52 protein-coding genes, 3 pseudogenes and 1 riboswitch (1 of these 56 running past the window's edge) are annotated in these 56,360 nt (G+C 59.3%); of the genes and pseudogenes, 28 read left to right on the forward strand and 27 right to left on the reverse strand.

All coding sequences use genetic code 11. The features are described 5' to 3' along the window. Positions 1-963: 963 nt before the first annotated feature. Both BLJAPNOD_RS27020 and BLJAPNOD_RS27025 read left to right on the forward strand, forming a co-directional pair. Positions 964-1,881, forward strand: coding sequence for a recombinase family protein (locus BLJAPNOD_RS27020; protein WP_115422142.1), 918 nt, complete (start codon positions 964-966; stop codon positions 1,879-1,881). A gap of 185 nt (positions 1,882-2,066) precedes the next feature. After that, positions 2,067-2,492 (forward strand): annotated as a pseudogene (locus BLJAPNOD_RS27025) (tyrosine-type recombinase/integrase); the annotation flags it as partial. Between the two features lie 62 nt (positions 2,493-2,554). Here the strand turns inward: BLJAPNOD_RS27025 and BLJAPNOD_RS27030 are convergent. The 5 genes from BLJAPNOD_RS27030 to repA form a co-directional block, all read right to left on the reverse strand. Beyond that, entirely contained in the window at positions 2,555-3,457 is a 903-nt protein-coding gene (locus BLJAPNOD_RS27030) for a hypothetical protein (RefSeq protein WP_147294594.1), read from the reverse strand. Next, the gene (locus tag BLJAPNOD_RS27035) at positions 3,423-5,270 is read right to left on the reverse strand and encodes a hypothetical protein (RefSeq protein WP_147294595.1); all 1,848 of its coding nucleotides are present in this window, start codon (positions 5,268-5,270) and stop codon (positions 3,423-3,425) included. The genes BLJAPNOD_RS27030 and BLJAPNOD_RS27035 overlap by 35 nt, the downstream gene beginning before the upstream one ends. A gap of 569 nt (positions 5,271-5,839) precedes the next feature. Further along, positions 5,840-7,054, reverse strand: a complete 1,215-nt coding sequence (repC, locus tag BLJAPNOD_RS27040; protein WP_115422146.1) for a plasmid replication protein RepC — start codon at positions 7,052-7,054, stop codon at positions 5,840-5,842. Between the two features lie 156 nt (positions 7,055-7,210). Further along, a complete protein-coding gene (gene repB / locus BLJAPNOD_RS27045) occupies positions 7,211-8,191 on the reverse strand; it encodes a plasmid partitioning protein RepB (protein WP_115422147.1) in 981 nt (326 codons plus the stop codon). Between the two features lie 52 nt (positions 8,192-8,243). Continuing rightward, positions 8,244-9,467 (reverse strand): plasmid partitioning protein RepA, encoded by a 1,224-nt coding sequence (gene repA / locus BLJAPNOD_RS27050; protein ID WP_115422148.1) that lies wholly within the window; start codon positions 9,465-9,467, stop codon positions 8,244-8,246. Between the two features lie 377 nt (positions 9,468-9,844). Here repA and traI point away from each other — a divergent pair, with 377 nt between their 5' ends. The 13 genes from traI (at position 9,845) to BLJAPNOD_RS27115 (ending at position 20,951) form a co-directional block, all read left to right on the forward strand. After that, positions 9,845-10,471: an acyl-homoserine-lactone synthase TraI gene (gene traI, locus BLJAPNOD_RS27055; protein WP_115422149.1), complete on the forward strand. Its 627-nt coding sequence runs from the start codon at positions 9,845-9,847 to the stop codon at positions 10,469-10,471. Between the two features lie 10 nt (positions 10,472-10,481). Beyond that, positions 10,482-11,459 (forward strand): P-type conjugative transfer ATPase TrbB, encoded by a 978-nt coding sequence (gene trbB, locus BLJAPNOD_RS27060; protein WP_115422150.1) that lies wholly within the window; start codon positions 10,482-10,484, stop codon positions 11,457-11,459. Continuing rightward, positions 11,449-11,832, forward strand: coding sequence for a TrbC/VirB2 family protein (locus BLJAPNOD_RS27065; protein WP_115422151.1), 384 nt, complete (start codon positions 11,449-11,451; stop codon positions 11,830-11,832). Before trbB ends, BLJAPNOD_RS27065 begins: the two co-directional genes overlap by 11 nt. Beyond that, on the forward strand, positions 11,825-12,124 hold the full coding sequence (locus BLJAPNOD_RS27070) for a conjugal transfer protein TrbD (RefSeq protein WP_057207444.1): 300 nt from the start codon (positions 11,825-11,827) through the stop codon (positions 12,122-12,124). Before BLJAPNOD_RS27065 ends, BLJAPNOD_RS27070 begins: the two co-directional genes overlap by 8 nt. Positions 12,125-12,132: 8 nt before the next feature. Continuing rightward, positions 12,133-14,589 carry a conjugal transfer protein TrbE gene (locus BLJAPNOD_RS27075; RefSeq protein ID WP_115422152.1) on the forward strand — a complete coding sequence of 819 codons (2,457 nt, stop codon included), beginning with the start codon at positions 12,133-12,135 and terminating at the stop codon, positions 14,587-14,589. Continuing rightward, positions 14,561-15,364 (forward strand): P-type conjugative transfer protein TrbJ, encoded by an 804-nt coding sequence (gene trbJ, locus BLJAPNOD_RS27080; protein WP_115422153.1) that lies wholly within the window; start codon positions 14,561-14,563, stop codon positions 15,362-15,364. The genes BLJAPNOD_RS27075 and trbJ overlap by 29 nt, the downstream gene beginning before the upstream one ends. Continuing rightward, complete coding sequence (trbK, locus tag BLJAPNOD_RS27085) at positions 15,358-15,534, forward strand: entry exclusion protein TrbK (RefSeq protein WP_115422154.1); 177 nt, start codon at positions 15,358-15,360, stop codon at positions 15,532-15,534. The genes trbJ and trbK overlap by 7 nt, the downstream gene beginning before the upstream one ends. A 4-nt stretch (positions 15,535-15,538) precedes the next feature. Further along, a complete protein-coding gene (trbL, locus tag BLJAPNOD_RS27090; protein WP_115422155.1) occupies positions 15,539-16,723 on the forward strand; it encodes a P-type conjugative transfer protein TrbL in 1,185 nt (394 codons plus the stop codon). 16 nt (positions 16,724-16,739) lie between these two features. Next, a complete protein-coding gene (locus tag BLJAPNOD_RS27095) occupies positions 16,740-17,402 on the forward strand; it encodes a conjugal transfer protein TrbF (RefSeq protein WP_115422156.1) in 663 nt (220 codons plus the stop codon). Positions 17,403-17,419: 17 nt separating this feature from the next. Continuing rightward, positions 17,420-18,232 (forward strand): P-type conjugative transfer protein TrbG, encoded by an 813-nt coding sequence (gene trbG, locus BLJAPNOD_RS27100; RefSeq protein ID WP_115422157.1) that lies wholly within the window; start codon positions 17,420-17,422, stop codon positions 18,230-18,232. A 2-nt stretch (positions 18,233-18,234) separates the two neighbouring features. After that, on the forward strand, positions 18,235-18,672 hold the full coding sequence (gene trbH, locus BLJAPNOD_RS27105) for a conjugal transfer protein TrbH (RefSeq protein WP_115422158.1): 438 nt from the start codon (positions 18,235-18,237) through the stop codon (positions 18,670-18,672). A gap of 10 nt (positions 18,673-18,682) precedes the next feature. Beyond that, a complete protein-coding gene (gene trbI, locus BLJAPNOD_RS27110) occupies positions 18,683-19,966 on the forward strand; it encodes an IncP-type conjugal transfer protein TrbI (RefSeq protein ID WP_115422159.1) in 1,284 nt (427 codons plus the stop codon). Between the two features lie 280 nt (positions 19,967-20,246). Then, positions 20,247-20,951, forward strand: a complete 705-nt coding sequence (locus BLJAPNOD_RS27115; protein WP_244611116.1) for an autoinducer binding domain-containing protein — start codon at positions 20,247-20,249, stop codon at positions 20,949-20,951. On the opposite strand, the gene BLJAPNOD_RS27120 is transcribed toward BLJAPNOD_RS27115, so the two are convergent. Next, complete coding sequence (locus tag BLJAPNOD_RS27120) at positions 20,904-21,272, reverse strand: transcriptional repressor TraM (RefSeq protein WP_115422160.1); 369 nt, start codon at positions 21,270-21,272, stop codon at positions 20,904-20,906. The genes BLJAPNOD_RS27115 and BLJAPNOD_RS27120 overlap by 48 nt on opposite strands. A 186-nt stretch (positions 21,273-21,458) precedes the next feature. Between BLJAPNOD_RS27120 and BLJAPNOD_RS27125 the strand changes: the two genes are divergently transcribed. The 3 genes from BLJAPNOD_RS27125 (at position 21,459) to BLJAPNOD_RS27135 (ending at position 23,097) form a co-directional block, all read left to right on the forward strand. Further along, complete coding sequence (locus tag BLJAPNOD_RS27125; protein WP_115422161.1) at positions 21,459-21,668, forward strand: helix-turn-helix transcriptional regulator; 210 nt, start codon at positions 21,459-21,461, stop codon at positions 21,666-21,668. Between the two features lie 428 nt (positions 21,669-22,096). After that, the gene (locus tag BLJAPNOD_RS27130) at positions 22,097-22,726 is read left to right on the forward strand and encodes a DUF433 domain-containing protein (RefSeq protein ID WP_115422162.1); all 630 of its coding nucleotides are present in this window, start codon (positions 22,097-22,099) and stop codon (positions 22,724-22,726) included. Further along, entirely contained in the window at positions 22,723-23,097 is a 375-nt protein-coding gene (locus tag BLJAPNOD_RS27135) for a DUF5615 family PIN-like protein (protein WP_115422163.1), read from the forward strand. Before BLJAPNOD_RS27130 ends, BLJAPNOD_RS27135 begins: the two co-directional genes overlap by 4 nt. A gap of 3 nt (positions 23,098-23,100) precedes the next feature. On the opposite strand, the gene BLJAPNOD_RS27140 is transcribed toward BLJAPNOD_RS27135, so the two are convergent. From BLJAPNOD_RS27140 to traA, 4 genes are all read right to left on the reverse strand, one after another. Further along, positions 23,101-23,709: a TraH family protein gene (locus tag BLJAPNOD_RS27140; RefSeq protein ID WP_115422164.1), complete on the reverse strand. Its 609-nt coding sequence runs from the start codon at positions 23,707-23,709 to the stop codon at positions 23,101-23,103. 16 nt (positions 23,710-23,725) lie between these two features. Beyond that, a complete protein-coding gene (locus BLJAPNOD_RS27145; RefSeq protein ID WP_115422165.1) occupies positions 23,726-24,886 on the reverse strand; it encodes a conjugal transfer protein TraB in 1,161 nt (386 codons plus the stop codon). Further along, positions 24,876-25,373, reverse strand: coding sequence for a conjugative transfer signal peptidase TraF (gene traF / locus BLJAPNOD_RS27150; RefSeq protein WP_244611117.1), 498 nt, complete (start codon positions 25,371-25,373; stop codon positions 24,876-24,878). Before traF ends, BLJAPNOD_RS27145 begins: the two co-directional genes overlap by 11 nt. 65 nt (positions 25,374-25,438) lie before the next feature. Further along, the gene (gene traA / locus BLJAPNOD_RS27155) at positions 25,439-28,747 is read right to left on the reverse strand and encodes a Ti-type conjugative transfer relaxase TraA (RefSeq protein WP_115422167.1); all 3,309 of its coding nucleotides are present in this window, start codon (positions 28,745-28,747) and stop codon (positions 25,439-25,441) included. A gap of 255 nt (positions 28,748-29,002) precedes the next feature. Here traA and traC point away from each other — a divergent pair, with 255 nt between their 5' ends. From traC to BLJAPNOD_RS27175, 4 genes are all read left to right on the forward strand, one after another. After that, the gene (traC, locus tag BLJAPNOD_RS27160; protein WP_115422168.1) at positions 29,003-29,305 is read left to right on the forward strand and encodes a conjugal transfer protein TraC; all 303 of its coding nucleotides are present in this window, start codon (positions 29,003-29,005) and stop codon (positions 29,303-29,305) included. 4 nt (positions 29,306-29,309) lie between these two features. Beyond that, positions 29,310-29,525: a type IV conjugative transfer system coupling protein TraD gene (locus tag BLJAPNOD_RS27165; RefSeq protein ID WP_057207460.1), complete on the forward strand. Its 216-nt coding sequence runs from the start codon at positions 29,310-29,312 to the stop codon at positions 29,523-29,525. Next, positions 29,512-31,437, forward strand: a complete 1,926-nt coding sequence (traG, locus tag BLJAPNOD_RS27170) for a Ti-type conjugative transfer system protein TraG (protein ID WP_115422169.1) — start codon at positions 29,512-29,514, stop codon at positions 31,435-31,437. The genes BLJAPNOD_RS27165 and traG overlap by 14 nt, the downstream gene beginning before the upstream one ends. Positions 31,438-31,855: 418 nt before the next feature. Further along, positions 31,856-32,113, forward strand: a complete 258-nt coding sequence (locus tag BLJAPNOD_RS27175) for a WGR domain-containing protein (protein WP_115422191.1) — start codon at positions 31,856-31,858, stop codon at positions 32,111-32,113. Positions 32,114-32,206: 93 nt separating this feature from the next. Here BLJAPNOD_RS27175 and BLJAPNOD_RS35705 read toward each other — a convergent pair whose 3' ends face one another. The 5 genes from BLJAPNOD_RS35705 to BLJAPNOD_RS27195 all read right to left on the reverse strand — a co-directional run bounded on the left by BLJAPNOD_RS35705 (position 32,207) and on the right by BLJAPNOD_RS27195 (position 34,525). After that, the gene (locus BLJAPNOD_RS35705; RefSeq protein ID WP_173238119.1) at positions 32,207-32,371 is read right to left on the reverse strand and encodes a hypothetical protein; all 165 of its coding nucleotides are present in this window, start codon (positions 32,369-32,371) and stop codon (positions 32,207-32,209) included. A gap of 291 nt (positions 32,372-32,662) precedes the next feature. Further along, entirely contained in the window at positions 32,663-32,962 is a 300-nt protein-coding gene (locus BLJAPNOD_RS27180; RefSeq protein ID WP_115422192.1) for a DUF736 domain-containing protein, read from the reverse strand. Positions 32,963-33,446: 484 nt separating this feature from the next. After that, the gene (locus BLJAPNOD_RS27185) at positions 33,447-33,863 is read right to left on the reverse strand and encodes a hypothetical protein (RefSeq protein WP_115422170.1); all 417 of its coding nucleotides are present in this window, start codon (positions 33,861-33,863) and stop codon (positions 33,447-33,449) included. Continuing rightward, positions 33,860-34,126 carry a type II toxin-antitoxin system prevent-host-death family antitoxin gene (locus BLJAPNOD_RS27190; RefSeq protein ID WP_115422171.1) on the reverse strand — a complete coding sequence of 89 codons (267 nt, stop codon included), beginning with the start codon at positions 34,124-34,126 and terminating at the stop codon, positions 33,860-33,862. Before BLJAPNOD_RS27190 ends, BLJAPNOD_RS27185 begins: the two co-directional genes overlap by 4 nt. A gap of 126 nt (positions 34,127-34,252) precedes the next feature. After that, entirely contained in the window at positions 34,253-34,525 is a 273-nt protein-coding gene (locus BLJAPNOD_RS27195) for a DUF736 family protein (protein WP_237244032.1), read from the reverse strand. 165 nt (positions 34,526-34,690) lie between these two features. On the opposite strand from BLJAPNOD_RS27195, the gene BLJAPNOD_RS27200 reads away from it, so the two are divergent. After that, a complete protein-coding gene (locus tag BLJAPNOD_RS27200; protein ID WP_199566044.1) occupies positions 34,691-37,054 on the forward strand; it encodes a DEAD/DEAH box helicase in 2,364 nt (787 codons plus the stop codon). Positions 37,055-37,181: 127 nt separating this feature from the next. Here the strand turns inward: BLJAPNOD_RS27200 and BLJAPNOD_RS27205 are convergent. The 4 genes and pseudogenes from BLJAPNOD_RS27205 to BLJAPNOD_RS35480 form a co-directional block, all read right to left on the reverse strand. Continuing rightward, a pseudogene (locus BLJAPNOD_RS27205) lies at positions 37,182-37,332 on the reverse strand (DUF736 family protein); the annotation flags it as partial. A 442-nt stretch (positions 37,333-37,774) separates the two neighbouring features. Beyond that, a complete protein-coding gene (locus tag BLJAPNOD_RS27210; RefSeq protein ID WP_199566045.1) occupies positions 37,775-37,933 on the reverse strand; it encodes a hypothetical protein in 159 nt (52 codons plus the stop codon). A gap of 108 nt (positions 37,934-38,041) precedes the next feature. Next, complete coding sequence (locus BLJAPNOD_RS27215) at positions 38,042-38,350, reverse strand: DUF736 domain-containing protein (RefSeq protein ID WP_115422174.1); 309 nt, start codon at positions 38,348-38,350, stop codon at positions 38,042-38,044. Positions 38,351-38,477: 127 nt separating this feature from the next. Beyond that, a complete protein-coding gene (locus tag BLJAPNOD_RS35480) occupies positions 38,478-38,684 on the reverse strand; it encodes a hypothetical protein (protein ID WP_158556185.1) in 207 nt (68 codons plus the stop codon). Positions 38,685-38,836: 152 nt separating this feature from the next. Here BLJAPNOD_RS35480 and BLJAPNOD_RS35710 point away from each other — a divergent pair, with 152 nt between their 5' ends. Continuing rightward, positions 38,837-39,013, forward strand: a complete 177-nt coding sequence (locus tag BLJAPNOD_RS35710) for a hypothetical protein (RefSeq protein WP_173238117.1) — start codon at positions 38,837-38,839, stop codon at positions 39,011-39,013. Positions 39,014-39,033: 20 nt separating this feature from the next. Here the strand turns inward: BLJAPNOD_RS35710 and BLJAPNOD_RS27225 are convergent, their stop codons facing one another. The 7 genes from BLJAPNOD_RS27225 to BLJAPNOD_RS36215 all read right to left on the reverse strand — a co-directional run bounded on the left by BLJAPNOD_RS27225 (position 39,034) and on the right by BLJAPNOD_RS36215 (position 51,402). Next, a complete protein-coding gene (locus BLJAPNOD_RS27225) occupies positions 39,034-39,960 on the reverse strand; it encodes a zincin-like metallopeptidase domain-containing protein (protein WP_115422175.1) in 927 nt (308 codons plus the stop codon). Between the two features lie 299 nt (positions 39,961-40,259). Beyond that, on the reverse strand, positions 40,260-40,847 hold the full coding sequence (locus BLJAPNOD_RS27230) for a hypothetical protein (RefSeq protein ID WP_115422193.1): 588 nt from the start codon (positions 40,845-40,847) through the stop codon (positions 40,260-40,262). Positions 40,848-41,557: 710 nt separating this feature from the next. After that, positions 41,558-43,297 (reverse strand): ParB/RepB/Spo0J family partition protein, encoded by a 1,740-nt coding sequence (locus BLJAPNOD_RS27240; protein WP_115422176.1) that lies wholly within the window; start codon positions 43,295-43,297, stop codon positions 41,558-41,560. Between the two features lie 733 nt (positions 43,298-44,030). After that, complete coding sequence (locus BLJAPNOD_RS27245; protein WP_115422177.1) at positions 44,031-49,136, reverse strand: lactate dehydrogenase; 5,106 nt, start codon at positions 49,134-49,136, stop codon at positions 44,031-44,033. An 87-nt stretch (positions 49,137-49,223) separates the two neighbouring features. Continuing rightward, positions 49,224-49,829: a DUF1419 domain-containing protein gene (locus BLJAPNOD_RS27250; protein WP_115422178.1), complete on the reverse strand. Its 606-nt coding sequence runs from the start codon at positions 49,827-49,829 to the stop codon at positions 49,224-49,226. A 53-nt stretch (positions 49,830-49,882) separates the two neighbouring features. Next, positions 49,883-50,926, reverse strand: a complete 1,044-nt coding sequence (locus BLJAPNOD_RS27255) for a DUF3991 and toprim domain-containing protein (RefSeq protein WP_115422194.1) — start codon at positions 50,924-50,926, stop codon at positions 49,883-49,885. A gap of 335 nt (positions 50,927-51,261) precedes the next feature. Beyond that, entirely contained in the window at positions 51,262-51,402 is a 141-nt protein-coding gene (locus BLJAPNOD_RS36215; RefSeq protein WP_244611119.1) for a hypothetical protein, read from the reverse strand. Positions 51,403-51,889: 487 nt separating this feature from the next. Here BLJAPNOD_RS36215 and nhaA point away from each other — a divergent pair, with 487 nt between their 5' ends. Further along, on the forward strand, positions 51,890-53,098 hold the full coding sequence (nhaA, locus tag BLJAPNOD_RS27270; protein ID WP_015647724.1) for a Na+/H+ antiporter NhaA: 1,209 nt from the start codon (positions 51,890-51,892) through the stop codon (positions 53,096-53,098). A gap of 158 nt (positions 53,099-53,256) precedes the next feature. Continuing rightward, the gene (locus BLJAPNOD_RS27275) at positions 53,257-54,045 is read left to right on the forward strand and encodes a sulfite exporter TauE/SafE family protein (RefSeq protein WP_015647723.1); all 789 of its coding nucleotides are present in this window, start codon (positions 53,257-53,259) and stop codon (positions 54,043-54,045) included. Positions 54,046-54,101: 56 nt separating this feature from the next. On the opposite strand, the pseudogene BLJAPNOD_RS27280 reads toward BLJAPNOD_RS27275, so the two are convergent. After that, positions 54,102-54,569: pseudogene (locus tag BLJAPNOD_RS27280) on the reverse strand (cation transporter); the annotation flags it as partial. A gap of 85 nt (positions 54,570-54,654) precedes the next feature. On the opposite strand from BLJAPNOD_RS27280, the gene BLJAPNOD_RS27285 reads away from it, so the two are divergent. Both BLJAPNOD_RS27285 and BLJAPNOD_RS27290 read left to right on the forward strand, forming a co-directional pair. After that, the gene (locus BLJAPNOD_RS27285; RefSeq protein WP_015647721.1) at positions 54,655-55,047 is read left to right on the forward strand and encodes a hypothetical protein; all 393 of its coding nucleotides are present in this window, start codon (positions 54,655-54,657) and stop codon (positions 55,045-55,047) included. 25 nt (positions 55,048-55,072) lie between these two features. Beyond that, positions 55,073-55,149, forward strand: a riboswitch (Fluoride riboswitch). A gap of 89 nt (positions 55,150-55,238) precedes the next feature. Then, a protein-coding gene (locus tag BLJAPNOD_RS27290; protein WP_015647720.1) for a voltage-gated chloride channel family protein crosses the window boundary here: on the forward strand, positions 55,239-56,360 show its 5' portion. 696 nt of this gene lie beyond the right edge of the window; the window shows 1,122 of its 1,818 coding nt (coding positions 1-1,122); the start codon lies at positions 55,239-55,241; the stop codon falls past the right edge of the window.

Here is a 56,360-nt window from a genome sequence, read left to right on the forward strand (position 1 = left end):
GCAACGAAATCGCCGAACCCATCGCAAACCTCCTGTTTGCGCCATCGATTCAGATTCGTCGGCTTTTGGGAATCATGAGAGTCAGACTCAGTGACGATTGGTATAACTCACAAGTTGTATTTTTCGGATGGCTTCGTCAATCGACGCGGTGTCTTGCTAAGCTAGCAATACAACATTTCCCCAGACTGGGTGATTGGTGCGAAAACGTTCCGCCGGCACGGTCTTGAGGCTCGGCCTCCAAACATTTTCCCAAGGCACCCGGGTTTTAAAGGGCTCCTCCCCTGCCCCGCGCTGAAACAGCAAGGTAAAAGTCGAGGGGCGATATCTCAGCTTCGCTTCCATTGAATTGCAAATCAAAAGCCTCACAATATGCCCCTGCTACCCCCGGCTACCGAGCCGCTTCTCGTGTTTATGTGTATTTTAACCATATGAATTAACGTCTCAAATTTCACAAACGGAAGCCAATTGGCCTCATATTTCCGTCATTCGTACGATACTTTTCGCCCATCATCGCTATCGATAGGGACTCCGTATCGATAATGCTGGCTTTGGAGACCCGATCCAGCTATTTCGGCCGCCCTGGATCGGCGGATTTGCCCGGAAATCCGGGCTTTCCAGCGGGTTTTCAAACTTGTTCGGTGGCCTCACCTGCCGGATCGAATGGACTGACCCGGTCCGAGCGCCCGGCGCAAACCGGGCAGCCAGTCGATTCCTCCATCTCCTGTTCCGCGTGAAACGACAGGGCGCGACCCAATCCCTTTCAAACCAGCCGATTTCCGGCCATTTCCGCCACAGGAGCCCGCTGACGCGGTTTCGTCACCGCTTGCGGCCGTCGGTCATCCGCACTGCCGTTTCGAGTCTGGCGGGCTTCCATTCGCGCAATAAAACACGCTTGCAAAGGTTCCATTTCTCACGCATTCCTTATCTGTACAAAGCAGTCGAAACGAGGCCGTTAAAAGCGCGATGGCGAAGCGACAATCCGTTAACGCCCAACAGCCCCTCAAGCGGCAGATCGGCTACGCCCGCGTCTCGACGGACGACCAGGTTCACGATGCCCAAATCGATGAGCTACGGGCCGCCGGCTGCGATCGGATCTATCAGGAGCACGGTTCCGGGGCGTCGCGGGCTCGACCCGTGTTGACGCGATTGCTCGGGGAGCTCAGCGCCGGCGACGTCCTCGTTGTCGTCCGCCTCGATCGACTGGCCCGGTCGGTCAGTCATCTCTTGTCGGTGATCGAAGACCTCGAGGAGCGTGGCGTGCATTTCCGCTCGATCCGCGATCCGATCGACACCTCGACCCCGCAGGGCATGTTTTCGCTTCAGGTTCTTGGTGCCGTCGCGCAGCTTGAGCGGGCGCTGATTGCCGAACGCACGAAGGCCGGCATCAAGGCGGCGAGGGCGCGCGGCAAGCTTCCTGGAAACCCCGGCCTACGAGAGCGGCGACCGGAAGCGATCAAGGCAGTCTCCAAAGCACGCGAGAAACTCTATCTCGATGAGCTCATTGCATCCGCGCAGACGTGGTTGCCGATGGTGCGACAACTCCGGCCGCAACACAGTTGGGATAATGTCGTGCGGGTGCTCAATCGCCGCGGTCACGACTGGACCGTCGAGCGCCTGCGTCGGGCCGTTCATCGCCTGGTCCACGAAAAGCTCGCGGAAAAAGACCTCCTGGCTCGGTCCCCTCGCCGCGCCCCCGAGGACCATCTGATGAAGCTGGTGGCGGCGATCGCCATTGCCGATCCCGGTCTGTCGTTACGCGACATTGCCGCGCAACTGGATCAGATGGGAGAACGGCCGGTGCGCGGCGGCAAGAAATGGCAGCCCTCCTCCGTCCGGGTCCTGCTGGACGAAGCCCACCGATTTGGTCTCATCCGCCGCTGAGGGCACGGTTCATCAGGCGACCAATCGCGCGGCTTCTTTTGCCGCGATTGGACGGCATGGTTTCTGAGGCCTGGTTTTTAAGGATTTGCAACGCCATGCGCAGGTACTCGGTATCGCTCCGCAGTCTCAGCTCAACGCTCTCACCCTGAGCCGCGGCAGCGGTGACTTCCGGCGCCTGTTGACCCTCCCCTCCCCTTCCCTGCCTTTCGATCCGTCTTGGCCGCGCGAAGACGACGACAAGCGACGAGGACGAACGTGTGATCGTGATCGACCGGCCGGTATCGACGCTGAAACGCTGGCTCGACGAGGCTCAGATCAAGGAAGGTCCCGCGTTCCGGCGCATTGATCAGTGGGGAAATGTCAATCGGCGGGCTCTAACACCGCAGTCGGTCAATCTGATTCTGAAGAACCGTTGCAAACAGGTGGGGCTCGATCCGGCGTCGTTTTCTGCGCATGGGTTGCGGTCGGGATATCTGACCGAGGCGGCCAATCGCGGCATTCCTCTTCCCGAAGCGATGCAGCAGTCGCTGCACAAATCCGTGACGCAAGCTGCTCGCTACTACAATGACGCGGAGCGTAAACAGGGATGCCGCTCGGTTGATGACATGATTGCGCTGCTGTCTGCGGACAGCGACCGACGCATCCGCCGTTTGGCATCAAGCCTGACAACTTTTTAGGTGATTGCTTTCTCAATCGCCCCGGCAATCTTCGCCTGCCTCAGGTAGGGTGCGATGCCGTGAGCATCCTCGTGACCATTGTCTAGGTCAACGTGGTTTTCGATAAGGTCGCACCCAATGTTCTTGCCGTCCAGCCGAGGGCCAAGCGCAACGAAATCTTTGGGATCAGTTCCATTGACCCATGCGCCGACATTCGGCAGACAGATAAATGGAGGCCCGAGCCGATCCATAATCATGGCAGCACCCAAGGGTGATCCAAGGGTCACGAATGTCTTCACCGGGATCTCGCTGTAGGATCTTAGAAGGTCGTAGGCGACGAGTGTTCCCAACGAGTGCGCAATTATTATGATTTTGTCATCCGCGTTTAGCGTCTCGAACACTTGTTTGGCGACGAGCTTATCGATTCTCTCTTTGAGCCCGGGCTTAAACAAATAGGCCGCTGCCTGCTTTGCAAATACGCCTGTAAGAAATTGTCCCTTGCCAGGATTAACGTATTCGATCGCACGAGCGATCGCTTTGTACGATCGCTTGTGTATGCCCCTGGCCAATGGAGTAACCTCATGCTCCGTTTCCGCCTCCTTCCTCCTGAAGTCCGCGATCATCGCGTCTGTAACGCCGCAGCGCTCGTAGAGAGCACGATAAAGTTGGTCGATTCTAGGTGCCACCGCCTCGTCCTCGGGACCCATGACCCGCCCGTCGGAGCCTTGGCGCGCCCATTCCTCAGTTTCTTCATATAGGACGTCGCCGTAGTAGGCGGCCTGGAACCTGATGTCGCTGATTGAGGGTGTGAACCGGATTTGCCGCATGCCCTCAAGCAAGGCAGTTTGCCATTCGGAACCGATCTCCTCTGCGGAGCGTTGATGGTTATTGATCCCATGTATCAAAATGATCTTGAACATGTGTGCTCCATTGGTATGCGGCCCCGGCTCGGCTTTGAAGAATGTCACTGTCGATCGCACGGTCGGCCATGGTGTTCTCAAATACCCGGTAACCAAATGCTGAAAGGAAGTCCGGCGTCGAAGACACGTTAAAGCCCGTCGACGGGGCGCCGCTAAGGCGATCAGCGAAGCGTACGATGGGGCTGTCAGCGCCCAACAGGCGTTCGTGCCGAAGGAAACTCCAGCCTATAGTCGTGATCGGAGCGATCCCCGAAAGCCGCACATGCGCTTTTGCGGGCCATGAAACGGGCAACAGCCATTCTCCAGGAAAGCCCTGGGGGGTTGCAGCTGGGAGGTGGGCATATGCGACCAACTGGTTGTCCTCGAACCCCCAGTACAGCTTCGTCGCGCAAAGGAGAGCGATGTCGAACGGCAGTCCCCCTGCGGAACCCTCCGACATGTACTGGGCGAGCCGAGTAACATTCGCGAATTCATTCGCCAAAGCGTAAAGTTGAGCGACGTTAATCCAAGGGAGTGGATTGTCATCGCTATGATACAAGCCCCGTTCGAGGTTGGGTGCATCTGCCACTCGCGGCAGCGCGCGCGTTTTCGTACTTAGCGCATCGCACAACATATAATCCCACCGTTGATTGGCTATGTCGAACAGCGGCACGTTGCGTGGAAGGTTTGTGAACATCGCCGCGACCGTTCCGTGAAAAATCGGAACAAGCGTCCAATGATCGTCCTTCAGAATCGCAACAGCGTTCATTCTGGGCTGGACAACATGGATTTCAACATAGGGTGAGCTACGTCGCACGATGATTCCAGCGAATGGATCCAGCGCGAAGCCATCCGGCTCGAAGTCGCACAAGATTGCGAGGGTCTTCCCGCTCACGACAGCGGAGGGCGGATTGTTACCCACGAACTGCCATTGACGATCCCCTTTTGAGGCCGGAAACACCCACTCGCCCACTCCAAACGGTGAAGGGCTGTTGATGTGAAGTGCGGCGCTGTCCAGACGAAACGCAATGTCGGGGTCGTCCGCCCATAGCGGCGGGATCCTATCGCTCGCTGGGGTCTGAGCCTCATTCCCTTCCTCAGGCGCCACTACTCCACCGGGATCAAGTCTCTTCTCGCCAGGCGGCCGATGACTGGCACTCGTACGCGGCATCAGGCCTGGTTCTAGCTTTAGATAGACATTATCTGGCGGATATAGGCCGGTGGCGATGTCGGGCTCCATGTATTCACCATAGACCGCTGCCCTGTCGGGGATCTCTTTCATGAGGTACTGGGCGAGACTGTGATTGACGATCGCCGGACTGTGACGATGGTCCGAGCGCACGATGGCTTCCTCGACCTCGCCGGAAAGTGCCCCGAGCATACAGTCGGTAAACAGACAGGTTGAGTTGCCATCCTTCGAAATATGGAAGGACGACGCGCCAGGAGCGGTTGAGGCAAAGCGGTCGAAGTTCAGGGAACTGTATTCCCCAACCCGGCTGATAACAGGAGTCCCGTAAGGTCCATCTACCTCTTTGGCGGTCGTGAGACAGCAATCAGAAATGATGCTCAGTTGTCCCGCGGATAGGCGGCGATTGAACTTTCCTATGTTTACCTTCTGAAGTGCGCGGGTGAAGGCGAAGACATCGACGGCGTCAGTGTTGCGTTCATGAATTCCTGAGAGCAGCCAGATTTGGCTCCGCCCCCTCATCAAACCATGCCCACCGAACCACACGACGAGCCGATCAATGAACCGGGTGGTAACAAAAGCTGAAATCTCGTTCTCGAGCCGATCTCTCGAAACTGGCAAATCGCCTTCGTCAGTAAGGGATAGCACTTCGTAGTTCCGACCCGCGTCCTTCGCCTCAGCCCACCTTTTCAGCCTAGCTGCGCATGTCAGCGTACCCGGAAGCGCTGGGTAAGCTCCCTTGTATTTCGACACTGCGATAACGATCATTGCCTTTCGCATGACCTCTTCGCCCCCCGCACGGTCATCACATGGCATCCCAACTAATGTCGATGCTATCGAATATTCCCTTCGTTGAATATAGACCGGTAGTCACTGGACTAGGACTCCCAGCCGCTCCAATTGCTCGAAACATCTGGCGACAATGCAAACGGCCGGCAACGTATAGCGCCATCAGCATCGGTTCTGGCAGGAACCCCTCAACAAAAATCCGCCTGACCGAAAATCACGACATCACCACTCCCCAGCCAACTGTTTGAATCGGCTACGGAAATCGGCGCTTTTGTCAGCTGACAAATCCATGAGATGGCGCCGTAGTTAGCCGCCATCTTTGCAAACCCGCCCCGCACGACCCCGCTAACGCATTGATTTCGCGGGAGTTCGTTGCCTTTTTGTCAGATGACAACCCGGAGAACAGAAGGCCTTCGCAAGTCGACTGTTCACGATGCCCTTCGCTCTTCCACCCCGCGTGTCCTCAACAGAGCCATCAGCATTGGGCCCAACGAAAACTCGCCGCGCCGTGCCCGGGACGTCAGATCGCGTAGATAGCCACCGACCGAATTTATGTGCCCTGCCCGTTCCAGGATACACGCCATGACCGCAGCGGCGTTTTCCGGCCCCATCACCTCGCACGCATCCTGGTAGGCCGACGGACTGACCCCGAGGGTTGATCGAACCACCACGCCGGCCTGCATCAGGTCACGCCAGCTCGACACCCCGCCTCCCGGGCCATAATCTGCAATTGTTGGGCAGGCTTGCAGAACCATCCCAAGAGGAAATGCCTTCAGCGGTTCGCCCGGCGACCTAATGGCCTCCCTCGGCCTTTCGCCCTGCTCTTTGTCAGAGCTAGGTTCAAATTCATAAGTAGATTCGGGTTTTGAATTCTGTATGTGCCGCTCAGTTTGATCGGGACTGCCGATCAGTTTTTGAGCATTTACTCGAATTTCCAGAAGGTTAGAGATCTCTTCGCGCAGCATTTCCATTTCTTCCGCGATTGGCTCTATCGTTGCGGCCACGGCAATCCGCGGAACAGAGATGACCAGGCGGCGGTAATGCTCGTGAATCTCTTCCCAATTGCCTGGCACACCCTCTTCAAGGGCGACCTCGATCAGCTTGCCCACATCTCGCCGGCAGATCGTCAGGCGTTCACGGAGCTTGCGCAGCCGCACCCGATCGAACTCTACTTCTTCGGCCAGTTGTTCGATCTCGCCTGCCCGCGACAGTAACGGCGCAAGCGAGAAACCAAACGCCTCGTCAATGCTACCATCGCTGTCCTTGCGCGCGTAACGCTTGCCGTTCGGGCTGTCCCGGCGTGCGACGAGGCCGGCTTCAACGAGTGCCGCGATGTGCCGCCTCAAGGTGGCTTCGGCCATACCGTGGGCCCGCAGCGAAAGCTGCGTGTTGGAGGGGAACACAATAAGCCCGTTTTCCTCCGACAGGGTAGCGTCGGGATAAAAGCTCAAGAGTGCGTTCATGACCGACAATGCACGTTCGCTGATGCCCAGCCTGGCTTTTGCTTGGCACAGCGCACGAAACAGTTTCCACTTGTCGGCCGATGTCTCGGGCGCGATTTCGCGGGACATGTATTGGCTTGCCAACATCCCAAACGTCACCGATCGCCGCCCGAAGGGCGTCGTCACACTTCCACCTTGCATCTTCTTTCACCTGTCTTCAGGCAAAAAACGTCCGCTCACCCATTCCGGTGTCAAAGACTCTTGACTGCGATTCGTGGAAGTGCGATTCTCAGGCTGCTAAACGATGAGAGAGGCTTCCACGATGGTACCGTCTGGGGGCCTTTTTCTTTTGCGCGTTCAGTCTTCCTTTCCATCACTCGCAGCCAGGAAATCGGCATATAGCCGATCCAGGTTGTCAGCGAGATACTGTCCGAACCGACCAGCATTCCTCGATTTCATCGAGATTGCGAATGCCTTGCCGGAGTTCGAGTACTGAGCCGAGACCGCCTTGTCGGCTGTCTGCCAGGCCTGCTTAACCGATGCCGATGTTTTTCTAACCGGCTTGCCGCTTCTGTTTAGAGCGTTGAAAAGTGCATTGAAGCGTTCATCGCTACTCAGTGTGCAGAACGCAGCCTCATTGACAATGTCCGCGACCTTTTCCGCATTGGCGTGCTTTCCAACCAGAAGCGACAGTTCGAGCCAACGCTCGCGACCGACGGATGGTGCAGGCCCGATGCTTTCGATGACTGGCGCAGAGATCCTCTCTGTCACGGACATCATCTTGGAGACCGCCGCGGCATTTGCGGCAAGCGCCGACGAGATCACTGCACGGTCATAGCCAAGCGTCTCCAGACGCCGCGCAAACAGTGCCCGTTCGATAAATGTAAGGTTGGCACGAGCAGAGTTTTCCTGCCCTTGCGCAATCACATGCGTCTTGTCGTCGAGCGCCTTGACAACCGCCTTGACCTTACGGCCGAGTTCGCGGGCAGCGCGCGCACGGCGATGCCCGAATACGACCTGATAGCGACCGGAAACGGTCGGGTGAGGGCGCACGAGAATTGGGGTGTCCTGACCGCGCTCGGAAATGGCTTCTTTCAGAGCCTCGAACTGTTCCTTGTCGTCTTCGAGACGATCGGCCACGAAGGATCCATCAATCGTTTCAGGATCGAGTTCGACGACCGCTTCACCCTCAAGGAATTTATCGGCCTGCCTGGAGAGTTCATCGAGGGAACGAACCATGCTCTTCGACGCGCCGCGCATCGGGTAGGCGGGTGCAAGGTCCGCCTGCGGGCTGTCCGCTGCGTCTACCAGGCCTGCCAGCAGGTTCTTTCTCGCCATTTTAATGCTCCATTTGCCTATGTACTGAACGCCATTCCGATAGCCGACGTCGTCAGCCCGAAACTTTCCGTCCCCAGGATGCATGCACGAGATCTGCTATTTCAGCGTTGACCGAGTTCAAGGATTCCATTGCACGCTCGTAGGTCGAGCGTGTCATCTGGCTCTTGTCGACCTCGTAAAGTGTCTGCTTCGTGATGCCGGCGTCAGAAACCGCCGTCGACTTCAGCATCTGGTTCTTGAGGACGAACTGGTGGAACAAGGTCTGCATGAAGCCGACCATCTGCGCCTGCGGTCCGTCGGTCGGCTCATACCGGGTAATCAGATAGCGATACCATTCCAGATTAACTTCGGCGCCTGCATCACGGATCGGCTTCAAGATGCCACCGAGCATCAGCAGGAATTGCCCCATGGACATAACGTCGAGCATCTGCGGGTGGATGGTGATCAGGACGCTTGTCGCTGCCGTCAGCGCCGTGATCGTGAGATAACCAAGCTGAGGAGGGCAGTCGATCACCACGACATCGTACCGGTCGTCCACCTCGGCAAGCGCACGCGATATCCGCGTGAAGAACGTCTTGCCGTCGTTGGAGTTCTTGTTCGTCATTGCCAGGGGCGTGTCGTACTCGAATTCCTGCAATTCTAGATTGGCGGGAATGATATCGAGCCCGGGGAAATTCGTCGGCAAGATGATGTCGGTGATCGGTCGACGCTCGTCATCGTAGCGGATCGCCTCATAGAGCGACGGGGTCATGTCGAGTTCAGGCTGAAAGCCGTGAAGAGACGACAGCGAGGCCTGGGGGTCGAGATCGACCGCGAGCACCCGGTGCCCGGTCAGCGCCATGTACTGGGCAAGGTGGGCGGCGGTCGTTGTCTTGCCCGAGCCGCCCTTGAAGTTGACGACAGCAATGATCTGAAGCTTCTCCCCGGCCCGACGCTGCGGCACATAGTTGCGCGCCTCGGAGCGGCCATGCTGGTCAAGATACTGGCGCAGTTCCACCATCTGCTCGGCACTGTAGGAACGCCGACCCGATGAAGAGGTCTGGGGGAGGGGACCCTTGCCCTCCAGATGCAGCTTTTTCAGGGTGCTTTGTGACACGCCCAGGAATTGTGCGACCTCGTTGAGCGAAAACTGGCGCAGCAATTTCTTTGCGTTCGGCGGGAATTGCTGCATGCTCAACAGATGAAGCTTCTTCGAGATCAGATCGCCCTGCTCCAGGATCAGATCCTCGAATTGCATTGGCTGCACGGGTGCCATGGACGGCGAATTAGCGTTCATTGCAAGGAAGCTTTCGAATAACGGTTTTTCAGTCAGATACTCAACCTAACCGTTATTATGAGTGATTCCGTCCGGCTGACAAGGAATATAGAGTTAACAAAGGGTTAACGCAGGGACGTCACGCTTCCCGGAGAACACCGATTTATCTCTTTTATTCAGCTACTTAGTGCACAACTGATCTCTTGATGTTCACCATGCGTTTTACTGTGAATCATGCAAGGCCAGCCCTACGACCGGGCTTCAAAAAGCACGTTTTCGTAAAACGCCGGGGCCTTGGGGTGCGACTCAGTCGCGAATAAGCTTGTAGAATCCTACAACTGCACCCCGACGCTAATCTGTGCTGCTCTCACGTCGAACAACCAAGGACGGAGAGTTTCATGCAGATTCTCGCAATTTCGAAGCCCCGCAACGTCGAAGAGACCAGACTTCTACGGACTCACCATCAACTGCGGGCTCGTGTCTTTTCTGATCGGCTCGGATGGGAAGTGGATGTTACGGGCGACCACGAATCGGACGGCTTTGACGCACTTGAGCCAACGTACATCCTAGCAGTCTCCGGGGCCGGGCAAGTGGTGGGTTGTGCGCGCCTTCTACCAGCACTGGGCCCGACCATGCTGGCGGGTGTTTTCTCCTCACTTCTTCCAAGTGAGGGGCTTCGCGCTCACACAGGGATGATCGAGAGTTCCCGCTTTTGCGTGGATACCTCCATTGAGGATGGACGGGGAGGGGGCTCGGTACACCAAATAACGCTCACGATGTTCACCGGCATCATCGAATGGTGTCTCGCAAACCGCTTCACCGATATCGTCACGGTTACTGATCTGCGGTTCGAACGGCTCCTCGCCCGGGTCGGATGGCCGCTTCAGCGCCTTGGCGAGCCCAAGAAGATCGGCGTAACCATGGCTGTCGCAGGCACCCTGGCTGCGAACCGAGACATATTGCTGAGGCTCCGCCCCGCCAACTACCGGTCTAACATCACCCACCCTTTTGACCAAGCGGCGTAGGGAGAGGTCAGTGAACCAGCTTCGATCTCACCCCCGGCTTGTCCGCAAACTTCAGGAAGCCCTCGGCGAACAGCTCTGCGTTGCCCTCGACGACGCAAATGTCGTCGAGATCATGCTCAATCCGGACGGAAAACTCTTCATCGAGCGCCTCGGCCATGGCGTTACGCCCGCTGGCGAAATGTCACCAGCAGCTGCGGAAATGGTAATCGGCACGGTGGCACATGCACTTCAGTCCGAAGTCGATGCACAACAGCCGATCATCTCGGGTGAGCTCCCGATCGGCGGCCATCGTTTCGAGGGTCTGTTGCCCCCCGTCGTCGTCAAACCTGCTTTCACCATACGGCGCCGGGCATCACATCTCATCCCGCTCGATGAGTACGTTCGGACCGGTATCATGACGGGTGATCAGGCGGCGACGATCCGCAGCGCAGTCTCCGCGCGGCTCAACATTATCATCTCCGGGGGAACCGGTTCGGGCAAGACGACGCTTGCGAACGCTGTCATCGACGAGATTGTCAGAGCCGCGCCGGAAGATCGCCTCGTTATTCTCGAGGACACGGCCGAAATCCAATGCACAGCCGAGAACGCCGTGGTCCTGCGCACGAGCGATACCATCGATATGGCGCGGCTTCTAAGGAGCACCATGCGTTTGCGTCCCGACCGGATTGTCGTCGGCGAGGTCCGTGATGGGGCTGCACTGACGCTACTCAAAGCATGGAACACCGGTCATCCAGGTGGCGTCGCCACAGTCCATGCAAACACCGCCACCTCCGCGTTGCGCCGTCTTGAGCAACTGACCGCAGAGGCCAGCCAGCAGCCGATGAAGGAAGTAATCGGTGAGGCGGTCGACCTGGTTGTTTCGATCGAGCGGACCTCGCGTGGACGCCGAGTCCGCGACGTTATCCACGTCGAGCAGTTTGCCGATGGCCAGTACCAGATCGAATCCGATCAACTCACCGAAGAACAAGAGGCACGCCATGTCGCCTAAGCAGGCACTGATCGCCATCACGCTCATTGCGGCGCCCAGCCTTTTTGCAACGACCGCGCCGGTGCTGGCCGGCTCGGGCGGCGGCCTCCCGTGGGAAGGACCACTTGAGCAAATTCAAGAATCGATCACCGGCCCGGTGGCCGGATACATCGCGCTTGCCGCCGTTGCCATCGCGGGCGGGATGCTGATCTTCGGCGGTGAACTCAACGACTTTGCCCGACGGCTCATGTACGTCGTCCTGGTCGCCGGCATTCTTCTCGGCGCGACACAGATCGTAGGCCTCTTCGGCGCAACCGGCGCATCGATCGGGCTGGTGGATGAGCAAATCACAAAGACTCCATCCGGCCGAGCAGGAGAGGGCACCGATGGTTGAGCCTGTGCCCAGACTGCAGCGCAACCGCATCCATCGCGCCCTTTCGCGGCCGAACCTGCTGATGGGCGCAGACCGCGAACTCGTGTTGATTACGGGACTTGCCGCCGTAATCCTCATCTTCGTCGTTCTAACCGCGTATTCAGCACTCTTCGGCATCGCCGTCTGGATCGTGATCGTCGGCCTGCTTCGAATGATGGCGAAATCCGATCCGCTGATGCGGAAGGTCTATCTGCGGCACATCTCCTACAAACCCTATTACAGGGCGACCACGTCGCCTTGGCGGCGGTACTGAGGAAAACCATGGTCGCTCTTAAACGCTTCCGGGCCACCGGCCCGTCTTTCGCTGATCTCGTTCCGTATGCTGGCCTGGTCGACAACGGCGTCCTGCTCCTGAAAGATGGGAGCCTGATGGCGGGCTGGTACTTCGCTGGGCCCGATTCCGAAAGCGCCACTGACCTCGAGAGAAACGAACTTTCGCGCCATATCAACGCAATCCTGTCACGGCTTGGCAGCGGATGGATGATCCAGGTCGAGGCCATTCGGGTTCCGACAATCGAATACTCTTCGGAAGATCGGTGCCACTTTCCAGATCCCGTGACGCGCGCGATCGATGCCGAACGCCGGGCGCATTTCGCGCGCGAGCAGGGGCACTTTGAGAGCAAGCATGCCCTGATCCTCACGCACCGGCCACCTGAGTCGAAGAAAACTGCGCTCGGCAAATACATCTACTCGGATGAGGACAGCCGGAGGAAAACCTACGCAGATACGGTCCTCTTCACATTCAGGAATAGCGTACGCGAGATCGAGCAGTATTTCGCAAACACACTTTCGATCCAGCGCATGGAGACGCGCGAGGTTGCCGAGAGGGGAGGGGAGCGCAGCGCGCGATACGACGAGCTTCTCCAATTCGTCCGGTTCTGCGTAACCGGGGAAAACCATCCGATCCGACTCCCCGACGTCCCTATGTATTTGGATTGGATCGCAACAGCGGAGTTTCAGCATGGGCTGAGCCCGAAGGTCGAGAACCGGTTTCTCGGTGTCGTGGCTATCGACGGCTTTCCTGCTGAGAGCTGGCCAGGGATCCTGAACAGCCTGGATTTGATGCCGCTCACCTACCGATGGTCATCACGCTTCATCTTCCTCGATGCGGAAGAGGCACGTCAGAAGCTGGAGCGCACGCGCAAGAAGTGGCAGCAGAAGGTTCGCCCCTTTTTCGACCAGTTGTTTCAGACCCAAAGCCGGTCCCTCGATCAGGACGCGATGAGGATGGTTGCCGAAGCCGAAGACGCGATCGCTCAGGCTTCGTCGCAGCTCGTCGCCTACGGATACTATACGCCGGTCGTCCTGCTTTTCGACAACGACCGTGACGTATTGCAGGAGAAGGCCGAGGCGATCCGCCGATTGGTGCAGGCTGAAGGTTTCGGTGCCCGGATCGAAACACTCAACGCGACAGATGCCTTTCTCGGCAGCCTTCCGGGAAACTGGTACTGCAACATCCGCGAGCCGTTGATCAACACCAGCAACCTTGCTGATCTGGTTCCGCTCAATTCGGTTTGGTCGGGTAGCCCGATCGCCCCTTGTCCCTTCTTCCCTCCCAATTCTCCGCCCCTAATGCAGGTCGCGACCGGCTCGACGCCATTCCGGTTCAATCTGCATGTCGATGACGTTGGACATACCCTCATCTTCGGCCCGACCGGATCGGGGAAGTCGACGCTGTTGGCGCTGATCGCCGCTCAGTTCCGACGTTACGAGTTCGCCCAGGTCTTCGCCTTCGACAAAGGCAATTCACTTCTGCCGCTAACGCTGGCCACCGGCGGCGGGCACTACGAGATCGGCGGCGATCATGAAGGAGAGGGCAGGGCGCTTGCCTTCTGCCCGCTATTCGATCTTTCCACGGATGGAGATCGGGCCTGGGCGAGCGAATGGATCGAAATGCTCGTTGCGTTGCAGGGCATGACGATCACACCCGACCATCGCAACGCCATTTCGCGCCAGATCGGTTTGATGGCCAAGGCCACCGGCCGGTCTCTATCGGATTTCGTCAGCGGCGTGCAGATGCGCGAGATCAAGGACGCGCTTCACCACTACACTGTCGATGGGCCAATGGGTCAGCTGCTCGACGCTGAGCAGGACGGGCTCACCCTCGGGGCTTTCCAGACTTTTGAAATCGAACACCTCATGAACCTGGGCGAACGCAACCTCGTACCGGTACTGACCTATCTGTTCCGCCTGATCGAGAAGCGGCTAGACGGCTCCCCAAGCCTGATTGTGCTGGACGAGGCCTGGCTGATGCTGGGCCACCCGGTATTCCGCAACAAGATCCGCGAATGGCTGAAGGTCCTGCGCAAGGCTAACTGCGCGGTCGTGCTCGCGACCCAGTCAATCTCGGATGCCGAGCGCTCTGGCATCATCGATGTGCTGAAGGAATCGTGCCCGACCAAGATTTGCCTTCCGAACGGCGCGGCCCGCGAGCCAGGGACGCGCGAGTTCTACGAGCGGATCGGCTTTAATGAGCGGCAGATCGAGATCGTCTCGATGGCCGTCCCCAAGCGAGAATATTACGTGGTCACGCCAGAGGGCCGGCGGCTTTTCGATATGGCGCTGGGTCCGGTTGCACTGAGTTTCGTTGGGGCGTCGGGCAAGGCGGACCTCAAGCGCGTTCGCGCACTCAATTCCGCTCACGGTCAGGACTGGCCAAGCCACTGGTTGACAACGAGAGGAGTCCCCCATGCCGCGTCGCTGCTTAACATCCAGTAAGGTGCTTTCAGCCTTGGCTGCCGTCACAATTGTGGGCGGGTTGCCGCTACCCGCTCGCTCCGGATCAGCAACAGGCGTTGCCACCGAGTGGACGCAACTCGCCAACAACGCTCAACTCGTCGATCTCCTCAAAACCAGCGGCTTGCAGGTCGATAACCAGTTGACCCAAATCGGCCAGTTGGCCGAGCAGATTCAGAACCAGCTGAAGATCTACGACAATATGCTTCAGAACACCGCGCGATTGCCGAACCACATTTGGGGCGAGGTCGAGCGAGACCTAAACCAGTTGCGCGGGATCGTCGAAAAGGGGCAAAGCATCGCCTTTTCCATGGGCAATGCCGACGACGTCCTGCAGCAACGCTTCAAAAGCTACTCAGACCTGAAGGCGGATCTGCCAAACGGCGAGAGCTTCTCGTCGAGCTATCAGTCCTGGTCAGACACGAACCGCGACACGATCGCGGGAACCTTGAGAGCAGCAAAACTCACCGCCGATCAGTTCGACACCGAGGAGGGCACCATGGATGAGCTCCGATCGATGTCGCAATCTGCCGACGGACAGATGAAGGCGCTTCAGGTGGGTCACCAGATCGCAGCGCAGCAGGTGAGCCAGATGCAGAAGCTGCGCGGCCTCGTCTCGCAGCAGATGACGATGATGGGCACGTGGCTGCAATCCGAACAAACAGACAAGGATTTGGCCCAAGCTCGTAGGGAGGAGTTCTTCGGGGCGACTGCCCCGTCCACAACCGGTGGCGAGAAAATGAAGGTGGAATGGTGAAAACAAAGATCATCGTGACCTCGCTCACCGCCATTCTTTCGATCACCATCGTGAGTGTTTGGCTTTTCATCTCAGAAAAACATGCCGCTCAGGACACGCGCGCAAAGTTCTTCGGCACTTCGCAGAAGTACCCAACGTCGGGCGGTCAAAAGATGAAGTTTGAGTGGTGATCCCATGTCGTCAACGCTCCCTCCCAACGTCCGAACGTTCGCGCTTTTCGCAGCGGTTGCAGTACTGGCGGCGCATCCTGCATTGGCTCAGGAAGGTTCAATTCTCACATCCCTGCAAAACCAAATCACAACGGCAGCCAAAGGCTGGGAAGCCACGGTGATGAACGCGGCAAGATCTCTCTTCTGGATTTTGGCAACCATCGAGATCGGCATTGCCGCGGTCTGGCTTGCCTTGCAGGCGGCCTCACTGGACAGTTGGTTCGCCGAGCTTGTCCGCCGTATTATGTTCATCGGTTTCTTTGCTTTCGTGCTTGAGCAGGGACCTGTCTTCGCGAAGGCAGTTGTCGATAGTCTTTTCGAGATTGGAGCCGGTGGTGGTACGGCTTCGCCCGCAGATGTTTTCAACGCCGGCTTAACCGTCGCAACGAAGATGTCCGAAAAAGTGCAGTTCGGGCTCTTCGAGGACAACGCACTGGCGATCTCAGCGGCCCTCGCCATGGTCGTGTCGGTTGTCGCATTTTCCTTGGTCGCCGCAATCTTCGTGTCGGTGATGGTCGAGATGTACCTGGGGCTACTTGCCGGCATGATTATGCTCGGGCTCGGGGGATCGTCGTTTACGAAAGACTTCGCCATTCGATACCTAGTCTACGCGTTCTCCGTTGGCATGAAGCTGATGGGGCTGGTGATGATCTCGCGTATCGGGTCCGAAGTGCTAATCGGGCTTGCGAATGAGCCGGACGCCGGCGACAAGTTCCAAACAGCGCTTGCAATCGCCGGCATCGCAGTCGTCGTTTTCATCATCGCAATGTACGTACCCAACATCATCCAAGGCGTGGTGCAGGGCGCCTCCGTGACCGGCGGGATGGAAACAATCCGTCACGGAAGCCAAGCAGCGTCGTTCGCCGCTGGCGCGGCCTCGTTGGTAGCCGGCTCGGTTGGCGCCGGGGCTGCAGCAGCCCAATCCGCTCGTGCTGCCGGTTCTTCGATCGGCGGTTCAGCGCTTAGCGGAGCCTGGTCAACTCTCAGCTCGGGAGCGAAGGCAACCGCTTCCGCCGCCAAGGAGAAAGCGATCGGATCGCCCGGCGCCTATGCCGGCTCGCTGCTGGGTCTCGCGAACGCAAAGCTGGACGAGGCTCGCGGCCGTGGGAGTGGAAAGACGCCCCTTCCTGAGCGAAACGAGAAAACCTAGCCCCCGAGGATCGACTATGGCCACAAACCACGTCCCCGAAAACCCATACCTTGCAGCACGTCAAGAATGGTCCGAGCGCTACGGATCCTATGTCAAAGCCGCGGCCGCCTGGCGGACCGTCGGAATTCTCAGTCTGGCCATGGCCATCATCGGCTTCGGCTATGCGCTGTACCTCAGCACCCAGGTCAGGCTAGTGCCTTACATCGTCGAAGTAGACAAGCTCGGTACGCCGGTCACCTCGGGTTTCCCTGAACAGATCGAGTATGCCGATGCGCGTGTGGTGCGCGCGATGCTCGGCAACTTCGTCACGAGTTTCCGAAGTATCTCTCCGGACGCGGTCGTCCAGAAGCAATACATCGATCGTACCTACGCCCTTGTTCGCACCGCGGACCCGTCCACCCAAAAAATCAACGCCTGGTTCCGCGGCAACTCCCCGTTTGAAAAGGCGAAGACGTCGACTGTCGCAATCGAGGTCAACAACATCGTCGCGCTATCGAACCAGACCTACCAGATCGACTGGTCCGAGTATGAGCGTGACCGCAAGGGCAAAGAAACCGACACGCGCCGCTTCCGCGGTATCGCGACCGTCGTACTCACCGCGCCGCAGGACGAAGCGATCATCCGCCTCAATCCGATCGGCCTCTACGTCCAGGACTTTGACTGGACCGCACAGCTCTGAGGGCAGGGGACATCAAAATGCACAAAACAGTTTTCAGTGCGGCCGCGGGCTGCCTGGCTGGGCTCGTCTTCGCCATGACAGCGCAGGCCCAAAGCATGAGTAAGAACGAAGCCAAAGGGACGAGCATTTCCGGTAAATGGCGCGGCTCTTCAGGTCTCGTCACAAAGGGAGCTGACGGGAAGGTCATCTTCCTTTTTGGCGAGACCCAGCCTTCTGTCGTTTGCTCTCCTTTGCAGGTCTGCGATATCGAGTTGCAGGGCGGCGAGATTGTTCGTGATGTTCTCGTTGGCGACACCGTGCGCTGGAAGATCGAGCCCGCGACATCGGGGGCGGCTGGCGGGCAGGCAATCCATCTCATCGTCAAGCCATCCGAACCCGGCCTCGTGACCTCAATGGTCGTCACCACCTCGCGACGCACCTATCATATCCAGCTTAAATCCCACCCGAGCCAGTATATGGCGAGGGTGGGCTTTGAATATCCCGAGGACACGTCTCGTAAGCTGGCCGACGTTAACTCGCGCCTGGAAACTGGTAGTTTTGCCGGAGCAAGGCCGGAGGCTTTGAGCTTTTCCTATTCCGTCAGCGGTAGCGCGGCATGGAAGCCCAAGCGGGTCTACTCCGACGGCATCAAGACCTACATCCAGTTTCCCCGCTCCATTGCCGGTCAGGACGCGCCAGTGCTCTTTGTCGTCAGCGGTGGCCAGAACCGCATCGTCAATTACCGAATGAAGAACGAGATGATGATCGTCGACTATGCAGTCGAGAAAGCGCTACTCGTTTCCGGCGTTGGCTGGCGCCGCCAGAAGATCACCATCCGGAGAGGCGGCTGACGATGCGCAAATTGCCCATGTTCGTTCTCACGGTGGGGCTGCTCACCAGTTGCCAGACGGGAGATGAAGCATTCACCACGGACTCCACTTCGACTTCGGTCACCGGACCAGCTGCCAGTGCAATCGCCGGCGATATGGCAAGCCGATTTGCCGAACAGACCGGCTCGCCGGCAACGACAACGATCAAGCTCGATAAAGGCGAAACCGAGTACGCGATCGCACTCGAAGCAGCCTTAACGGGGTGGGGTTACACAGTTACTTCGGAGAGCAAGACAACCAAAAAAGAAAAACCGGTAGCGCTTACCTACGCGATCGACACTTTCGATGGTCAGGTCCTTGCGCGCCTCACGATCCCCTCGCTCGCCATCGCCCGTGCCTACACGCAGACCGCAAGCGGCGCGACGCCAGCGGGCCCGCTCTCGGTCCTGCGCCACAACTGAGGAAGAGTGAATGGTACAGTCCCTTCAGCTTGGCGCTTCCGGCCATGATAACCAGCAGGAAATGCGTCGCCTCAATCGCCTTCCAATCATAATTGCGATAGGCGTCATCGTGCTGTTCTTTGGCATCGTAATCCTCGGTCTGTCCTGGCGGGGGCTTTCATTTAACCGGAGCAACGAGGTTGGCAACGCGGGGAGCACGCCAGCGACAAGCTATGGCGAACAGCTGAAGCGCGGTGTTACTGACGGCATAATCGGCGAGCCCGATAAACAGGAGGCCTTTCAACCGAAGCCAGTGGCCATTGGAGGAAAACGCGACAAGGAGCCCATCATTGCGAACGGTCCGGTTGAACAACAGCCGCAGCCCGAAACAGAGGAAGACTGGAAAGCGCGGCTGAAGCGGGAGCAAGATGAGCAGTATCTCCGGGAGGCGCAGCGCCAGCGCATGGCGCGGCTTCAGGCGCGTGCCACCGCCTATGACTCGCCGTTGAAGGTAGACGTTGCGGTCGTCTCGGGCTCGCCCGACAATTCGAAGGCCTCTGTCGCACGACCAACCGCTATGACAAGCGGGACGTCCGATCTCTACGCGGCTGCGCTCAACGCCGGCGTCATGGACCAAAAAGGCGACCAGAACCGCCAGGCCTCAAAAGAGGATTTCTTCAACCAGGACATCAGGGATCTCGGCTACTTGCCCAACCAGGTGGTCCCGCAGCTGTCACTATTCGAATTGAAACGCGGATCGGTCATCCCGGCCACCTTGATCACGGGGCTGAATTCCGATTTACCCGGCCGGATCACAGCTCAGGTCAGCCAGAATGTCTATGACAGTGCGACCGGTCACCGACTTCTCATTCCCCAGGGGGCGAAGCTGTTCGGCCGCTATGATTCAAAAGTCTCCTTCGGTCAAGAGCGTGTGCTCGTCGTCTGGACCGATCTCATCTTTCCAAACGGATCGACGCTGCAGATCGGAGGCATGGCGGGTACCGATGCCGAGGGATATGGGGGCTTTAGCGATAAGGTTGACCGGCACCTCCTGAGGACATTCGGGTCGGCTGCGCTGATTGCCTTAATTGGGACTGGCATCGATATGTCGATGCCGGAGAGTTCGACGCGTGCGTCCCAGGACACAGCATCTGATGCCGCTCGGCGAAACTTCGCAGAAACATTTGGTCGCGTGGCCGAGCAAACGATCTCGAAGAACCTCAATGTTCAGCCGACAATCCGCATTCGGCCGGGCTACAAGTTCAATCTGCTCGTCGACCAGGACATCATCTTTCCTTCTATCTACCGTGGATAGCCCCAGTCTGGACCGCGACGCGTTGCTCGCGGGAGATTTGTGCGACGTCACAACCACAATGCTTCCCCTGGCACAAACAGGCGGCCGCAATTTACGGTAGCGTGACTTGAAAAATCTCTTCCCACGCTTAGTGATATGCAACACGGATCGGGAGAATTGCCTGAAGCAAAGCCACCAAAGGTTGCCACCAGCGCTGTGGTACTCAGGTGACCTGAAAGGTTGGTGGCTATGATCGTGCTGAAGGCAATTTTTGCCAGATCAAGAGGACAGGAGAGATGATGTGAGTGACCACCTTCGCTCGTCCATCGACAGGCTGGAAGCCGCCTGCGATGAGCTAATGATAAAGACTGCTCTCAAACACTTCGCGCATATGCATGGATATGAGCGGTTCGCCTATCTTCAAACTGATGGGTTTCAGGTCAAGACCTTCAACTCGTATCCCGGCCCATGGGAACGTGACTACCTTAAAAGTGGATACTCCACCCTCGACCCCGTCGTCATCGAAGCGAGGCGGATGCGAGAAATTTTTGGCTGGGCCGCGGACGACTGGCCAGCCCGCGGAAGCTCGGACCTGCGGCGATTTCGCGACGAGGCGATCGACCATGGTATTCGATCCGGTGTCACTATCCGCGTAGAGGGAAGTTATGGATCCGCGATCATGCTGACATTCTCGTCGCCGGAAAAGAATGCGGGCGTTTCAGAAGCACTCGATTCTAAAAAGGCGCTCCAATTGCTGATGGCCATCCACTACCAGCTAAGGGCTGTTGCAGCGAGATCGACGCTCAATCCCAAGCGGGCCTTGTCGCCGCGGGAAATGCTCTGCCTTATGTGGTCTGCGAAAGGAAAGAAGGTTGAAGAAATTGCGATAATCACGGGTATCAAGCCACGTACCGTCCAACACTATCTCGATCAGGCACGTCACAAACTGGGTGCGGATTCAGTTCCTCACCTCGTCGCAATTGCCAAGGATCGGCGCCTCGTCTGACTCCTGCTCGCTGTCGTCGATAGGCACATCCGGCAAGAAACCGAGCGCATCTAAAATCTCCGAGAGCTCGCCTTGCTGAGCCTCGGAATTTTTTTGGCGTGCGAGATATTCATTCTGGATCGTCTGTAGAACTGCGGTGGAAGTCGACGGATCATCGGTTGCGCGCAGCCATTCTTCGTAGACGGCCTGATCGGCCGCGAGAAGCGCGCGGTGTTCGCGGATGGCGGAAACTGCCAACCTCTCCAATTCTGACTTGCCGATCGAGCCATATCGAGAAGTGCGCTCCGCTTCCGTATCTTTGAAGGATTCAGCGTCTTCCATCTTCATATTCCCCAAGCTCCGTGACCTCGTTCGACCCGGAATGTAGTGGCCGTTTCTATGCCGAAGACCACTACTCTACTAAATCGTAACAGTGAGATGATCGACAGGCGCGTGATAGCACATGCATCGTCGAATCGGAACTATAGTTCCTGGCACGATAGTGCTGATTAGGGTTCCGCTCATGCGATGGATCTCAAGGAGGTCATGGCGATGAACTTGCGTCGAATACGTCATGGCAAGAAACTGACGCAGGAAGAACTGGCCCACCGTACCGGCCTGAGCGTCCGGCATATCGGGGATATTGAACGGGCAAACGTTTCTGCCACCGTCACAGTTTTGGGGCAAATTTCGGAAGGATTGGGTGTGGACCCGACCGAGCTTTTGGTAAAGCCCTAGCATCCGTACCCAACGTAGGTGGTTAAGAGATCCGTGGGGGCGCCGCGACACTTGCCATTTCGGTTGGCGCCGTTAGTGCGGTTGCGAGCAGCGCTGCCGCGGTTATTGCGTCGTGCGATCATTGAGGAAGCGTCACGCCGATAGTAGCTCCCTGCGCATAACGCTTGATGACGGTACCAAAATCACCTTGGATGACCAGGACAGTAAGGTCGCGATCGAGAAAATTGTTGGCATCGCACAGAAGGAAGCCAAGAGCGCCGCCGCATGTTCTCTTGGACTGTGAAAGCCAACGGCCCGCTGGCGGCCACTTCGAACATTTTGCATCGAGGCAGACCAAGTGGTTATGCTCCAATAGAGGCTCGAAGAGCGAGATCGGTCTTTACGGCAGGTTCCACCTGCATTATATCTTCTCCATAAGGAGAATGATTATGGTAACGGCAGCACGAGCTTACACGCCCGCCGAAGCCGCAGCTCTTAGTGAAGTTGCGGTAAAGTCGGTACATAATGCAATCGATAAGCGGATTATCGAGGCTCATTTCGGGCGGGAGGGCAGAGAACTTTCCGTCGAGGATCTGCTGCGCCTGAAGCTTTGGTACGGCGTGGGCTCGATCCTGTCTGCCGAGCGTCGTAAACGCTTGTTCGACACGATCGATCAGAACCCGGATGCGGAGACAATACGAGCAGACGACTATCTGATTGTCGATGTGGCGCGGGCAAGGGAGCAGCTGGCTGCACGCGCGGAGGCACTCCGGGAAGCCGAACAAAGGATTCAGATTGTCAAAGGCCTCGCAGGCGGCGAACCGGTTTTCAACGGCACGCGCGTTCCAGTGCGAATGATCGCTGCTATGAAACAGCAAGGCGCCACCACCGCGGAGATTGTCGAGGGCTATCCGTCCGTTACAGCACGCATGGTGGAACTCGCCGAAATCTGGGCGGCAGCGCACCCAGCTCGAGGCCGGCCGAAAAAGCTGTCGGAGCAGGGGCTGACGGTGAAGTCGGTGAAGCGTTTGCCGCTCGCCACAGGCCATTCCCGGAAGCCCTCGAGCGCTGCTTCGTGAAATTCCTCATCGATGAATGCCTGCACACATCGCTCGTGGCCGTTGCTCAAGATCACGGCCACGATTGCTTTCATATCAACTGGCTTGGCTTAAGCGGCGAGACCGATTGGGATCTCATGCCGCGCATCGTCGCCGAAGACTTCACGTTCGTAACGAACAACGCACGCGACTTCCGAAAACTATATGCGAAGGAGGCGCTGCACGCAGGTCTCGTGATCATCGTTCCGCAGGTGCTTCCCGCCCTGCAGCGCGAATTGTTTCTCGCGACCCTCGATGAGCTCGCTAATCGAAACGACCTGGTGAACGAAGTGATCGAAATGACCATCGAAGACGGAGAAGCTATCTTGACGAGATATGCACTTCCGGAGTGACGGTCACTTCCCGCCAATGCGGGATAGATCGATGCGAATTCCGGCACGTTCAACATCTTCATTCGCCTGCGTTTGTTTCTCAGGAGACGCCACTACTGCCTCTTGATCATCGACGGAATGCACCTTGCTTTGCTGCGGCAATTCGAATGAGCCTCCCAGGTCCTCCGCCTGAAACACTCTGACGCCTTCAAACTCCCCCGTCTTCCATGCATAGACCGCATCGTCGAAAATTTGCGGAAGGGCGTCTTCGCTCTTGGGATTGCCGTACCACTTGGCGACAATTCTCAATATCTTGGCAAACAGCGCCGTTCCCTTGCGAAGGTTTTCGCAAGCGTCGACGAGTTCAGGCTTCAGGTCCGCGGCGTCCTTAACGCCGAGACCCGCCGGAAACTGTGTGAGGCCGACGCGAACCACCGCCCGTCCGGAATATTGCCTCACGATCGCCATCGCCTCGTCGACCGAGGTCGGTTTTGGGACCAGTATCACCCGGCCGCCCGATTTGACCGTCACGGCGAGGGGATCCGTGGAACCCGCGGCATCCACGAACTGCTCGACGATCGCGGGTTGGAGAGAGGGATCGGCGCATTCTTTGATCAGGTCAGCGTCCAACATGACGGCTCCTCGAGCTTCAGGTGTTGAAGGAAAGAACGAGCGGCTTTGAAAACAACCTGGCCCAGGCGATCGTGCTCGCTCGTTGAATCGCGACGATGGATGTCCCCTTGGTCCACCATCCGTTTCCGACGGCGACGATCAGGTCCGGATCGTGGAGCATCGATTGCAATATCGGCCAGACAATGAGCTGCTCGTAGCAGATCAGCGGTGCGACCCGACGATCGCCCACCGTCGCAATTGGGTAGCCGAATAGATGCGCCCGCGCGCCACCGCTTTTGCCGAACCACGACCTCCAGGGCTGCCACATCGAGCCGGGGACCGGCATTCGCTCGCGATAAAGGACCTCGCTTCCGCCCGCCGATAGGCCGATGAGCACATTGTCATAGGTCTTTGCACCAAGCGTGGCCGCACCGACCACCACGGTGATGTCAGTCCCTTGCAGGGCGCTGATCCAGAGCCGTTCAACCGTTGGCGTCCAGAAGCCCAGGGTGCTTTCAGGAAAGACGACGGCTTTGATGCCAATCGGTGCGCGGTCCTTTACCGTTGCAATGAGGGCACGGTGACGCTCAAAACTCGCATCGCGGCCGAGCGAAGCCCCCAGCTTAAGATCGACGGCGAGCCAACCCTCGGGTAGTTTTGGGTCGGTCCAGTTTGCGGCGGACCAAAGCCAAAATCCCGAAAGGATAATGGCAACAGCCGGCCACGCACGGGTTACGAGGCCCATGAGGCCGGCTGTGACCGCAAACAATCCCCACCATCCCCATCCTGGGAATAGAACGCCTGTCGCCGTCACTGGATGCGCCCAGCCTGTGATGCCGAAGGGTGGAAGCGCCATAAGGATGACCGCCGCCAGATAGCGAAACGGACGAGCGCTGGAGCGCGTCCAGAGCAACGCATGCGCAGCAACAAAGCTCCCCGAGGCACATAGCCAAAGCAGCAAGCCGGGCCACAGGTCGGAGGCGTAGAAGGCCGCGACGCCGTGTGGCAAACCACGGGACGCTGCGAGAAAATACCCGGCCGAGACAAGCATCGCCGCGAACCTCGTGCGCGCCCACGACCAAAGGACCGGGAACGCCAGTGCAATTGGAAGAAGCAGGACGTGGCCGCTCCACCCGATCCATCCGGCAACGATCGAAGCGATGATCAAAGGTGTCGGCGGGAGGTAGCTACGGTGCATAGGTCAACACCTCTCGCGCCAGTCCGAGAATTCCCGCTTCGGGGATCGGACCGAAGTAGCGGGAGTCATAGGAGCCTGCGAAGGGTGAGTGCAGGAACACAGAACCTGCCGGCACAATTCCTCCCGGGAACGGCGTCATCTTCCGCCCTTGTCCATCAAGCTGCACCAAGCTGGAGGAGGGTATCAAACGGCCGTCCGCGCTGACATGGGCTTCCACTTCGACATGCTGTCCGGCCACGGCGATGACCGATTTGATCAGGGGGGCGACGCCGCCCGAGCAGAGACCGGAGCGAAGATACCCCCGCGCGCGCGCCTCATGCATCGTCGTGGTTTGGGGTGGACAAATGAAGACGAGATCGCCCACAGCGACCGGACGATCGAGCTTGACGATACGCCAGAGACCAAGCGGTTCGCTCGGAGTGAGATTGATCCGATAGTGACCGAACCAGGCGGTAGAGATCGCGCCGAGGAACACTATTGTCATCATGGCCAAGCCGAGTGGGACCGGGTTTTTGCGCCGCTTCATCCGCGCGGTTGTAACGAGGGGGGCGGTCATTTCAGCGACAGCCCCTGACTTCTGGTCTGGCGTAGCGTCTCGGCCTGTTTCAGGGCATCGACCGTGCGCTCATGAGCGCTGAGCTGCTGCACCGCGCGCATCAACTTCCACGCCAACAGGACCTCTGCGGTTTCGCCAGGTTTCATCCCCGCTGTGATCGTTCGAAAGGCCTCCCCATTCGTGTCCTTGGCAGCGAGCGGCAGGAACGTGCGCTCCCCGAAGCGCTCGGTGACCGCCTTGGCAAACCCGTCCAGTTCAGCCTTCACATCTCTGTCGGCGAGAGCGAACCCCAGGGCCGCCGGGAGATCATTGCGATCGATAGCATCCCGCACGCGCTCCAGCGTTTGGCGGGCGTCTGGAGACAGTGCCGGGATGTCGATCGCAAACTTGCGGCGGGTAGCCACTTCCTCAGCCTGAAGGTGTCGTTCCGATCGTTCGCGCTGGCGAATGTAGTTACCGAGGCTCTCGGCAAGTACAGAAGCATTGCGTTCCGCCCGTTCGCGGTCCTGCTTGTCAGCGCGGCTTGCGAACATCCCGGTTTTGCCCTTGAGCATACCAAAGCTTTCTGGCTGGCCGCCGATCTTCGTTAGCGTCGTTTTCGCAGCGGCCTCGTCCTTCAGCAACACGTCGACATTAACCGCCTTGAAGGCGGCTTCCGGCTGGGCATAGACGACATGGAAGCGGGTCGAGACATCCTCCCATTGCTTCTTCAAGCCCTGGTCCGCTTCGAGCCTGTCAGCGACCGCCTGCTCCATCGATTTCGCGAATGTGGCGATACCGGCAACCATGGGCCTGGTCTCCTTGATGCTTTGCGCGTTGAGTGTTTTGGCGCCGACGGCCAACCTGCACCGCTCGCCGATGCTGGCGAGCCGGTGAGCCAGATCCACCAGCCTGTTTTTCTGCCGGATGGTCCATTCGAGCCGATCACGGGCGATCGTGCGCGCGACGATCACGAGGTGCAGGCCGCGAGTTTCGGCAAAGCGAAGCGCCTGCCGGTAGAAGGTCGCCTTCTCGTAATCGAGCGTGGTTTCCTTCGCTTGTCTGCGCGACAAAATCGCAATCAGGCCGCCGGTCTTGGCGAATGAACGCCTACCGTAATAGACGCTGAGATCCTCCCGGTGTCGGGTCATCGCAACATAGGTCAAATGCCGATCGAGGGAGAGCGAAGCGAGCACTTTCACCCGGTCCACGGTGGCGCCTTGGCTCTTATGGATCGTGGTGGCATAGCCGTGGTCGATACGGTTGTAAAAGCGGCTCTCCACCGTCACCCGGCGCGGATGCTCGCCTTCGCCAATTTCCGCGATGATGCGATTCTGAGCAGCGTCAACGACCTTGCCAATCATGCCGTTCTTGACGCCCAGCGATCCTTCATTCTTGAGGAAAACGATCTGATCACCAGGCGCGAAATGGCGGTTCCCGTCCTCGGTCCGAAACACGAAACCGTCGTCGAGCAAGCCTCGCTCAACGAGCCTCGCACGCGCCATATCGTTCAGCATTCTCACATCGCGCCGAAGGTGGGCGAGGATCAGCGTCGTCTTGGTAGGATCGTAATCCCGGTCCCAGTCTGCGATGAGGTCCTGGACCGCTTGGGTCTTGATCTCGGAGCCAAGAATCCTGCCATTTGCGCGATAGGCTTCGACCGCCTTGCCGACATCGCCACGAGCAAGATCGAGCGACGCGTCGCGCATCCACTGCTCGCGTTGTCTATAGATAGTGCCAAGTTCGGCATAGCCGATACGATCGGCAATGGCCCGGAAGGCAGCGCCCGCTTCAATTGGTTGCAGCTGCTCCGGGTCGCCGACCAAAACGAGCTTGGCGCCAGCCCTCGTCGCGGCCTCGACGAACAGCGCCATTTGTCGTGATGATACCATGCCCGCTTCATCGAGAACGAAGACCGTCTTGTCGTCGAGCAGGTTTCGGCCTTCTTTCCAGCGCAACTCCCAAGCCGAAAGCGTGCGCGAGACGATGCCCGCCTCCTTCTCCAATCCTTCGGCTGCCTTGCCGGCGAGTGCACCACCGACGACACGATAGCCCGCTGCTTCCCACGCTTCACGCGCAGCCTTCATCATCGTCGTCTTGCCGGCGCCGGCACGGCCAATGACAGCGGCGATCCGCTCGGGCCCCGCCACATGCTCAATCGCCGACTTCTGCTCCTGCGACAGGCGCGAGTGACGCGCGAACGTCGCCTTGAGCACTGCATCTCGAACGCCATGCGAGGATCGGTGTGATAGCCAAATCGCGCGATTTGCCATCTCCGCTTCCAGCCGGATCAACTCGCGCGTGGTATATTTCGCAGGCGCCCGCACGCCCGTCACGAATGAAACGCGTTCGCGGTCAAGACGAAGCGCCTGCGGGCTTTGCAGAATGCGAGCCATCAGACCCTGGAACAGGCCGGGGTCATCGATATAGCGATGCAGGATTTTCGCCACGTCGCATTCGTCGAAAACACTCTTTTCGCGCGTGATCAGGTCGAGCACGATCTCCGGCCGGCGCTGGATGCGTCTCGCGTTCTCGCTTCGCCGTTCCTCCTGCAACTCAAGCCGCTCAAGAGCCGCTTTCTCCGCTTCCCCCTCTGTCTTCCTCTCGATCGCCTTCGTCCCGACCCCAAGGTGGATTGTCGGAGCGAGCTCGATACCCTGCTTCTCGAAGGAGCGGCCATCGATACGAATGTCGAGACCGGCAAGGGCCAGATGACGGTTCTGGCAGGCAAACCAGCCATCGCGAAACGCGTTGAACTCGGCCATGCCTCCGGCCCAAAGCTCGTAGACAATCTTTCCGTGATCATTGCGGATTGGATTGCCGTCCGGCCCGTGAACCGCGACCTTCTTGGCGCCGAACCCGTCTTCGGTGAGTGGGCGCAAAGTGGTCATCAAGTGGATGTGCGGATTGCCCGGCGCGTCATGAAAGACCCAGTCTGCAACCATGCCCTGCGCGGTGATGAGCCTTGCCACAAAGTCCCGGACAAGCCCGATGTTTTGGTCGGGTGAAAGTTCGATCGGAAGGGCGATCGTCACGTCCTTGGCGAGCTGGGCGTCGGAGCGTTTCTCGAATTCCTCGACCTTGTTCCAGAAGGCTTCCGAGGCGCCGGACACCGATCGATCTGCAATCATCAACCGCAACCATTCGGGTGAATTGGCCGGAACGGCGAACTCCTCATGCAACAAACCCTGCTTGGCGCGATAGTCGATCGTCCTTGCTTCCCGCTCGTAGTCCATCTTGGCGCAGTGCCGATAGGCCGCCGACAGAACCGCGCTGCGGCCGGAGCCACGCGCGACAACATTGACGGAGAAATGAGGAACGGCCACGGCAGAGATCTTTCCTGATTACGAACAAACTCAACGGGTTCGTGAGGAACGGCGGCCCCACGAGGGGGAAAAGCAAAGCGTCGCAGCTGCGACGTATAATTGCGCACTTTGATGCCGCTCCTTCGGAACGACCGTGATCATTCACAAAAGCATCGCCCTTGGCGATTGTAGGATTCACCGTAGTGCGTTGCGCCCTCCGGTCCGCAAAACTGGCTTCGAAAGACAAGCTTTCTGACGCCAGGGAGAACTCCGGACATGAAGAAACCTTCTTCAAAAATTCGCGACGAAATCGCCAAGCTGCAGGAACAACTCAAGCAAGCGGAGACGCGTGAAGCCGAACGCATCGGCCGGATTGCGCTTAAGGCAGGCCTTGGTGAAATAGAGATCGACGAAGCCGAACTTCACGCGGCATTCGAGGTTCTGGTGAAGGGCTTTCGCGGAGGCCAGGGTGGCGCAGCTTCGACCGGAGGGAGGAGGAGCACTGCCGAAAGTGGCGGACCGGCCGAGAGCTCGACGCTCGCGCCTTGCCCGGCTCAGAGCAGCCGTGGAGAGGCTTAAACGGATGGCGAGAACGAGGACATCCGATGCCCGCAAAAAGGACACGCGGGAAAAGATTGAACTCGGTGGCCTGATCGTAAAGGCGGGCCTGCGATATGAAAAGCGCGCGCTTCTGCTCGGGGCGCTAGTCGAGCTCAGTTGCAGGCTGAAGTCCGACGAAGGCGAGAGGGCACGGCTGATCGCCATTGGCGCGGAGGCCTTCAGCAATGACCATGAATAAGCTTGCGCTCGCGATCATTCCCATCGCGTTGATGATACTGATGGTTATCGGCATGGATGGGATCGAGCACTGGCTTTCGCCATTCGGCCAAACGAATGCGGCAAGGCAGACGCTCGGCCGCATCGGTATCGCCGCGCCCTATGTCAGCGCCGCGGCGATCGGGGTGATCTTCCTGTTCGCAAGCGCGGGCGCAGTGTCCATCAAGTTCGCCGGCTGGGGCGTTCTCGTCGGAGCCGCAGCAACGCTTCTGACGGCAGCACTACGTGAGGCAGCCCGTCTTTCCGCGTTTGCCGAAGATGTGCCCGCGGGCAAGTCCGTTGCCTCGCACTTGGACCCTGTAACATTGGTCGGCGCAGCTACAGCGCTGATGGCTGGATGTTTCGCGCTCCGCGTTGCGCTGATCGGCAACGCGGCCTTCAGACGCGCCGAGCCCAAGCGCGTGAAGGGACAAAGGGCTCTTCATGGCGAGGCCGACTGGATGAAGATGCGAGAAGCGGCGAAGCTTTTTGCCGGTACCGGCGGAATTGTCATTGGCGAGTGCTACCGCGTCGACAGGGACAGTACGGCGGAGCAATCGTTTCGACCGGGTGCTCCGGGTACCTGGGGCGCTGGCGGCAAACCGCCATTGCTCTGCTTTGATGGGTCATTCGGGTCTTCGCATGGGATCGTCTTCGCCGGATCCGGCGGGTTCAAAACAACATCGGTGACGATCCCGACGGCACTCAAATGGGGTGGCGCGCTGGTCGTCCTCGACCCTTCGAACGAAGTGGCGCCGATGGTCTATCGGCATCGTAAAGCCGCTGCGCGGTTCATCCGCATCCTCGATCCGAAGGAACCGGAAACCGGCTTCAATGCGCTCGACTGGATCGGTCGGTTTGGCGGGACCAGGGAGGAAGATATCGCCTCCGTCGCATCTTGGATCATGAGCGACAGTGGTGGTCCGCGGGGTGTGCGCGACGACTTCTTTCGCGCGTCGGCGCTACAATTGTTGACCGCGTTGATTGCTGACGTCTGCCTGTCGGGGCACACTGATCAGGAGAAGCAGACCTTACGACAGGTTCGGGCCAATCTGGCGGAACCCGAGCCGAAACTGCGCGAGCGGCTGCAGTCGATCTACGACAGTTCGAACTCCAACTTCGTGAAGGAAAACGTCGCCGCCTTCGTCAACATGACTCCGGAAACCTTCTCCGGTGTCTACGCCAATGCGGTCAAGGAAACGCATTGGCTGTCCTATCCAAACTATGCAGCCTTGGTGTCCGGTTCGACCTTCGCAACTGACGCCCTTGCTAGCGGTAAGACCGATGTGTTCATCAACATCGACATCAAGACCTTGGAGACGCATGCCGGTCTGGCGCGGGTGATCATCGGCTCGTTCCTCAACGCGATTTACAATCGTGACGGCCAGGTGAAAGAGAGGGCGCTCTTCCTCCTCGATGAGGTCGCGCGCCTCGGTTACTTGCGGATCCTGGAAACCGCGCGTGATGCCGGCCGCAAGTATGGCATCACGTTGACGATGATCTACCAGTCCATCGGACAGATGCGCGAAACCTATGGCGGCCGCGATGCCGCAAGCAAGTGGTTCGAGAGTGCGAGCTGGATTTCCTTCGCCGCGATCAACGATCCCGACACAGCGGACTACATCTCTAAGCGCTGCGGCATGACCACGGTGGAGGTCGACCAGGTCAGCCGAAGTTTTCAAGCGAAGGGAACGTCGCGAACCAGATCAAAACAGCTTGCCGCGCGCCCGCTGATCCAGCCACACGAAGTGCTTCGCATGCGCGCCGATGAGCAGATCGTCTTCACCGCCGGCAACCCACCGCTTCGCTGCGGACGGGCGATCTGGTTCAGACGCGAAGACATGAAGGCTTGCGTCGATGCGAACAGGTTCCACAAGATCGCGCAAGACGTCTGAGCCTGTGGGATCGAGCCGGCGCGAGGAGATCCGACCAAGGCTGATCCAGAACAATGAAGAGTATCGGAGAAATCAGCATCGCGACGACCGAAGGGCGGGATTTCGGGAATTCTCGTCGTGCGAGGGGCGGGAAAAGGGCAGCCGCAGGAGCCTCAACTGAGTTACCCGAAGGGGAGGCGGGACCGACTGCACCCCGCACCTCGCACACAATTTTGCCGCACCCCCGCACTCGGAAGTTCAGTAGCGGGCTCAAGATCGAGACAAGTTAAAAAACGGGGGCGAGCAAGCTGACCGTGTGAAACGAACGGCGGCTCGTCTCAGACCGCGCTTTCGATACATCACCGATATGAATCAATTCAAGCCAATCGATTCATAAGTGTCGTTGGACGAGGCCGCCGGCATCGACGATTCTGGCCCCATGATCTCTCAACCCTATCGGCTTTATGTGGAACGCTCCGATGCATCGAGAAACATGGCACGCTACTATGCCATGTCGATCGAACCGAACCTCTTCGGCGACATTTGTCTCTTGCGGAAGTGGGGCCGCATTGGAACGAAAGGACAGATGATGGTCCATCATTTCGGGCGGGAAGAACAGGCGGTGCTGCTGTTTCTCGACCTCGTCCGACAGAAACTCAAACGCGGCTATAAGCCGCCAGCTCAGCTACCAAAATGACGAGCGGGGCGGGTAGCGACGACGCCCACACAGGTCTCAGCGCCTCCAGTCGGTAAAGACTTGCAGCGTGTTGGCTGCATGTAAAAACCTCCGTCAGAACGGAGGCTCCGCACTGACACGGCCGTGTTGCCCCGCCAGGATGACCTCGCGCTCTGCCCGTGCGAGTTCAAGCTCGGTCTCGATCTGCCGACGCTCGCCAGCGCCAACGGCGTTCTTGAACTCGGCCAGCAGTTCTTCGATGTGTTGCTCGATCGTCATCGTCGTCATCTCCTGATGTTTGAGAAAGATGACGTCTGCGGGCGGGGGGAGAGGGCTGGGTCAAGGAGCGCCAGGCGCCCGCAGCGCGGCGGGTGGGGGAGCCGAAATGCGCGAGCATTTTGGGGGAAACCGCCCGTCCTTGAGGCGGCCCTTTCACCACGTCAAAATGGGATGATCTGAGCAAATCCCAACCTCTTGTGTGGCAGCAAAAAGCCGGAAACCGGCTCGATGCCTGTTTCCGGCTTCAAACATGAGGCTTGGCCCCGCTGCGTGAGCGGGGCCGGTAGCCACTCAGTCCCCGTTCGGGCGGGACCAGATGAGCTGGTATCCGTCTTCGCCATCGACTTCCGTCAGCGTCGCGTAGATCGGAGCCGGGAAACTCGGGTCGTCGAGCTTGACCGAGAGGTAGTCGCGGTCCTGTTCGGAGCGCTTCTTCCAGGCGGTGCCCAGTTCAACGGCGCCCGCAAAGATGCGGAACTGCGAGCCCTTGTCCGAGGGGTTCTCGACGCGGGCGATACGGGCCTTGACGTTGAGGGCGAGGGTGCGGATTGAGCCGGTGAAACCGTTTTCGTTTGCGATGAAGGTGCCGATGGTAGCACCTCACTCGACATCGTCAGAGTGGGGTGGTCTCCGCCAGGGGATGAAGGTTTCGCAGAGCCGTTGCGGGAACAAGAGCGAGGCGAAGCCGTTCCTCGGGCAGACATGCCCCATCGAGCCGCAGAAGGACCTGGCCTATGACGGCAATGAGAGGAAGAAGGAAATGGACCTCCCTCTGCAGACTTCATTGCGCTGGCACGATCACGCTAGCCCCACTCCGACCAACCGCGCGTGGCCGTGACAGGGTCGGCCGAAATGGATCGCGTATGTGTCTTCGTCGCCTGCTATCGATGACTGTGCCATCGGACAGATCTGAGCAGTCTTCAAGCCGGGCCACAGCACCATCTTTCGGGCGGTCCGCGGTCAACCGGCCTCGAGTGCCAAGGCCACATCCGAAAATTCGGCAGGACGTCGCCCCACGCCGCCAAGAGTAAGGTCTGGCCCAACCCGGCACTCTGGTTTGAACCATTCACGGCCGCTATTTGGACCGGCTGACCTCGGTCAGCGATTTGCGACGCGCGATAAACTCACGAAGAAGGGGAAGGAAGAAGGCCTTGCTCAATCGGCCAAGCGGTGGTTCCGGTTCAAGGTAGAAGGAGCGACCGACGACGTCGGTGTTGAATTCATCAAGGATGATCCAGAGCCGGAGGTCTGCATCGAGCCCAGCCCGCCGCTTCTCAATGGCGGGGATCTCCGCGGTAAAGCGAGACTTCTCTGGCTGCTTCGTGGTGATCGGGAAGATCACTACCAAATCTCCATTGGGTCGTAAGAGCCTTACGCCAACCGCGACCGGTCGATCTTTGCGGCCCTCCGTCTCACCCTGGCCGGCTTCTCTCGCCCAAAGATAGGGATAGCGGATTACTGTCGCGGTTTGGATGGCGTCATAGCCGCTCATCGGTTGCCCTCTTCGCTTTCGGCATAGGCATCGACCACCGCCTCAAATTCGTCGAGCAGTTCGCGCGGCATGGTTTCGAGCGTGCCCACCGATCGCGCATCGGATTGTCGCATCAACCGCTCATAGTCATCGATGTTGAGAAGCACGAGGCGCGGCTTGTTGCGCTGTGTGATCGTCACAGGATGCCGCAAGGCCTCGGCGATAATATCGCCGGATTTTCGGGAAAGATCGCTGGTTGAGTATGAACCACTATGACGTGTCATGCTTATCTCCGTTGTGCCTACGGCGGATCTGAATATTGCGGTTAAAATACAGCAATTACAGCACTGCTGTAAATGCTGTATTTTGCAGCTGCTTGGCCCCGCTGCGTGAGAGGGCTCGGTAGTTCCTCAGTCCCGGTTCGGGCGGGACCAGATGAGCTGGTATCCGTCTTCGCCATCGGCTTCCGTCAGCGTCGCGTAGATCGGAGCCGGGAAGCGCAGGTCGTCGAGCTTGGCCGAGAGGTAATCGCGGTCCTGCTCGGAGCGCTTGTGCCAGGCGGCGCCGAGTTCAACGTTATGTGGTGCACCACATAATTCTGAGAACGTGATTATGCGGAGTTCCGGTCGGTGAAGGCTGGATTTGTCGGCGGTCACGGGGGATGCTGCTCCGCATAATTTCACGGAAATTTGCGCGACAAGCGTTGGTATCTTCAGCCTGACACCACCTTGGCATATGGTCGATCGAGACGTGGATTGTGAGAAGCTGAGATCTTGGCGGATGCGGGTGAAACTACCGACGAAATCGCACGCGTTAGACGGCGGTTAGCCGCTCTGGATGCGGAGCGGATGGCGCTTGCCCTCAAATTGGAAACACTTGAGCGAAAGTTGATATCCGGTCACCAGGCCGGCGAGCGCACCTTGTTCGCCGATGCTCCAGTTACGAACGGCTCGCCTTCGTCTGAGAAAATCGCCCTGTTCCGAAGCCTGTTCGCAGGCCGTTCCGATGTCTTTCCGACGCGATGGGAAAACAAGAAGACTGGAACCTCGGGATACTCGCCGACGTGTTCGAACGAATGGGCAAAAGGTATTTGCGGCAAACCGAAGGTGAAATGCGGCGAATGTCCGCATCAGGCCTTCGTCCCAACGTCCGAGGGCGTCATCGAAAAGCACCTTCGCGGCGGCGATGCGCGGTCTGGCGACTTTGTTGCCGGCGTATATCCATTGCTACAAGATGAAACATGCTGGTTCCTGGCAGCTGACTTCGACAAGGAAAGCTGGTGGGATGACACCAGAGCACTGCTGGCTACATGTCGTGCAAAAGGAATTGCCGCCGCACTCGAACGATCGAGATCGGGGAACGGGGGGCATGTCTGGATATTCTTCTCCGAACCTGTTCCGGCGAAAATTGCGCGACAACTGGGTGCGGCCCTGATTACTGAGACGATGGAGAAACGCCCCGAGATCGGCTTCACATCCTATGACCGTTTCTTTCCCAATCAGGATACGATGCCGCTCGGCGGCTTCGGCAATCTGATCGCGCTTCCCCTTCAAAGAAAGGCCCGCGAAAATGGCAACAGCGTTTTCGTCGATGACGACCTGCGGCCTTATGACGACCAGTGGGCCTATCTATCATCTTTACCGAGGCTATCGGCAGACCTGGTCTTCAAGGTCGCTGACGAGGCTGAATTGTCGGGGCGGGTCTTGGGCGTTCGGATGCCGGTCGATGACGAACATGCCGACGAGCCGTGGAAGATGTTGCCGTCACGTCGTATCGAGCCGCGGCGAATAGAAGCCACGATCCCGCAAAGTATCAAGGTCGTAGTCGCGGATCAGATCTACATCGATAGGACAGAGCTTCCGCCGGCACTGATTGCGCAGTTTGTGCGTCTGGCAGCATTCCAGAACCCCGAATTCTACCGCGCACAAGCGATGCGATTGCCAACATTCGGCAAGCCGAGGGTCATCTCATGCGCTGAGCTTCACTCTCGTCATGTCGGTCTTCCAAGAGGCTGCATCGACGAAACGGTTGAGCTCATCAGGAGCCATGGTGCGACCGCCATTTTGGAAGATCTCCGCGAAGATGGAGAGGCTCTACCAGCCGGCGTCTCGTTCCAAGGGGAGCTACGCCGACCACAGTCGCGGGCCTTTGATGCTCTTGTGGCCAACAATAACGGTGTGCTCGCCGCCACGACCGCCTTCGGCAAGACGGTTGTGGCCGCCGCCCTTATTGCCCATCGCGCGCGCAGTGCGCTGGTTCTCGTCCATCGCAGGGAGCTTCTGAGCCAATGGGTGGAACGCCTGAGTTCCTTTCTGTCCATTGACCCAAGGCAAATCGGCATAATCGGAGGAGGGAAAAGAAAGCCGACAGGGATCATCGATGTGGCGCTAATCCAAAGTCTGGTGCGGAACGGTGAAGTCGAGGACATTGTCGGCGAATATGGTCATCTGATTGTCGATGAATGTCACCACCTGTCCGCCGCAAGCTTCGAGCTGGTCGCCCGGAGGTCCAAAGCGCGATACGTCGTTGGTTTGTCAGCCACGGTTGCTCGAAAAGACGGGCATCATCCGATCATCTTTATGCAATGTGGGCCCGTCCGCTATCGGGTGGACGCAAGGGTCCAGGCTGCCGAGCGTGGAATTCGCCATCGCGCGCGTGATCGGTCGACGAAATTTGACCTGCCAGCGTCTCTGGCGTCGGTTGAACGACCGTCGATGCCGGCAATTTACGCGGCCCTAGCGCAAGACCACAGCCGAAATGACCTGATATTCGATGATGTGCTGAAATCTCTCGAGGCCAGACGTTCGCCGATTGTTTTGACGGAGCGGAAAGATCACCTCGACTACCTCCAGAAGAGATTCTCACCATTTGTGAAAAATCTCGTGGTCTTGCGCGGTGGCATGTCAGCGAAAGACCGCACGCTGGCCAAGACAGCATTGAACGTCAGCGACGATGAGGAGCGTCTCATACTTGCGATAGGCCGATACATCGGGGAAGGCTTCGATGACGCCCGGCTCGACACGTTGTTCCTGACCATGCCGATCGCCTGGAAGGGAACTCTGGCGCAGTATGTCGGCCGTCTGCACCGCCAGCATGATGGTAAGAAGGACGTCCTTGTCGTCGATTATGTCGATGGCACCGTTCCGGTGCTGGCCCGGATGGCCGCAAAACGCCGACTGGGCTATCGCGCGCTGGGCTATGTCATCGAATGATGGCGCCCCGCTGTGAGCGGAGCGCCATCGTTCCACAATCGGAACTATGCGGAGCAGAATCCCCCGTGACCGCCGACAAATCCAGCATTCAGCGACCGGAATCCCGCATAATCACGTTCTCAGCAAAATCGACGGAGCCGGCGAAGATGCGGAATTGCGGGTCCTTGTACGAAGGGTTATCGACGCGGGCGATGCGGGCCTTGTCGTTGAGGGCGAGGGTGCGGATCAAGCCGTTTGAAGCCGTTTTCGGTGGAAGTGAAGGTGCCAACGGTCGCCATTGTCATGTTCCTTTCTGCTGTTTCGGGCCCGCTCCATTGCGGCCTCGATGGCAGCGGCAAAGGCCGCTGACAATCGGACCGCACCTGACATGGGCCGGAACAACGTGGAGGGCGGCGCGGAGACACTTTCTTGTTCGCGAGGAATGGCGGCAACCTGGCGCAGCTGTTCTCCCCGTCAGAAATGCCCCATCGAGTCTGCGGACAGGGCGCCGGCGCTCATGAAAAACGGATAGCGCGCTGGTGAGTGGCTCGAATTCGAGAGCAGTCCGGATGTCGGCTCATCGGCGGACCGCAGTCACAGCGCTATTTAACTCAGACCATACTAGGTCCTTCGACCCGGTCCGGGTTGGGTCAGGTGCCCTTGGTCGGTCAATGCACGTAGATGATCTTTGACCGTGTTTCGGCTTACACGGTCGCTTAACTTTCCTTCGATGCATGTAGACTATCCGATGCTTTCGATCGTTGCCCCCCGTCGACTTGAAAGTCGATCCGGAGCCATACTGCCCAAAGCACGCCATGCGCCTTTGAACTCGTCAACCTCGACAATCAATGACAGGATTTCTGGCGTGATCTGCTGTTTATAGAGGCCGATCGCCGGCATCCATTAATCCATCCGTTTCCATCCGAAAAGCCGGAAACCGGCTCGATGCCTATGTCCGGCTTCAGACATGAGGCCCGGCCCCGCTGCGTGAGCGGGGCCGGTAGCTCCTCAATCCCGGTTCGGGCGGGACCAGATGAGCTGGTATCCGTCTTCGCCATCGACTTCCGTCAACGTCGCGTAGATCGGAGCCGGGAAGCTCGGGTCGTCGAGCTTGACCGAGAGGTAGTCGCGGTCCTGCTCGGAGCGCTTCTGCCAGGCGGCGCCCAGTTCAACGGCGCCCGCAAAGATGCGGAACTGCGGGCCCTTGTCCGAGGGGGTCTCGACGCGGGCGATACGGGCCTTGACGTTGAGGGCGAGGGTGCGGATTGAGCCGGTGAAGCCGTTTTCGTTCGCGGTGAAGGTGCCGATGGTAGCCATTGTCGTATTCCCTTTTTGCTGTTTCGGGCCGCTCCATTGCGGCCTCGATGGCAGTCGCAAAGGCCGGGGACGATCGGACCGCACCCGAATGGGCCGAAACACCGTGGAGGACGGAGCGGAGAAACTTTCATGTTTCGCGCGGAATGGCGGTGATCCGGGGTCCCCACTCGACATCGTCAGAGTGGGTGGTCTCCGCCAGGGGATGAAAGTTTCGCAGCGCCGTTGCGGGATCAAGAGCGAGGCGAAGCCGTTCCCCGGGCAGACATGCCCCATCGAGCCCGCGGATGGTGCCCCGGCCGTTTATGAAAAGGAATATGACGGTGGCGATCGACATCAGACGATCCCCAACCGATAGCTGCACCGCGTCGACCCTGACAGCCCGGACAACGGGCAATAGATGCTTCTCGCAGATCCTCGGGCAAGGCCAACTTGCGAGACCAACTTGCAGCGATAGAGTTATGTCGCGATTCGTCGCCTGGAGGAAAAATGCGTCAGCAGACAAAGCCATTCATCATTGAGATCAAGCATTCCCGAAAGCCGAAAGCCGGCATCCATAGACCGTCGATCTGGGGGAAACTGGATCTGAGCGTCGCCGATAACCCCATGGACCAGATGGAACCGGTCGTGGAGCCGGCCACCGCCGAAAGCGGCGACCGGCCTTAAGCTGTCAGACGACGAAACCGTCAAGCCGCATCTCGCATTTCCGTCCCCTCGGGCTGGAGCCGGTGGAGAAAAGCGGTCGCGCGCTGCGCGTGCGCCGCCGCCTGAAAGATTGCCCGCTTGTCTTCGGCGAGGACTTTGAGCCAGGACTGTAGATAGGATGCGTGATCCGGCCGCGGCTCGAGTTCCGGAGCGATGCCGAGGTCGGCGCAAAGGAAGCAACTGCCGAGCTCCGCGATCAGCTCTTCGCGAGCGCGTTCGCTTTTGTCCTTGGTGTAGCGAGACAAGTCACGCCCAACCCGTTCGGCCGGCGCCGTCCAGTGGGTCGCCTCATGACTAAGGGTCGCGTAGTAGCTTGCCGCATCCTTGAACGTTTCGAACGGCGGCATCTGGATCAGGTCGAGACCTGGGGCATAGAATGCGTGGTTACCGCCGTGGCGGATGATTGCGCCAGTATTGCGGAAAAACCGGTCCACTTGTTCGACCCGTTGGAGGGCGTCGAGAACCGGCTCGGATCGATGATAGTAATGGTCGGGCAGCCCATCGATCTGCTCGGTATTGAAGACGGAATAGGCCTTGAGGAAGGGGATTTCCCGATCGATCTCGCCGCCATTGCCATCGACTTCGGATTTTGTGAACCGGCTCGCGAACACGACCGTCGATCCCGTTTCGCCCTTGCGGACGGCCGCACCGAGCTCGAGCGCCTGTTTGAACGTCATCCAAATCGAGGAGCTGAAGCCTCGCGACATCTGCTCTGACCAGAGAAGAAGCACGTTCATGCCCGAATAAGGCTGTCCGTTATACCGCAACGGGCGGGTGATGCGGCCATTCGTGTTGGCCGCGCTCCACGGCTTCATCCACGGCCGGACGCCGTTTGCAAGATCCTCGATGATCTTGTCGGTGATCCGGGAATAGATGTCGGCGCGCTGGCCTTCGTTTTTCCTGCTCATCTTCTTGACTCCACTTACTGGGAGCCGCGCCAATCGCGGCCCCGTCGCGGAGACCAGAGGCAGGAGCCCTCGGGCGGACGGCATGCACCGGAACGGCCGAAACATCCGTGGAGGACGGCCAAGCCGTTGCATGTCGTTGGCAGCTCCTGCAGGTCCGGAGCCCAAGACGGGCTGCGCCGGCCCGGTCTTCAACTCCTCTCATTTTCCTTCCCGCGCCGGGATACCGCATAAGAAAGGGCCGGTCCGTGCGGGCCGGCGCTGTCAAGTTGAAGCAGGCGGGGCGAACCCGCCTGAACCAATTAGTCGAATGCTGACATCTGCGCCTCGGCCGCCTGGCGGTCGACGGATTGACCTTGGTTCTCGATCGGACGGTCGAATGGCTTCCAGCTCTCACCTACAACATGGCTGTAGGCAGCAACGGCGCCTTCGGCAGCCATCCGCAGCGCGTGGGCCTGGACGCCCATGTCGGCGGCAAACTCTCGCTTGCGGTGAGCGGCGCTGTCATAGCCGACCGGACCGTCGAGATCCTCGTCGCGAGCGTCGTTTGCGGCCTTCGCCGTAGCGTCCCGCGCCTCGGTGACGGCTTTGCTATAGAATTGACCTGCGCCGTGGGCGGAGCCGACAAAGGCACCAACGATCCGCTGCAGGTGGATCTGCATGGCGCGTTCGCCGAGGCCTTCGCTCAAAGCATCTGCGGTCTCGCAGATGAGACGCTCGTGAAGATCACGGATACCGTCGCTGTCGATGACTGCAGTCCCGAAGCTTTCTGTGATCTTGAGCGTCTGGGCGGCGTCCGGGCAGGTGAGCCGGACCATTTCGACGGTGGCGCCTTTGCGAAGCTGGACGGTGCGGGTGGCTTGGCGAGGATTGGTAGCGGGCTTGGCCATGTCTCTTCCTTTCGAACCCGAAGCGGGTCCGGCCCGTGCCGGCTTGCCCTTCGGTGCGGTCGCCCAGAGCCAGCGGAAGACGGGCGATTCAAGGTCCGGACACGGCAGGAAAAGCGGAGCCGATCTGCGGGCAAGCAGGGCAATTGCCCTCGCGAAGTTCACGCGGGTCTGCTCTGCGCAGGAAGACGGGTGCCGGCCGCCACGCGGCGCGATAGCGGCCTTGAAGCGCACGACCGCTGGTTCAGACCGCAGCAAACCGAAGGACAAGCAGTCACAAAGCCGCCAATCGAATGTGAAAGGGAGAGTGTCCAGGCACGCCGACTTATTCCTCACCTCTGCCGCGACCATCAACCGCCGGCCCTGGGCCACCATCGACCTGGTCCGGCACCTTCGTTTCGGGTAATCGGTAGGTTTGAAGCCAGCTCGGGCCGTGGGTATTTCGAAGACCTGAAGGATCCCGTCATCGTCATAGGGTGCGCCGCCCATCCAAGCGTTGCTCAGGATGCTCTTCCAGCGCCGGCCGTGTATTGCGGCATAGGCCTTGATCACCACCTGTTGCTCGAGGTTGTGTTGCGGCAATCATGGCGCTTGGACTTTTCGGCAGCCGAGCTTCGTTTGGACGCGCGGACATTGAATTCTCCTGTACTTGAAAAGCAAGGCGCCGCCGGAGTGACCGGCGGCGGGAGGGGGACAATGCTGAAGGTTCGAAACTATTCGGCCGCAATGCCGAAGGCGGTCTCGCGATCGTCGAGCAAACCAGCGTCCTCATCGAGACCGCCGCCATCGGACATAGCCCCATTGTGATCGGCCTCCCCTTCGATCCGCCCGCTGTCAACGCCATCGGCAGCGTCTTCCACGCCGGCGCCTGCGTAATCAGCATGCCGGATGAGATCGGACACGTCCTTAGGGTCAGGCGCGAACAATGCGGCTGGATGGATCAACGTCGCGTCCCCGTTGAAGTGCTCAACGAGAGCAGCCCGGGTTTCGCGCACACGTGCGCGCGGCTGGATGTTGGCGTCCTTTGCAGTGGTTTCGAGTGCCTGCCGTGACAGGCATGCGAGGAAGTCCTCCGTACCCATGTTCGGCAGATAGCCATCCGCGCCGATGGCCTCGCCGGCAACGCGTGAGACCACACCACTGTTCGACATACCGCGCCGGCACGAGAGCACATCGGTCAAGGCCGCGCGCGCCCCAGCACGCACCGTATCCATATCGAAAGAGAGTCGTCCGTCCTCGGCGAACAGACGGGCGGCGTGGCGTGTGAAACGCTTCGGACCGAACACATGGTCGTTGGCGCCGGAGTCGACACGAACGTTCTGGCTTGCGAATGCGAGTACCAGGAGTGCCATCAGCATGTCATCCTCAATCGGCGCGCGGGCGAGCGCCTCATGCAGCGCGTCGGTGCGGAAGTCGCCAATCATGTCCTGCCCCTTCTGGGTCACGTCCGGGCGTGCCTTGATGAGTGCGGTGTCTTCCTCGACCGGACCACTCCCCGGAGCCGTCGTCTGACCCTTTGGCCCTTTCGCTTCCGGCATCCGGTAGTGCACCGTCTGAACCTTTCCGTCACGGTCGATGTAGAACCCAGTATGGTCGCCCTTGCCCGGCTTGCCATAGACGCGCTCCGCCTTCTTGGGCAATTCGGGCTGACCCCAATTGTTCACCTCGACGACGGCACCCTTCTTCGGAAGATTGTTGGCCATCCACTCCTGCTGAGCACCGAGGAACGCCTCGACATTGGTCGTGAACCGGTTGTCCTGGTCGGCCGGCCCGAAGAGGTCGTCCGACCATTCGATACCATAGGCGTCACGAAGGTCGTCGCCGAAGCTCGCGTCGCGGGCAAACATGCGTGTCTTGGAAAGGCCGTTGGCAACGTGCCACCATGGTGCGGTGTCGCCCTTCTTCGGTTTGTGCGCCTTCCAGACTTCCTTCTGATCCTCAAGAGAGGCGGATGCGATCGTACGCAGTTGTTGCTCATTCGGCATGTCCCCCTTGGCCATCTGATCAAGCATCGCTGGCAGAACATTGGCGAGCAGCCGCAGCTTGCGGATCTGGCGGACGGGCAGCGCCAGCGCGACGGCGATGGCTTCCTCGGTCCAGCCAAGCGCGACAAGCCGTTCGATACCGCGCCATTGATCGACCGGGTTGAGCGGCTCGCGGGCGATGTTCTCGACCATTGAGCGCATGGCGCCGTTGTCATTGGCCGCCTGCTCGACGAGCACCTCGATTTCTTCGAGGCCCGCTGCGATCGCCGCCTGCACGCGCCGGCGCCCTGCCTGAATGACATAGCCGTTTCCGCCGTCCACTTGCGGCGAAACAACAGGCGGCTGGATGATGCCGACGGCTCTGACGGTGGCGAGCAGCAGAGCGTCGGCCTGCGACGAAGACTTCGACTGGCGAGCATCGTCCTGATTTTCGTTCAGTGCGCGCGGATCGATCTTGATGATTAGCATCGGAAGCTCCTGTTCGGGTCCTGGAGCGACGTGCGTGCCGCTCCTTCCTGTCTTCATTTCTTTGCGAAGACACTTCCCGGACTGCGAAGCGGACGGAGCGATGCAAGCGCGGGCGAGCGTCCCTGTTGCGCGACACGAGCGGGGCTCAAGAGCCCTGCGATGGACGCGTCAGCCGGGATCGCGCAGGCGGCGTTTGAGCGCAGCGCCATTGGAAGGCCCGCTCTGCAACCACATTTTCAAGCTCTAACTCTTCGCTTTTCTCGATTGCACCTGCGGATGCAGGCATTCCTTGAAGCAGGTGAATTTTCTTGAGAGCCGCAGCGAGCTGCACCACCCCGATACGTGAGCCCCCGCCGGCAACAAAAAAGGCGCTCGACCCGGATGGGGAGCGCCCTTTTTTTGACCCGGACGGTATCGAACGTGGCGAGAGACTCGCCACAAGATGCCGTTCAAACGGGAAGTGCACGGCATTTACTTGCGGACCGGATGGATTTCAAGTGAGCCCCTCAAGAAAAAAGGCCGACGGAAAACCGCGGCCCATAAGATATGAAGGTCATTGAACCTCCAGAGGGGAACAGCCGGCGCGGCGGCAATGGGAGGAAGGCCGCCGTGTGCATCAGCTGGGTGCAGAATGCCCGTTTTTTGATCGTGGCGAAACCAATTAATGTGCAAGGCAGCTATGCATATGCTGCACCGCATCCAAATCAACGCCTTCCGGATCGCTTCGATTTATTCAGGCTGCTCGCGGCTCCGAGTCTGCGTCGTCACTGCCATCAGCTGCAAGCGCCGCTTCCACGTCCTTTAGCGTGCGGCGCTTTTCCGCCAGCTCCTCAGCAAAGGCGAACTGACCGCCGTCGCGCAAACGATAGGATGCGAGGCGCTGGCGCACTTCATCCAACCGCTTGCGATAACGCCTCTGTTCATCCTCGAAGCCACCCAAGGCGTGCTCTATGCGGGCGATCGCGCCAAGCGGAGTGACGGTCACCGCCAGATCGATCTCACAATCAGCCCCGGTTCGCTGCAGAACAGTCGGATAATGGAACCCATCCTTGCTGATGCGCTCGCCATCAAAGACGAGTTCAAATCCGCCAATCGTGGCCAGATGGACCGTGCCTTGCCTCTGGAGTTGGACGAGCGTGAGGATCTCTTTCATCAGTGCACGGCCGGCTTCCTTGCGCTCGGTGTAAGACGTGCCAAGCGCGACCATTGCAAAGGCGTCGCCAGCGGTCGGGATAAGACGCTCGATGTCCTTGCCGATTTCATCAATCCTGCGTGTCGAATGTTCGATATCCCTCTCAGCATCTCGGATCTGCCTGCGCACGGCGTAAAGATCGTCATCATGCGCGGCACGAAGGCGGTCGAGACGGGCGATGTCGGCTTCAAGACCAGCTTTCTTCATCAGGCGCTCGTCGCCCGACGCAATCGCCTTGGCCATTGCGAACTGGTTCGCCTGGCCTTCGCCCAAGTCCTCCAGCCGCCGGATGGAGGTATCGCCGGAAAGTGCGGCGGCGATGAAGCGCGCCTTTCTTTCATTGTTCTGCCACATCGAGGCGTCGAGCGAGCCTTGCGTGGCATAGGCGAAGATATCGACGACGTCGTTCTGGTTGCCCTGCCGGACTATGCGGCCTTCGCGTTGCTCGATCTGGGATGGAAGCCACGGCACGTCAAGGTGATGGAGTGCCTTGAGCCGAAGCTGCGCATTGACGCCAGTGCCCATGGTCTCCGAGCTACCGATAAGGAAACGTACGCGGCCGGCACGGACATCGCCGAACAGCCTCTGCTTGGCCTCTGTCTTCTTGAAATCCTGCATATAGGCGATCTCCGATGACGGTACGCCGAGACGAACCAGTTCGTCGCGGATCCATCGGTAGGCAGAGAAGCCTCGGGATTTCTCGACATTGATCGTGCCGAGATCGCAGAAGATCATCTGTGCTGCGCCGGGCAGGTCATGGGCCATGCCGTCCGGGCGGAGATAAGTACTTCCGGACGTCTCCTGCCAAATGCGATAGGCGTTCTGGATCAGGAGATTGAGCTTGTTGTCGGGCTCATTGTCGCTCGCCGGCAGAGCCAGCCGAAGATCGATCGCTGCATGGCGACCGTCGGTGATGACTGACAGCAAGATGTCATCGCCGGGCTGTGCTGGCCCTTCGCGCTCTTCGATTGCCTTGATGCGACTTTCCAGAAGCTGCTGGTAGAACCTGAATGCCGCCGTCGGCGGCGCCGTCAGTATCTGTCGGCGACCGGTCGAGATTTCCGGCACCCGCACATATTCGCGAAGATCTGACGGCATCACCACGTCCGCAAACCGGCGGAACATAGAAATAAGCTCAGGAACGTTGACGAAGGATGCGAACCGGCTGACAGGCTTGTATTTGCCGGACGGCTGGATTTCGAGTTCGGTCACCGTGTCGCCGAAGCACGATGCCCAGGCATCGAACTCGTGCAAGCCGCGCTCGTGCAGGTCGTCATATCCAAGAAGCCGCTGGATCGAGAACATCTCCCCAAGCGTGTTGGTGATCGGCGTACCGGAGGCGAGCACCAGCGCACGGCCCGGGTTCCTCGTCTCGATGAAGCGGGATTTGACATAGAGATCCCAGGCGCGCTGCGACCCGTTCGGATCGATGCCCTTGAGCGTCGACATGTTGGTGGCGAATGAGAGCTTACGGAATTCCTGCGCTTCATCGACGATGATCTGGTCGACCCCGATTTCCGAGATGGTGAGAAGGTCGTCCTTGCGGGTCGTGAGTGCCTGCAGGCGTTCTTCAAGCCCTTCCTTTAAACGCTCAAGCCGCTTGCGCGACACGCGATCCTCTCTGTCGACTTTGTTCAGAAGCTCCTCGTAAAGCTGAAGCTCGTCCTGGATCATTTGCTGTTCGAAGACTGACGGCACGCCGATGAACTTGAAGGCGGAATGCGTGATGATGATCGCATCCCAGGTCGCGGTCGCAGCACGGCTTAGGAACCGGGCACGCTTGTCCCGGGAAAAGTTCGTCTCGTCGGCAACGAGGATGCGGGCGTTCGGATAGAGCGCGAGGAACTCGCGTGCCGCCTGCGCCAGGCAATGGCCGAGGACGACCATCATCGCCTTGGCAACCAGGCCCAGCCGACGTTGCTCCATCACGGCCGCCGCCATCGTCATCGTCTTGCCGGCGCCGACGGCATGAGCGAGGTAGGTGGAACCATCAGCGATGATCCGCCAGATACCGCGCTTCTGATGACCATAAAGAACGAAGGCGCCTGAGGCGCCGGGAAGTTTGAGATGGGAGCCGTCGAACGCGCGTGGCGCGATATTGTTGAAGCGGTCGTTATAGACGCGGGCGAGCCGATCGGTGCGATCGGCATCGCTCCAGACCCAGCGCTCGAACGCGGTGCGGATTTTCTGCAGTTTCTCGCGAGCCGCTTCGGAGTCGACGACGTTCAGCACGCGCCGCTCGCCGCCAACATCCTTGAAGATGTCGAATATTTGCGGGACGCGACTGTTGAGCGCGTCCGAAAGCAACTCGCCGGCATGCCTGCGACTTGTCCCCCACTCAGACGTACCGGCGGCCGAGTAGCCGAGTTGACGTGCTTCGACAGTCCAGGAGCCAAGCTCCGGCATGTGGTGGATGCGGATGTCCGCCGCCATCGTCTCCTTGACGAAGGCAGCGACGTCGACGGCCGGGATCCACGGTGCGCCAAGACGAGCGGTGATAGCCGATGGCCGAAGGTCGGCCGGCTGCACCGCCTGCAGGGCATGCACGTTCCGCTGGAAGACAGGATCGAGGTCCGCGGCGACCTCCGCGGCAGCGAGCTTGGTGCGGACCTGACCGGAAAGATAGGCATCGGCCGTCTGCCACAAACCGTCGACCGGGTTCTGGAAGACGGTTTGGCCGAGTTGATCGATTACGGCCTCGATATCGCAATGAAGCAGTTCCGCGATGTGATCGAGGTCGACGCGACCTCGTTCGTTGAGAACAACGGCAAGTGCGTCGGCGGCATTGGTCACGACCGGCGGGGCGGGAGGAGAGATGACCCGCTCGGTGAAGATCGGACCAGGCTTGGCCGTATCCGTATCGATATCGTAATCCTCGATCGACGCGACCAACCAGCAATCGGGATCATCACGAAACGGCTGCATGTTCGGCTGCCGGTGCGTTTCGCGCGTCTCGCCGGTCTCTGCATCCTCCTGGATCGAAACATCGGTGCGGTTGATCGGGCCGAAGTCGCGAACAAAGCTCGACCAGGCGATCCGCAGCCGAACCTGAGCATCACGCCATGGGTGATCCGCCTCTTGGGATTTCAAGACGTCTCGCACGGCGTCTCGGATCGGGATCAGCTTCCTGATGATCCGGACATGCTTGTCGGAAAGCCCTTCGCCTGTGCGACCCTTGCGGACATCGATTGCGATCGGAGCACCATCGACGATCTGCATGAGGCCATGCACGCGGTCGATAAAATAGCTGCCCTCACGCACCGTGGCGTTGTCGGACCTGACGTCGACGACCTCCGCCAGCTCATCCTCAAGATCGAGATCGATTGCGGGCGGCTCGCCATCGTAAATGTCCTCAGGGAGGAGACTGATGGCAGCGTTCAACAGCACTTCAAGATCCTCACCGGCGCGCGGCCGGCAAGTGTAGGTTTCGCCGAAGGGGCCGGCAGTCAGTGCATGTACGCCGAGCACAAAATCCGGGTGACGCACAAAGCAGCGGTTCACCCGGATCGCGCCTTCGTCCTCAGTCGCACCACGAACCTCGTCCACATCGAGCCAAGAGACGTCACCCTCGGGCTCGCCTGTCTTCCGCTTCCTGAAGAAGAGGATATCGACGACCGTGTCAGTCCCTGCGTCACGGCGGAAGCTGCCTTCGGGCAGCCGGATGGCCGCGATGAGATTGGCGGATTTCGCGATGTGCGCTCGCGTGGTGCTATCCGACTTGTCTATCGTGCCGGCGCTGGTGACGAAGGCTGCAATGGCGCCCGGCTTTATGAGATCGATCGATCGGGCGATGAAATAGTCGTGCAGACGGAAACCGAGCGACCGATAGGTGCGATCAGAACGAACCGTGCGGTCGGAGAAGGGGGGATTGCCGATGGCAAGGTCATAGATCGGCGCGAGATCCGTCCTCGCAAAGTCGCCATTGACGATCCGTGCGCGGGGCTGAAGCAGCCGCGCGATCCGAGCCGTCACGGGATCGAGTTCAATCCCGGTGACATAGGCACGATCCCTGAACTGCGGGGGCATTAGGGCGGGAAACAGCCCCGTCCCGATCCCCGGTTCAAGGATGCGGCCGCCGCGCCAACCCAGTCGCTGAAGTCCAGCCCAGATCGCGCGGACGATGAACTCCGGCGTGAAATGCGCATACTGGGTGCAGCGCGCGAGCGACGCGTAGTCCTCGTCATTCACTGCCGCCTTCAGTGAGCTGCCGAGCTCGCTCCAGCCATCTCGGAACGCTGCCTCACCGGGTCGACGAAACATGCCGTTCGCCAGCTCCGATGCGCCGAAGCCCGTAAAGCGGATCAACCGCTTCTGATGCTCCCGCGTAACCGGCACATTGTTTCGCAAAATCTCATCGGCGGTCAAAATGGCCGCGACGTTCAACCGCGCCCGCTCCTTCCAAGTCGCAGCAAGACCGCGATCCTCTCCATCGAGATGGAAGTTCTCGCGCTGGCCTTGCCTGCGCGGCTCCGATCTCGAAACCGTGCGTATGGCACGCGCCGGAGCTGGCGAGGGCGGCGGTGGATCCGGATTGTCGTCGTTGGCGGCAACCGGTTCGAACCCGCCAAGCGCAGTCACGCCGAGTCCAAGGCCAGACGAAAGGGCAGAGCTGCCTGATATGTCGAAGAAAAGGGTGTCGTTGCTCATCAAGGAGTTCCTTCAAGGATGCGCAAAACCGCCCGCCGAACAGGCTGGAACGGATGTGCAGGGTTTGGAGAAAGTGAGGTGCTGGGCTTAAGCCACGAGGGACATTGGGAGATGTCGCAGCTGAACGGGCAATTTCGCCGAAATTTCGTCGTCGGTCAGATCACTCAACAGCTTGTGAAAGGAGCCCCTTGGTCCGCCGCAGAGGACAACGGTTCTTTGGCCCCGAACGGGTTCCGGCCAACGCTTGTCTGCATAACCACGATAGGCTTCCGTGGTGCTGCTCCAGATATGTTCGAGGCTCTCGTCTCGCGTCATCGTGCGCACAGGCCGGCATTCACGCTCAAGGATCGCAAACCGCATGGCCTCGGCGAACCGGCCGTCCGAGAGATCGCAATAGCCGTGAAAATGTCGGTTCGCACCATCGTTCCTCAGTGCAAAGAACACTGATGTTACCGAGCCGGTCAGGAACTCGCGCATCGCGAACATCGGGCCGCGGATCCAAAGCGGCGGCAGAATTTCGAACATATAATCGTATTCGGCTTCGGTGATCTCGAACCACTCGCCGGCATAGAGTGCGGATGCGTCATCCTCCCATCGGTTAAGCCGCTGTGCGTGGCGATCGAACAACGAGAACATCTGCTGGCGCGTGGCCGTTCCCTGGAAGACCTTCTGGATCGGACTGAGGTTTGTCATCTGCGGCTCCTTCTGTGCTCTGCCAGACCGAAGTGCTGCGGATCCTCACGACCTCACTCTTCTCTTCGATCCTTCATGACACCTCGCCTGTCGCCGGCATTCCGATCGGCCGGGTCCAGGGCCGGCGTAGCCGGGCAAAGCCTCCCTTGATGCGGCTGGCGGGTATGCGGTACGTCTCCCTCCATTTTCCGCTCCATTCTCCCCTTCTCCCGCTGCTTCAAAACCTCATTCCAATCGTCGGCGGAGGGACGAAGCCGGAGCCATATGCAGCCGACGTCGTCTGCCAATGCGCGAAGCCTGTCAGCGTAGGCATCGCCTTGAGAATTGGCGTCCGTCGCCGCCACGAGCTGCACGTTCGATCTTGCTGCCAGCAAGCGTAAAGCTGCCTCCGTCGCAGGCGCCCAGCCACCGCCAGTGCTGAGGTAGAGTGTGGCGTCCCGCATTCCTTCTAGGGCAGCCAGGCTCATGGCATCGATTGCCGCCTCGGTCACACAGAGGCGAAAGGCTTGGCTGCAGCCAAGTCGAAACAGGGTTTTACGGCCGCCCGTCGCAAAGCCGCGCCATTGCGGTCCGCGGGCCTCCCATCCGCAAACAGCACCCGTCTCGTCGGTGTGTGCCGCCCACATGCTTCCAAATGGCCCCTCACGCAGGATACCGTGACCGATCGCAGCCCGGATGATGGAGGCAGGAATACAACGTTGCCAACGCAGATAGCGCCATGACGCTGAGCCCGGCCATGACGGTCTCCGGAGGGCCCAACTTTCGGATATGGACGTGAGGTCGGCGAGCGCGCGATCTTCGTGGACCCAGATGGGCTGCGATGACTGAGCGCCCACAAGAGCGCCAACCCGATCGCATGCTTCAAGAAAGACGCAATTCTCCAGGCAGGCCATCAGGCTAAAGACGTCGCCTTTCTCCTCGCCAAGAGGATCGAACCATCCCCGACCGGCATGGGTCACGATGATGATTTCGCTGCCACGGCGATACTTCATGGCACGCCTGGTGCTCTCTTTGACATCGAGAGCGAAACCGGACGTCTCCAGCACCGTCTGGCACTGCACCGCTTCCCGCAGCCGTTCGATTTCGCTTCTCTTCATTTTCCCTCCTTCGGTCGCCATGGGCGATCGGCCTCTCGTCGCTTTTCTTCCCGTGATTATCGCGGGCCAACTTCCACCGGCCGCGAAGAGCAAAGGCCGCAAGGGCGTGGCTGGCAATTGTCGGATTCACCAGTGCCTACATCCCAGCCACGGCGAAGCCTCCCTTGCGGCCGCCGGCTCGCAAGCAGCAGCCGGAACGGCCGACAAACGAAAGGAGGGGGCGGCTCAATGAGCCGCCCATGGATGAAATTCGTGGATGACCTCGAGGTCGTCGCTTGCGTCGATCTCGTCAGAGGGAAGGACGCCATTATCCTGACTCTGTGTTCTGTCTGAGCTCAGCGAAATGCCAGTGAGACAGCTTGACTGTTCAGATAAACGCCATATTCGCCGTCGACCTCGAAGACGGTGACCGGGACCATCAGGTCACGGGAAAGCTGGAAGGCGTGGGACTGTGCGAGGACAAGATCGTGCGACATTTCGAAGGCTCCATCCGGGAGCGGGCCAATCCCGCTCGATGGCTCCAAAAAGGCACGGGGACGGGCGCGATCACCGCGATGGCAAAGCCATGAGCGGCCGCAGCCTGCTAGCGGACCCCTTGCGGGTTGATCGTGGAAGATCGGACCTGGGCCAGGACGCCATCGCATGAGAGCGGAATTGGTTCGCTTGCGGGTGGGGCGATCCAAGTCGCTGCTTGCTGACCATCGCACCTCCGAAAGGCAGTTCTAATCCTTGTTAGCCCGTCCCGTCGGCCGTTTCCTGCCGCAGACCTGCTCACGAAATCTCCAGATGTCTGAGTCGTATTGCAGAGGTGCAGGGATCCCGGTTCTGTCCGAGGAAGTACCGGTTTTGCTGGCCATCTGCACAATTGATGAATATATTGAATGCTATGGCGTGTGCTGCGTGCGCCAGGGATCCCCCTATTACGGAGAACAACAACAACTCTTGCACAGAGGACGCAGATCTATGTCCACAATTCAGTCCCGCCCGTTGCGGGGTCGCATTAACTCTACGCTTCGTCAGTTCCTCGACAATGAGGCATCAGGCGGCCTGGTGCTTATGGCAGTCGCGCTACTCGCCATCATCGTGGCAAATTCACCTTTTGCCGACCAATATTTCGCACTCCTGCATGTCTATGTTGGACCGCTGAGCGTACAGCATTGGATCAACGACGCGCTGATGGCAGTCTTTTTCCTGCTGGTAGGCCTGGAGATCAAGCGCGAAATGCTCGATGGCCAGCTCTCGAGCTGGAGCCGCCGCATTCTGCCGGGAGCCGCTGCAGCCGGTGGCATGGTCGTTCCGGCGCTGATTTATATCGCCTTCAACTACGAGAACCCTGCCGCCCTGCGCGGCTGGGCCATTCCGTCGGCAACCGATATCGCCTTTGCACTCGGGGTGCTTTCGCTGCTGGGACCGAGGGTGCCGGCATCACTGAAAATCTTTCTGGCAACGCTTGCCATCATTGACGATCTGGGCGCGGTCATCGTCATTGCGCTGTTTTATACGGCCGATGTCAATCTGTACGCCCTTGGTGGGGCCGCACTTGTGATCGGGAATCTGGTGCTTTTCAACCGCCTTGGGGTGATGCGGCTTTGGCCATTTCTCGTCCTGGGGGCGGTCCTGTGGGTTCTTGTTTTGATGTCAGGCGTTCACGCAACGCTTGCCGGCGTTCTTCTCGCACTAACGATCCCCATCCGTCTTACTCCCGGCACTCCTGAGGCAACGCCAGCGGCTTCGCCGCTTCACAAGCTGGAACATGGTCTGCACAAGCCCGTGGCATTTCTCATCGTTCCGATCTTCGGCTTTGCAAATGCAGGCGTTTCGTTCGCAGGTGTATCGCCAGCAACTCTGATCGAGCCATTAACGCTGGGTGTTGGTGCCGGTCTCGTTCTTGGCAAGCTGCTCGGCATTTTCGGAACAGTTTTTGTCATGGTTCGAAGCGGATGGGCGGAATTGCCCGCCGCGGCCAGCTGGGGACAGACACTGGGCGTCTCCCTTCTCTGCGGAATTGGGTTCACGATGAGCTTGTTCATTGGCCTGCTCGCGTTCGAGGACCCCGTCATGCAGGATCGGGTCAAGTTCGGCATCCTAGGCGGATCAATCATCGCCGGAGTGAGCGGATACATCCTGCTCAGGATGTCTGATCGTCGATCGGTCAAAAATCAAATATCGTGAACATTTATACGGATTACAACGATGGCGCAGCGCAGATCGAACGCTGCGCTGTCATACGATCTCTGAAAACGCTTTCGCTCCAACAGTCCCTTTGACATGAACTCCACCAAGCGTGCCGCGACCATTTCACCAGCGCACCGACCCATACGAGGCAAGAAATGACGGGTAAGATTCGTTCGGCAACAGCCTTCATCTGGGGTGCCGTGATCGGAACGCTCGGCGGCCTCATCGGTCTGGGTGGAGCGGAGTTCCGCCTGCCGCTGCTCATCGGCCTGTTTCGGTACGCGGCACTCGAAGCGGTCATCCTCAACAAAGCAATGAGCCTCGTTGTCGTTGCATTCGCTTTGCCGTTCCGGGCAGCGACCGTTCCACTGGATCAGATCGTCGCGCACTGGACTATTGTCGTCAACCTGCTGGCTGGAAGTCTTCTTGGTGCATGGTTTGGCGCGGGCTGGGCAACCCGCCTCAGATCGGAAAACCTGTATAAGGTGATCGCGGTGCTGCTAATCGTCATCGCAGTGGTGCTGTTGTTCGGCCACGATGCAACCGCCGGAGCTGGCCTCGTGACTGGCACGACGCAGATTGTCGCTGGCATTTTGGCAGGTCTGGTAATCGGTGTAGTCGCCTCGCTCCTGGGCGTTGCCGGCGGCGAACTTCTCATCCCAACGCTCGTGCTGCTGTTCGGTGCAGATATTAAACTCGCGGGCAGCCTCTCCCTTGCTGTCAGCCTGCCGACGATGCTGGTCGGCTTTACGCGCTACAGCCGGGACCAAAGCTTCTCTGTTGTCGCTCGCAACAAGACATTCCTCATCGTCATGGCGCTCGGCTCGATAGCTGGCGCCTTCATTGGCGGGCAGTTGCTCGGTGTCGTGCCGACGGCCTTGCTCCTTCCGGCGCTTGCCGCCATTCTGCTGATCTCTGCCGTGAAGGTATGGCGGCATGCGTGAACCTGGTAATCATGCGTCCGCAGCTTTCGCCTTTGGAATACCCACCGACAATCGCTTCAAGCCGCAGCGGCGTGTTCCTTCCGAGCGGCTTGCCAGACCTCGCGGGCGGCGTCCATGTTCATTCCGGCAATCTCCAGGCCAACGATAAGGTCCGGCCAGGCGGAATGCCAGGCGTAGGCCGTGACGATACCGGCCACGATGATTGCTATATTGGCAAGCGCGTCATTGCGCGCCGAAAGGAACGCGGCCCTCGTCAGGCTACCGTTCTCGTGACGGAAAGCTGTCAGCAGAAATGCACAGGAAAGGTTGACTGCAAGCGCCCCCGTGCCTGTGACTGCCAACAGGAACGGCTGGGGCGGAACGGGCGCCATAAGGCTCTGATAGGTAGTCCACAACGTCGCGATTCCGGGAACGAGCAAGATCAGAGCCAGAGCCACGCCAACGCGCACGCGGTTGCGAAGCGACCATCCAAGCGCAAGCAGGATCAACAGGTTCACGGAGGCATCCTCAAGGAAATCCACACTGACCCTGATTGGCGGCGACTTCAATTCCGTCGCGCCGGATGATCCTGAGCCTGACGATCTGGCATTGCTGCCTGCACGATATCGTATGCGCTACACCCGTGAGGACGGCACAGCGGACAGGACCACGATAGCCGGGTTGTTGCGGGCCGGTTTCGTGGACGTCGGTAACAGCCTTGAAGCCACTCCGACGCCGACTGTCCCGGCACGCGGTTTCACGAATACGGAGTTCATGACTTTCCGTTCCGACTACCTGCTTGCCAGCAAGCGCCTTGCTGACGCGCCGTGGGATACGCAGTCGCCAGCAATGACACAACCGACGTCGCTTCCGACCGCTACCCGATTTGGGCGGACTTTGAGTTGGGGCCATGAAATGCAGCTCATCACGATAGCCGGCCTGTTCACCGTCCCGGTGATCGCCGCAGTCTGTCTTGCCCTATCTGCACGGGATCACTCCGATGAGCGGGATGAGGGACCTTGACTCTAGTTACTTTCCAACGGTATTTAACCTCAACGGTAATGGATTCTGCCGGGCATTACGCCGAACCGCTTCCTCGATGAAGCTGATGACTCCTACTCAACGCGCATAACGCGAAGGAGTAGGGTCGTGTCTGGAATTCATTTTCTGTGTTTTCTCATATCTGCTGACAGTTTTGGTGGAGTGTCTTTCGCATGACGCTCGCATCATTATTCGGCCTTCGTTTTCAGCAAATCCGCAGTCTCGCAAAGTGGATCGCCATTGTCATTCCGATGGCAATAGCCGTCGGATCGCTCGTTGCTCTGTTCCTCTGGAGCCTTGATCGGGCGACAGAACTACGGTTCGAGTTTCCTTGGCTGATCTTCTGTATGCCAGTGGCTGGCTTTGCTATGGTGTGGGCCTACGGAAAGTTTGGCAAGTCCGCCGAGGGCGGCAACAATCTGATCGTCGATCAAATCCACGAGCCGGGTGGCGGCGTGCCACTGCGCATGGCTCCGTTCATCCTCGTCACAACCGTGCTGACCCATCTGGTCGGCGGTTCAGCTGGACGCGAGGGAACCGCCGTGCAGCTAGGCGGCAGCCTTGCGAGCGCCTTCGGTAAGGTCTTTAAACTGACATCCGCCGACATTCGTATCCTGTTGATGGCAGGCATTGCGGCCGGGTTTGGTGCAGTCTTCGGCACGCCTATTGCCGGCGCGGTCTTTGCCTTGGAAGTCCTGACAATTGGCCGGATGCAATACGAGGCATTGCTTCCTGCCTTGCTGGCCGCCATTGTCGCAGACTGGACCTGCCACGCCTGGAGCATTGGGCATACACATTATGCCATCGCCTATCTGAGCGGCGCTGGTGAAGGCATCGGCTTTCACCTCGACGCCGTGCTGATGCTGAAGGTTGTGATTGCCTCCGTGGCCTTTGGACTGGCAGCGCATTTCTTCGCAGAACTTTCTCACCTGGCATCGTCCGCCTACAAGGCCATCCTGCCCTATGCCCCGCTGCGTCCGGTTCTCGCAAGCTTGATCCTGCTTGGCTTGGTCTACGCCCTTGGAACACGAGAATATCTGGGGCTTGGGGTATGGTCCCCCAATCCCGAGGATGCAACGATCCTCGGCTTCTTCCGCCCAGATCACATCGATTACTGGAGTTGGGCCTGGAAGGGTCTGTTCACGATCATCACTCTAAGCGCTGGCTTCAAGGGTGGTGAGGTGACGCCGCTGTTCTTCGTCGGTGCGGCTCTCGGCAGTGCTGTCGCGGGCGTTCTCGGTGCGCCACCGGACCTATTTGCCGCTCTCGGTTTCGTCGCCGTCTTCGCGGGCGCG

It is taken from the genome of Ensifer sp. M14 (genome assembly GCF_003355565.1).
GTDB lineage: Bacteria > Pseudomonadota > Alphaproteobacteria > Rhizobiales > Rhizobiaceae > Ensifer.

Excerpts from the sequence above, each read along its gene's own strand:
- BLJAPNOD_RS27070 (WP_057207444.1), top strand. The coding sequence starts at position 11,825 with ATGGTTGAGCCTGTGCCCAGACTGCAGCGCAACCGCATCCATCGCGCC.
- BLJAPNOD_RS27095 (WP_115422156.1), top strand. The coding sequence starts at position 16,740 with ATGGCCACAAACCACGTCCCCGAAAACCCATACCTTGCAGCACGTCAA.
- BLJAPNOD_RS27225 (WP_115422175.1), bottom strand. The coding sequence starts at position 39,960 with ATGAGCAGGAAAAACGAAGGCCAGCGCGCCGACATCTATTCCCGGATC.
- BLJAPNOD_RS35480 (WP_158556185.1), bottom strand. The coding sequence starts at position 38,684 with ATGTCGATCGCCACCGTCATATTCCTTTTCATAAACGGCCGGGGCACC.
- BLJAPNOD_RS27185 (WP_115422170.1), bottom strand. The coding sequence starts at position 33,863 with ATGAGCGGCTATGACGCCATCCAAACCGCGACAGTAATCCGCTATCCC.
- traF (WP_244611117.1), bottom strand. The coding sequence starts at position 25,373 with ATGATGACAATAGTGTTCCTCGGCGCGATCTCTACCGCCTGGTTCGGT.
- BLJAPNOD_RS27130 (WP_115422162.1), top strand. The coding sequence starts at position 22,097 with ATGGTAACGGCAGCACGAGCTTACACGCCCGCCGAAGCCGCAGCTCTT.
- BLJAPNOD_RS36215 (WP_244611119.1), bottom strand. The coding sequence starts at position 51,402 with ATGTCGCACGATCTTGTCCTCGCACAGTCCCACGCCTTCCAGCTTTCC.
- BLJAPNOD_RS27190 (WP_115422171.1), bottom strand. The coding sequence starts at position 34,126 with ATGACACGTCATAGTGGTTCATACTCAACCAGCGATCTTTCCCGAAAA.
- traG (WP_115422169.1), top strand. The coding sequence starts at position 29,512 with ATGACCATGAATAAGCTTGCGCTCGCGATCATTCCCATCGCGTTGATG.
- BLJAPNOD_RS27120 (WP_115422160.1), bottom strand. The coding sequence starts at position 21,272 with ATGGAAGACGCTGAATCCTTCAAAGATACGGAAGCGGAGCGCACTTCT.
- BLJAPNOD_RS27240 (WP_115422176.1), bottom strand. The coding sequence starts at position 43,297 with ATGCTAATCATCAAGATCGATCCGCGCGCACTGAACGAAAATCAGGAC.
- trbG (WP_115422157.1), top strand. The coding sequence starts at position 17,420 with ATGCACAAAACAGTTTTCAGTGCGGCCGCGGGCTGCCTGGCTGGGCTC.
- trbL (WP_115422155.1), top strand. The coding sequence starts at position 15,539 with ATGTCGTCAACGCTCCCTCCCAACGTCCGAACGTTCGCGCTTTTCGCA.
- BLJAPNOD_RS27140 (WP_115422164.1), bottom strand. The coding sequence starts at position 23,709 with ATGTTGGACGCTGACCTGATCAAAGAATGCGCCGATCCCTCTCTCCAA.
- repB (WP_115422147.1), bottom strand. The coding sequence starts at position 8,191 with ATGGCGAGAAAGAACCTGCTGGCAGGCCTGGTAGACGCAGCGGACAGC.
- BLJAPNOD_RS27275 (WP_015647723.1), top strand. The coding sequence starts at position 53,257 with ATGACGGGTAAGATTCGTTCGGCAACAGCCTTCATCTGGGGTGCCGTG.
- BLJAPNOD_RS27065 (WP_115422151.1), top strand. The coding sequence starts at position 11,449 with ATGTCGCCTAAGCAGGCACTGATCGCCATCACGCTCATTGCGGCGCCC.
- traC (WP_115422168.1), top strand. The coding sequence starts at position 29,003 with ATGAAGAAACCTTCTTCAAAAATTCGCGACGAAATCGCCAAGCTGCAG.
- nhaA (WP_015647724.1), top strand. The coding sequence starts at position 51,890 with ATGTCCACAATTCAGTCCCGCCCGTTGCGGGGTCGCATTAACTCTACG.
- BLJAPNOD_RS27200 (WP_199566044.1), top strand. The coding sequence starts at position 34,691 with ATGGCGCTTGCCCTCAAATTGGAAACACTTGAGCGAAAGTTGATATCC.
- BLJAPNOD_RS27125 (WP_115422161.1), top strand. The coding sequence starts at position 21,459 with ATGGATCTCAAGGAGGTCATGGCGATGAACTTGCGTCGAATACGTCAT.
- BLJAPNOD_RS27285 (WP_015647721.1), top strand. The coding sequence starts at position 54,655 with ATGCGCTACACCCGTGAGGACGGCACAGCGGACAGGACCACGATAGCC.
- BLJAPNOD_RS27230 (WP_115422193.1), bottom strand. The coding sequence starts at position 40,847 with ATGGCCAAGCCCGCTACCAATCCTCGCCAAGCCACCCGCACCGTCCAG.
- trbI (WP_115422159.1), top strand. The coding sequence starts at position 18,683 with ATGGTACAGTCCCTTCAGCTTGGCGCTTCCGGCCATGATAACCAGCAG.
- traI (WP_115422149.1), top strand. The coding sequence starts at position 9,845 with ATGCAGATTCTCGCAATTTCGAAGCCCCGCAACGTCGAAGAGACCAGA.
- BLJAPNOD_RS27255 (WP_115422194.1), bottom strand. The coding sequence starts at position 50,926 with ATGAAGAGAAGCGAAATCGAACGGCTGCGGGAAGCGGTGCAGTGCCAG.
- BLJAPNOD_RS27030 (WP_147294594.1), bottom strand. The coding sequence starts at position 3,457 with ATGTTCAAGATCATTTTGATACATGGGATCAATAACCATCAACGCTCC.
- BLJAPNOD_RS27245 (WP_115422177.1), bottom strand. The coding sequence starts at position 49,136 with ATGAGCAACGACACCCTTTTCTTCGACATATCAGGCAGCTCTGCCCTT.
- trbJ (WP_115422153.1), top strand. The coding sequence starts at position 14,561 with ATGCCGCGTCGCTGCTTAACATCCAGTAAGGTGCTTTCAGCCTTGGCT.
- repC (WP_115422146.1), bottom strand. The coding sequence starts at position 7,054 with ATGCAAGGTGGAAGTGTGACGACGCCCTTCGGGCGGCGATCGGTGACG.
- trbK (WP_115422154.1), top strand. The coding sequence starts at position 15,358 with ATGGTGAAAACAAAGATCATCGTGACCTCGCTCACCGCCATTCTTTCG.
- BLJAPNOD_RS27020 (WP_115422142.1), top strand. The coding sequence starts at position 964 with ATGGCGAAGCGACAATCCGTTAACGCCCAACAGCCCCTCAAGCGGCAG.
- BLJAPNOD_RS27165 (WP_057207460.1), top strand. The coding sequence starts at position 29,310 with ATGGCGAGAACGAGGACATCCGATGCCCGCAAAAAGGACACGCGGGAA.
- repA (WP_115422148.1), bottom strand. The coding sequence starts at position 9,467 with ATGAACGCTAATTCGCCGTCCATGGCACCCGTGCAGCCAATGCAATTC.
- BLJAPNOD_RS27215 (WP_115422174.1), bottom strand. The coding sequence starts at position 38,350 with ATGGCTACCATCGGCACCTTCACCGCGAACGAAAACGGCTTCACCGGC.
- BLJAPNOD_RS27210 (WP_199566045.1), bottom strand. The coding sequence starts at position 37,933 with ATGCCGGCGATCGGCCTCTATAAACAGCAGATCACGCCAGAAATCCTG.
- BLJAPNOD_RS35705 (WP_173238119.1), bottom strand. The coding sequence starts at position 32,371 with ATGACGATCGAGCAACACATCGAAGAACTGCTGGCCGAGTTCAAGAAC.
- BLJAPNOD_RS35710 (WP_173238117.1), top strand. The coding sequence starts at position 38,837 with ATGCGTCAGCAGACAAAGCCATTCATCATTGAGATCAAGCATTCCCGA.
- BLJAPNOD_RS27250 (WP_115422178.1), bottom strand. The coding sequence starts at position 49,829 with ATGACAAACCTCAGTCCGATCCAGAAGGTCTTCCAGGGAACGGCCACG.
- BLJAPNOD_RS27175 (WP_115422191.1), top strand. The coding sequence starts at position 31,856 with ATGATCTCTCAACCCTATCGGCTTTATGTGGAACGCTCCGATGCATCG.
- BLJAPNOD_RS27075 (WP_115422152.1), top strand. The coding sequence starts at position 12,133 with ATGGTCGCTCTTAAACGCTTCCGGGCCACCGGCCCGTCTTTCGCTGAT.
- BLJAPNOD_RS27145 (WP_115422165.1), bottom strand. The coding sequence starts at position 24,886 with ATGCACCGTAGCTACCTCCCGCCGACACCTTTGATCATCGCTTCGATC.
- trbH (WP_115422158.1), top strand. The coding sequence starts at position 18,235 with ATGCGCAAATTGCCCATGTTCGTTCTCACGGTGGGGCTGCTCACCAGT.